The sequence below is a fragment of the Tenacibaculum salmonis genome (genome assembly GCF_041053065.1).
Classification (GTDB): Bacteria; Bacteroidota; Bacteroidia; order Flavobacteriales; family Flavobacteriaceae; genus Polaribacter; species Polaribacter pacificus_A.
This window is the reverse complement of the sequence record NZ_JBFCVV010000001.1, coordinates 825,687-883,357: the sequence shown is the minus strand read 5'-3', so window position 1 is coordinate 883,357 and position 57,671 is coordinate 825,687. Positions and strand designations below refer to the sequence as shown.

At 27.9% G+C, this 57,671-nt stretch carries 56 protein-coding genes (2 of these 56 cut by a window edge); 26 read left to right on the top strand and 30 right to left on the bottom strand.

What is annotated here, in order from left to right:
* From uvrB to AB0T67_RS03595, 12 genes are all read right to left on the bottom strand, one after another.
* A protein-coding gene (uvrB, locus tag AB0T67_RS03650) for an excinuclease ABC subunit UvrB (protein WP_369219200.1) crosses the window boundary here: on the bottom strand, positions 1-626 show its 5' end (the start). The gene continues 1,369 nt to the left of window position 1, outside the view; 626 of the gene's 1,995 nt are visible here — the first part of the coding sequence; its start codon is at positions 624-626; the stop codon falls past the left edge of the window.
* Positions 627-689: 63 nt separating this feature from the next.
* A complete protein-coding gene (locus AB0T67_RS03645) occupies positions 690-4,772 on the bottom strand; it encodes a choice-of-anchor L domain-containing protein (protein WP_369219199.1) in 4,083 nt (1,360 codons plus the stop codon).
* A 226-nt stretch (positions 4,773-4,998) separates the two neighbouring features.
* The gene (locus tag AB0T67_RS03640; protein ID WP_369219198.1) at positions 4,999-5,847 is read right to left on the bottom strand and encodes an ABC transporter permease; all 849 of its coding nucleotides are present in this window, start codon (positions 5,845-5,847) and stop codon (positions 4,999-5,001) included.
* A gap of 10 nt (positions 5,848-5,857) precedes the next feature.
* Complete coding sequence (locus AB0T67_RS03635) at positions 5,858-6,754, bottom strand: ABC transporter ATP-binding protein (RefSeq protein ID WP_369219197.1); 897 nt, start codon at positions 6,752-6,754, stop codon at positions 5,858-5,860.
* A 128-nt stretch (positions 6,755-6,882) separates the two neighbouring features.
* Positions 6,883-7,581 carry a response regulator transcription factor gene (locus AB0T67_RS03630; protein WP_271231754.1) on the bottom strand — a complete coding sequence of 233 codons (699 nt, stop codon included), beginning with the start codon at positions 7,579-7,581 and terminating at the stop codon, positions 6,883-6,885.
* 10 nt (positions 7,582-7,591) lie between these two features.
* Positions 7,592-9,157 (bottom strand): sensor histidine kinase, encoded by a 1,566-nt coding sequence (locus AB0T67_RS03625; protein ID WP_369219196.1) that lies wholly within the window; start codon positions 9,155-9,157, stop codon positions 7,592-7,594.
* Between the two features lie 81 nt (positions 9,158-9,238).
* Positions 9,239-9,856 carry a dephospho-CoA kinase gene (gene coaE, locus AB0T67_RS03620; protein WP_369219195.1) on the bottom strand — a complete coding sequence of 206 codons (618 nt, stop codon included), beginning with the start codon at positions 9,854-9,856 and terminating at the stop codon, positions 9,239-9,241.
* Positions 9,856-10,671: a CdaR family protein gene (locus AB0T67_RS03615; protein WP_369219194.1), complete on the bottom strand. Its 816-nt coding sequence runs from the start codon at positions 10,669-10,671 to the stop codon at positions 9,856-9,858. The genes coaE and AB0T67_RS03615 overlap by 1 nt, the downstream gene beginning before the upstream one ends.
* A gap of 189 nt (positions 10,672-10,860) precedes the next feature.
* The gene (gene yajC, locus AB0T67_RS03610; RefSeq protein WP_369219193.1) at positions 10,861-11,178 is read right to left on the bottom strand and encodes a preprotein translocase subunit YajC; all 318 of its coding nucleotides are present in this window, start codon (positions 11,176-11,178) and stop codon (positions 10,861-10,863) included.
* Positions 11,178-11,645 (bottom strand): DUF1573 domain-containing protein, encoded by a 468-nt coding sequence (locus AB0T67_RS03605; RefSeq protein ID WP_369219192.1) that lies wholly within the window; start codon positions 11,643-11,645, stop codon positions 11,178-11,180. The genes yajC and AB0T67_RS03605 overlap by 1 nt, the downstream gene beginning before the upstream one ends.
* A gap of 41 nt (positions 11,646-11,686) precedes the next feature.
* Positions 11,687-12,625 carry a transcription antitermination factor NusB gene (nusB, locus tag AB0T67_RS03600; RefSeq protein ID WP_369219191.1) on the bottom strand — a complete coding sequence of 313 codons (939 nt, stop codon included), beginning with the start codon at positions 12,623-12,625 and terminating at the stop codon, positions 11,687-11,689.
* A gap of 78 nt (positions 12,626-12,703) precedes the next feature.
* Positions 12,704-13,804, bottom strand: coding sequence for a Glu/Leu/Phe/Val family dehydrogenase (locus AB0T67_RS03595; protein ID WP_369219190.1), 1,101 nt, complete (start codon positions 13,802-13,804; stop codon positions 12,704-12,706).
* 163 nt (positions 13,805-13,967) lie between these two features.
* On the opposite strand from AB0T67_RS03595, the gene AB0T67_RS03590 reads away from it, so the two are divergent.
* Together AB0T67_RS03590 and AB0T67_RS03585 are read left to right on the top strand one after the other, a co-directional pair.
* Complete coding sequence (locus tag AB0T67_RS03590; RefSeq protein WP_369219189.1) at positions 13,968-15,722, top strand: ABC transporter ATP-binding protein; 1,755 nt, start codon at positions 13,968-13,970, stop codon at positions 15,720-15,722.
* A gap of 82 nt (positions 15,723-15,804) precedes the next feature.
* A complete protein-coding gene (locus tag AB0T67_RS03585) occupies positions 15,805-16,179 on the top strand; it encodes a PUR family DNA/RNA-binding protein (RefSeq protein WP_369219188.1) in 375 nt (124 codons plus the stop codon).
* Positions 16,180-16,317: 138 nt separating this feature from the next.
* Here the strand turns inward: AB0T67_RS03585 and AB0T67_RS03580 are convergent, their stop codons facing one another.
* Both AB0T67_RS03580 and AB0T67_RS03575 read right to left on the bottom strand, forming a co-directional pair.
* Positions 16,318-17,367 carry an isochorismate synthase gene (locus AB0T67_RS03580; RefSeq protein ID WP_369219187.1) on the bottom strand — a complete coding sequence of 350 codons (1,050 nt, stop codon included), beginning with the start codon at positions 17,365-17,367 and terminating at the stop codon, positions 16,318-16,320.
* A gap of 33 nt (positions 17,368-17,400) precedes the next feature.
* Positions 17,401-17,817, bottom strand: a complete 417-nt coding sequence (locus AB0T67_RS03575; protein WP_369219186.1) for a PaaI family thioesterase — start codon at positions 17,815-17,817, stop codon at positions 17,401-17,403.
* 56 nt (positions 17,818-17,873) lie between these two features.
* On the opposite strand from AB0T67_RS03575, the gene AB0T67_RS03570 reads away from it, so the two are divergent.
* The 3 genes from AB0T67_RS03570 to AB0T67_RS03560 all read left to right on the top strand — a co-directional run bounded on the left by AB0T67_RS03570 (position 17,874) and on the right by AB0T67_RS03560 (position 19,639).
* Entirely contained in the window at positions 17,874-18,386 is a 513-nt protein-coding gene (locus AB0T67_RS03570) for an IS1096 element passenger TnpR family protein (protein WP_369219185.1), read from the top strand.
* Positions 18,387-18,542: 156 nt separating this feature from the next.
* Entirely contained in the window at positions 18,543-19,163 is a 621-nt protein-coding gene (locus AB0T67_RS03565; RefSeq protein ID WP_369219184.1) for an L-threonylcarbamoyladenylate synthase, read from the top strand.
* Positions 19,163-19,639: an SRPBCC family protein gene (locus AB0T67_RS03560; protein ID WP_369219183.1), complete on the top strand. Its 477-nt coding sequence runs from the start codon at positions 19,163-19,165 to the stop codon at positions 19,637-19,639. The genes AB0T67_RS03565 and AB0T67_RS03560 overlap by 1 nt, the downstream gene beginning before the upstream one ends.
* On the opposite strand, the gene AB0T67_RS03555 is transcribed toward AB0T67_RS03560, so the two are convergent.
* Positions 19,640-20,638: a glycosyltransferase family 2 protein gene (locus tag AB0T67_RS03555; RefSeq protein WP_369219182.1), complete on the bottom strand. Its 999-nt coding sequence runs from the start codon at positions 20,636-20,638 to the stop codon at positions 19,640-19,642.
* 24 nt (positions 20,639-20,662) lie between these two features.
* On the bottom strand, positions 20,663-21,106 hold the full coding sequence (locus tag AB0T67_RS03550) for a type I restriction enzyme HsdR N-terminal domain-containing protein (protein WP_369219181.1): 444 nt from the start codon (positions 21,104-21,106) through the stop codon (positions 20,663-20,665).
* Positions 21,107-21,123: 17 nt separating this feature from the next.
* Here AB0T67_RS03550 and holA point away from each other — a divergent pair, with 17 nt between their 5' ends.
* Both holA and AB0T67_RS03540 read left to right on the top strand, forming a co-directional pair.
* A complete protein-coding gene (gene holA / locus AB0T67_RS03545) occupies positions 21,124-22,125 on the top strand; it encodes a DNA polymerase III subunit delta (RefSeq protein ID WP_369219180.1) in 1,002 nt (333 codons plus the stop codon).
* An 80-nt stretch (positions 22,126-22,205) separates the two neighbouring features.
* Positions 22,206-23,837: an ABC-F family ATP-binding cassette domain-containing protein gene (locus AB0T67_RS03540; protein WP_369219179.1), complete on the top strand. Its 1,632-nt coding sequence runs from the start codon at positions 22,206-22,208 to the stop codon at positions 23,835-23,837.
* 203 nt (positions 23,838-24,040) lie between these two features.
* On the opposite strand, the gene tsaD is transcribed toward AB0T67_RS03540, so the two are convergent.
* On the bottom strand, positions 24,041-25,069 hold the full coding sequence (tsaD, locus tag AB0T67_RS03535; RefSeq protein ID WP_369219178.1) for a tRNA (adenosine(37)-N6)-threonylcarbamoyltransferase complex transferase subunit TsaD: 1,029 nt from the start codon (positions 25,067-25,069) through the stop codon (positions 24,041-24,043).
* 125 nt (positions 25,070-25,194) lie between these two features.
* Between tsaD and AB0T67_RS03530 the strand changes: the two genes are divergently transcribed.
* The 5 genes from AB0T67_RS03530 to AB0T67_RS03510 all read left to right on the top strand — a co-directional run bounded on the left by AB0T67_RS03530 (position 25,195) and on the right by AB0T67_RS03510 (position 34,314).
* Positions 25,195-29,685: a translocation/assembly module TamB domain-containing protein gene (locus tag AB0T67_RS03530; RefSeq protein ID WP_369219177.1), complete on the top strand. Its 4,491-nt coding sequence runs from the start codon at positions 25,195-25,197 to the stop codon at positions 29,683-29,685.
* The gene (locus AB0T67_RS03525; protein ID WP_271231772.1) at positions 29,669-30,589 is read left to right on the top strand and encodes a DUF368 domain-containing protein; all 921 of its coding nucleotides are present in this window, start codon (positions 29,669-29,671) and stop codon (positions 30,587-30,589) included. Before AB0T67_RS03530 ends, AB0T67_RS03525 begins: the two co-directional genes overlap by 17 nt.
* Positions 30,590-30,624: 35 nt before the next feature.
* Positions 30,625-31,638: a DUF368 domain-containing protein gene (locus tag AB0T67_RS03520; RefSeq protein WP_369219176.1), complete on the top strand. Its 1,014-nt coding sequence runs from the start codon at positions 30,625-30,627 to the stop codon at positions 31,636-31,638.
* Positions 31,619-32,380 (top strand): shikimate dehydrogenase family protein, encoded by a 762-nt coding sequence (locus AB0T67_RS03515; RefSeq protein ID WP_369219175.1) that lies wholly within the window; start codon positions 31,619-31,621, stop codon positions 32,378-32,380. The genes AB0T67_RS03520 and AB0T67_RS03515 overlap by 20 nt, the downstream gene beginning before the upstream one ends.
* An 89-nt stretch (positions 32,381-32,469) precedes the next feature.
* Positions 32,470-34,314: a DUF349 domain-containing protein gene (locus AB0T67_RS03510; protein ID WP_369219174.1), complete on the top strand. Its 1,845-nt coding sequence runs from the start codon at positions 32,470-32,472 to the stop codon at positions 34,312-34,314.
* A gap of 100 nt (positions 34,315-34,414) precedes the next feature.
* Here AB0T67_RS03510 and AB0T67_RS03505 read toward each other — a convergent pair whose 3' ends face one another.
* From AB0T67_RS03505 to AB0T67_RS03485, 5 genes are all read right to left on the bottom strand, one after another.
* On the bottom strand, positions 34,415-35,521 hold the full coding sequence (locus AB0T67_RS03505) for an energy transducer TonB (RefSeq protein WP_271231776.1): 1,107 nt from the start codon (positions 35,519-35,521) through the stop codon (positions 34,415-34,417).
* A 209-nt stretch (positions 35,522-35,730) separates the two neighbouring features.
* A complete protein-coding gene (locus AB0T67_RS03500) occupies positions 35,731-36,354 on the bottom strand; it encodes an energy transducer TonB (protein WP_369219173.1) in 624 nt (207 codons plus the stop codon).
* Positions 36,355-36,546: 192 nt separating this feature from the next.
* On the bottom strand, positions 36,547-37,476 hold the full coding sequence (locus AB0T67_RS03495; protein ID WP_369219172.1) for a peptidylprolyl isomerase: 930 nt from the start codon (positions 37,474-37,476) through the stop codon (positions 36,547-36,549).
* 58 nt (positions 37,477-37,534) lie between these two features.
* Positions 37,535-39,100 carry a hypothetical protein gene (locus AB0T67_RS03490; RefSeq protein ID WP_369219171.1) on the bottom strand — a complete coding sequence of 522 codons (1,566 nt, stop codon included), beginning with the start codon at positions 39,098-39,100 and terminating at the stop codon, positions 37,535-37,537.
* On the bottom strand, positions 39,087-40,676 hold the full coding sequence (locus AB0T67_RS03485; protein ID WP_369219170.1) for a peptide chain release factor 3: 1,590 nt from the start codon (positions 40,674-40,676) through the stop codon (positions 39,087-39,089). The genes AB0T67_RS03490 and AB0T67_RS03485 overlap by 14 nt, the downstream gene beginning before the upstream one ends.
* 131 nt (positions 40,677-40,807) lie before the next feature.
* On the opposite strand from AB0T67_RS03485, the gene idi reads away from it, so the two are divergent.
* Genes idi through AB0T67_RS03470 form a run of 3 tightly spaced genes read left to right on the top strand, consistent with a single transcriptional unit; the run spans position 40,808 to position 42,706 of the window.
* Complete coding sequence (gene idi, locus AB0T67_RS03480) at positions 40,808-41,326, top strand: isopentenyl-diphosphate Delta-isomerase (RefSeq protein ID WP_369219169.1); 519 nt, start codon at positions 40,808-40,810, stop codon at positions 41,324-41,326.
* On the top strand, positions 41,319-41,732 hold the full coding sequence (locus AB0T67_RS03475; protein ID WP_369219168.1) for a 6-pyruvoyl trahydropterin synthase family protein: 414 nt from the start codon (positions 41,319-41,321) through the stop codon (positions 41,730-41,732). The genes idi and AB0T67_RS03475 overlap by 8 nt, the downstream gene beginning before the upstream one ends.
* A 2-nt stretch (positions 41,733-41,734) precedes the next feature.
* Positions 41,735-42,706 (top strand): type I phosphomannose isomerase catalytic subunit, encoded by a 972-nt coding sequence (locus AB0T67_RS03470; RefSeq protein ID WP_369219167.1) that lies wholly within the window; start codon positions 41,735-41,737, stop codon positions 42,704-42,706.
* 58 nt (positions 42,707-42,764) lie between these two features.
* Here the strand turns inward: AB0T67_RS03470 and AB0T67_RS03465 are convergent, their stop codons facing one another.
* Positions 42,765-43,112, bottom strand: a complete 348-nt coding sequence (locus tag AB0T67_RS03465; RefSeq protein ID WP_369219166.1) for a hypothetical protein — start codon at positions 43,110-43,112, stop codon at positions 42,765-42,767.
* 478 nt (positions 43,113-43,590) lie between these two features.
* On the opposite strand from AB0T67_RS03465, the gene kdsB reads away from it, so the two are divergent.
* The 7 genes from kdsB to AB0T67_RS03430 all read left to right on the top strand — a co-directional run bounded on the left by kdsB (position 43,591) and on the right by AB0T67_RS03430 (position 47,778).
* The gene (kdsB, locus tag AB0T67_RS03460; protein WP_369219165.1) at positions 43,591-44,325 is read left to right on the top strand and encodes a 3-deoxy-manno-octulosonate cytidylyltransferase; all 735 of its coding nucleotides are present in this window, start codon (positions 43,591-43,593) and stop codon (positions 44,323-44,325) included.
* On the top strand, positions 44,318-45,004 hold the full coding sequence (locus tag AB0T67_RS03455) for an HAD family hydrolase (RefSeq protein ID WP_369219164.1): 687 nt from the start codon (positions 44,318-44,320) through the stop codon (positions 45,002-45,004). The genes kdsB and AB0T67_RS03455 overlap by 8 nt, the downstream gene beginning before the upstream one ends.
* Positions 45,005-45,094: 90 nt before the next feature.
* Positions 45,095-45,505 carry a MerC domain-containing protein gene (locus AB0T67_RS03450; RefSeq protein ID WP_369219163.1) on the top strand — a complete coding sequence of 137 codons (411 nt, stop codon included), beginning with the start codon at positions 45,095-45,097 and terminating at the stop codon, positions 45,503-45,505.
* Positions 45,495-46,157, top strand: coding sequence for a GTP cyclohydrolase I FolE (gene folE, locus AB0T67_RS03445; protein ID WP_369219162.1), 663 nt, complete (start codon positions 45,495-45,497; stop codon positions 46,155-46,157). Before AB0T67_RS03450 ends, folE begins: the two co-directional genes overlap by 11 nt.
* 28 nt (positions 46,158-46,185) lie before the next feature.
* On the top strand, positions 46,186-47,085 hold the full coding sequence (locus AB0T67_RS03440) for a GTP-binding protein (protein WP_369219161.1): 900 nt from the start codon (positions 46,186-46,188) through the stop codon (positions 47,083-47,085).
* Between the two features lie 92 nt (positions 47,086-47,177).
* A complete protein-coding gene (locus AB0T67_RS03435; RefSeq protein ID WP_271231788.1) occupies positions 47,178-47,444 on the top strand; it encodes a hypothetical protein in 267 nt (88 codons plus the stop codon).
* 139 nt (positions 47,445-47,583) lie between these two features.
* The gene (locus AB0T67_RS03430) at positions 47,584-47,778 is read left to right on the top strand and encodes a hypothetical protein (protein WP_271231789.1); all 195 of its coding nucleotides are present in this window, start codon (positions 47,584-47,586) and stop codon (positions 47,776-47,778) included.
* A 25-nt stretch (positions 47,779-47,803) separates the two neighbouring features.
* Here the strand turns inward: AB0T67_RS03430 and AB0T67_RS03425 are convergent, their stop codons facing one another.
* From AB0T67_RS03425 to AB0T67_RS03410, 4 genes are all read right to left on the bottom strand, one after another.
* Positions 47,804-48,262: a sensor of ECF-type sigma factor gene (locus tag AB0T67_RS03425; RefSeq protein ID WP_369219160.1), complete on the bottom strand. Its 459-nt coding sequence runs from the start codon at positions 48,260-48,262 to the stop codon at positions 47,804-47,806.
* Positions 48,263-48,264: 2 nt separating this feature from the next.
* Complete coding sequence (locus AB0T67_RS03420) at positions 48,265-48,813, bottom strand: hypothetical protein (RefSeq protein ID WP_369219159.1); 549 nt, start codon at positions 48,811-48,813, stop codon at positions 48,265-48,267.
* Between the two features lie 33 nt (positions 48,814-48,846).
* Entirely contained in the window at positions 48,847-49,395 is a 549-nt protein-coding gene (locus AB0T67_RS03415; RefSeq protein ID WP_455432238.1) for an RNA polymerase sigma factor, read from the bottom strand.
* Between the two features lie 61 nt (positions 49,396-49,456).
* Positions 49,457-50,899, bottom strand: coding sequence for a TonB-dependent receptor (locus AB0T67_RS03410; protein WP_369219158.1), 1,443 nt, complete (start codon positions 50,897-50,899; stop codon positions 49,457-49,459).
* A gap of 80 nt (positions 50,900-50,979) precedes the next feature.
* Here AB0T67_RS03410 and AB0T67_RS03405 point away from each other — a divergent pair, with 80 nt between their 5' ends.
* The 3 genes from AB0T67_RS03405 (at position 50,980) to AB0T67_RS03395 (ending at position 53,255) form a co-directional block, all read left to right on the top strand.
* Positions 50,980-51,756, top strand: a complete 777-nt coding sequence (locus AB0T67_RS03405; RefSeq protein ID WP_369219157.1) for an MBL fold metallo-hydrolase — start codon at positions 50,980-50,982, stop codon at positions 51,754-51,756.
* A 104-nt stretch (positions 51,757-51,860) separates the two neighbouring features.
* Positions 51,861-52,619, top strand: a complete 759-nt coding sequence (gene yaaA, locus AB0T67_RS03400) for a peroxide stress protein YaaA (protein WP_369219156.1) — start codon at positions 51,861-51,863, stop codon at positions 52,617-52,619.
* On the top strand, positions 52,620-53,255 hold the full coding sequence (locus tag AB0T67_RS03395) for a SanA/YdcF family protein (protein ID WP_369219155.1): 636 nt from the start codon (positions 52,620-52,622) through the stop codon (positions 53,253-53,255).
* Positions 53,256-53,275: 20 nt separating this feature from the next.
* Here AB0T67_RS03395 and AB0T67_RS03390 read toward each other — a convergent pair whose 3' ends face one another.
* From AB0T67_RS03390 to AB0T67_RS03380, 3 genes are all read right to left on the bottom strand, one after another.
* Entirely contained in the window at positions 53,276-54,205 is a 930-nt protein-coding gene (locus tag AB0T67_RS03390) for a hypothetical protein (protein ID WP_369219154.1), read from the bottom strand.
* Between the two features lie 153 nt (positions 54,206-54,358).
* Positions 54,359-55,783, bottom strand: coding sequence for an L-serine ammonia-lyase (locus AB0T67_RS03385; protein WP_369219153.1), 1,425 nt, complete (start codon positions 55,781-55,783; stop codon positions 54,359-54,361).
* Between the two features lie 88 nt (positions 55,784-55,871).
* The gene (locus AB0T67_RS03380) at positions 55,872-56,213 is read right to left on the bottom strand and encodes a DUF2853 family protein (protein ID WP_271231798.1); all 342 of its coding nucleotides are present in this window, start codon (positions 56,211-56,213) and stop codon (positions 55,872-55,874) included.
* 306 nt (positions 56,214-56,519) lie between these two features.
* On the opposite strand from AB0T67_RS03380, the gene AB0T67_RS03375 reads away from it, so the two are divergent.
* On the top strand, positions 56,520-57,671 hold the 5' portion of the coding sequence (locus AB0T67_RS03375) for a tetratricopeptide repeat protein (protein ID WP_369219152.1). It continues 219 nt past the right edge of the window; the window shows 1,152 of its 1,371 coding nt (coding positions 1-1,152); its start codon is at positions 56,520-56,522; its stop codon lies beyond the right edge, outside the window.

The window sequence follows — 57,671 nt, the reverse complement described above, 5'->3', positions numbered from 1 at the left end:
CCGCTATCGCCATACGATGGATAAATAGTTACAACATCTCCTTTTACTTTAAAAGTTCCACTTTTTATTTCTGTTTCTGTTCGAGAATATAAACTTGTAACTAATAGATGTAAAAATTTGGTACGTGAAATTTGTTGATCGACTTTTATCGGAATAACATTTTTTTTGAATTCATTCGGATTCCCAATACCATATAAACAAGAAACAGAAGCAATAACGATAATATCTCTACGACCAGAAAGTAAGGAAGAAGATGTGCTAATTCGTAGACGTTCTATTTCATCATTGATTGATAAATCTTTTTCGATAAAAGTACCCGTAACAGGAATATATGCTTCCGGTTGATAATAATCATAATAAGAAACAAAATATTCGACAGCATTGTTAGGGAAAAATTGCTTGAATTCTGAATATAATTGTGCTGCTAAAGTTTTATTATGAGCTAGTACTAATGTAGGTCGATTAACTTCGGCAACTACATTTGCTACTGTAAAGGTTTTACCAGAACCTGTAACACCTAATAATGTTTGATATTTTTCATCGGTATTTAATCCGTTTACTAATTGTTTTATAGCTGTTGGTTGATCGCCAGTTGGTTTAAAATCGGAGTGTAATTCAAAATTCATAAAACAAAAATACGGATAGTTTGTCTTAAAAACTATCCGTATTAAATAAGTATAAAAAGTGTTTTATCTTCTTAGTAAAGAAAAATGACCTTGATGTTGATGAGCTTTTCCTTTTCTGTCTATAAGTTCAATTTTAAACCAGTAATCACTTGATGGAAGTATTTTTCCATTATAGTAACCGTTCCAACCTTGGTCATCAATAGCAATTATGGCTACAATTTTTCCATATCTATTAACGATAGTTATATTACTTGAAGGATAAAAACTAGAATTTGCTCCTTTTACTCTCCATGTATCATTATGTCCATCACCGTTAGGAGTAAAAAATTTAGGGTACTGAATAACAGAAACATCTAACATAGCATTAGGTGAACAACCATTTTTATCGTTTACTACGATGGTATATATACCTCCTGTAATGTTTTCAAATACAGGCTCATCTTGAAAAATAGTTTGATTACCATCTTCATCTATAAGAGAAAATTGATAATCACCAATACCTAAGTTTTGATTTTCTGTAATTATTTTTATAGCATAAGCATCTAATCCGCTATTATTTGTATCATCTACAATAACAATATCATCTTCATTTAAAGTAGCTATTTCAGATTCATTTACTACTATTTCGTAGCTTCTTTTACAAGTTGTAGTATCAAGCATTGTTGCTGTAACAATATAAGTACCTCCTTTTTGTACATCATAAAAAGTATCTGTACTAAGAATATCCGAAGGGTTTCCTTTTAAAGTCCATTGATAACCATAAGTTGCATTTGGATTTATTGCTTCTAATTTTGTTTGAGGATTATTTAGGCAAACAATAACAGTAGTATCTACCATAAAAGAAGGTAATGGATTTATACGAATATTGAATGTTAAATTGGTATTTACACAAGATGTTTTAGTATTCAGAACTCTAACAAAAATTGTTTGATTATTGATTGTGTTTTCATAATTATTTTCATTTATAGGAGCAGTTCCTGATTTAGCATCGGCTAAACTTTCGTGAAAACTAACAATATAATTACTCTGTTGATTTTTAGGATATTCATCTAAAATTTCAAGTGTTTTATTTTTAAGAGTAATGTCTCCATTAATACCATTTGCATCATCGGAATTATTATCTGTTTGGTTATCACAATCAGTATAATCAGTAATATTTAAAGGGATTAAAGGTTCAGGATGAATAATTAATTGAAATTTACTAATACCATATCTACAACCAGTTGTTTTATCTAATAAGCTAATATGAATATTTTCAATAGCAGGATTATCATTTAAAGGAATAGCAGGAGGAACTATGGTTGTTGCTAGTTTATTTGAATAATTATTTTTAGGAAGAGGATTGTTTCCTGTTGTAGCATCTTGTAAAGTGTTATGATAGCTAACTTCAAAAAGCGTAGCGTCTCTACCGTTTAATATATCAATATCTCTTTCTGATAAATTAATATTTTGAGCAAATCCATTTCTTGAATTTCCATCAGCAATAGTTGGAATATCACATATTTCTAAATCAGGAATTTTATTTGATATAATAGGTAATCTATTAATGATAATATCAAAAGTTAAATGATTATTAAAACAACCAGTATTATTATTTACAACACGTACGTAAATGGTTTCTTTATCTTTAGTTTGATTTGTGTAATTGGTGTCATTTATTATTGGTGAATTTCCTGAATTAGCATCTACAGCTGTAGTATGAAAAGTAACAGTATAATCAGAGATAGCTTGTGTTGTTCCTAAAATATCAGAAACACGATCTCTTAAATTAATGTTACTACTTTTTCCATCGATAAAAGAACCGCTATTAAAATCATCACAAAGCTCAAAATTAGCAACACCTTTAGCAATAGGAGGCTGTTGTGCCCAAATAGTAAAACTACCAAGACCTGTACAATTATTGTTTGTTTTATCAATAATTTTAATATAAAGTGATTGTGGTGTTTTAGCAGGGAGATTTTTATTACGATAATTAGATAGGTTAGTTATTTCATTTTGAACAGCATTTCTATCGATAATACTTTCAAATATTAAAACCTTTAAATTAGGTCTATTAGCTATTGGGAATAATGCTTTTACATCTGTTGAAACACTACTTAAATCAAAAACAGAAATACCATCGGTATCGTTATTATTAAGATTGTCATTTCCGTCAATATCTAAAAAATCATCACAACTTTTAAATCCTCCATTTGCATTATAAGCTACATCAGTAGCATATCCAACAATAATATCAATCTTAGCTATACGAGAACACTTTTTATCAGAAAAAACTTTTACCCAAACAGAAGAGCCATTTGTTACAGGGTGTGTTGTTTTGTTGATAATTTCAGCAGTATCATTTATGGCATTATTTTCAGTAGGATAATATTTAAAGGTTTCGTTGAGGTGATTTACTGAAATATTTTTTTGAGCTAATGTTAAATTAATTGTAGTATTTAAATCAGCATCTGTATCACATTGTTCTAATGTTACCGTATTTGTAGTTACAGGTAATGAGTTTACAACTAAATTAAATGATTTAGATGTATCATTACAATTAGCATTACTTTTATTTTGGACTCTAACATAAACTTTTTGAGTGTTAGTTACTGTATTTTTATACGCAGTATTTTTATCAATAACAGCAGTATTTTTATCTGTTTGAGCACCAATTAAAGTTGTGTGATAAGAAACTTCATAAATAACAGGATCTAAAGCTCCTAAAATTTCAGAATCTTTTGTGTTTAGTAAGAAATTATTAAAATAACCATCAGTATCTGTTCCATTAAAAGTATCGTCACATTCTTCATAGTTTACAGGAGTTTGAATTATTGGGTTTCCTGTAATAATAGAATTAAAAGAGTTATCAACAAAACAATTTGTAGCTATTATATTCCTTATTCTTGTATAAATAATATCATTATTAGTAAGGTTTGTATAATTAATAGGTGTTGTTATTTGAGTTGTATATAGTGCATCACTATAAAATAATACTTCAAATTTTGTGTCATCTTGTCCTGCTAATATTTCGTTTGTTTTAGATGTTAAATCTAGTTGAATATTTAAATTATTATTACAAGTTAAAAGCGGAGAAATACTTATGTTATTTATTGGACTTTCTGAGAATTCTAATAAAATATCATCTTCATCACTACACGATCCATCAATAATTTTACAGGTGTATTTTCCGTTACCTAAATTAGCTAAATAATCTTTTTTTGTAGCTAGTGGAATAATTACATCATCTTTATACCATTGATAATTGTTTGCTGTAATATTAGAAGTTAATAATTTCTCTGTACCACAAACGCTACTTTGTGTAGTAGATGATAAATCAGTACCTAAATCTAAGCCTAAATTAAAACTTCCTTTTTCTAAAAACACAGCAGTATCATATTGATTATCTGAATTATCAGCAATCACTAATTTTATATGATATGTTACATTAGGAGTTACAGTAGCTTTAGCTGTAAGAACTTTTGTTCGACCATCAAAATTTGTATCCCCAAGGTTATTACCAGCAAAATACGTTTCATTCTTAGCAGGACAGCCACCAATAATAGCTGCATGAACATTTTTAACACTTACTGGAGTAGTAGAATTTGGTATAACTGCAAGATTTTTATAAGTTGTTGTTCCTGATTTTCTTAATAAGAAAGCAAAACCATCTGCAAAAGTACAAGGAAAAGTACCTTGGTATTCTTCAGAAGCCATTAAATATCGAAAACTTATTTCATCTGATGTTGGAATAAAGTCAAATTCAATAACACTTGCATCATTTAGACTAGGTTCGTTTAAAGATGTACTTAAATCAGTATCGCCTTTTCCTGTTGTTGGTGAATTTAAATTACCTAAAGAGGTACCGCTAATAGGAAAAGCTTTTCCTGTTGAAAGAACAATACCTTCTTTAAAAGGGAAAGTACTTCCTACTTTACTTTTAAAGTAACCATAACTTTTATTTTGTCTATCAGAAGGAGACCCTGAAACAGAAGAATTTATGTTTGTTATTGATGTACAGTTATTATCAATAAGAACTTTTTCAATAAGGTCTTTAGGATTATATAAAGCTTCTACATCATTAACATTATTAACCTGTATGGTTGTTTGTGCTTTTAATGGTAAAAAAATAATAAAGAATACAAATGTGCTTAGTAATATTTTCATATATAGATAATAATAAATAAAACAGTTAAATAATAAATATCCCTACTTTTAATAGGGATATTTTAGTTCAAATTATTTTTTAATAAGTGTCTATAAAGGTATATAACTTTTATAAAAATAGTGATTTTATATATAACTATTTTTAAGTTAATAATTAATTTTATTATCTGATAGTTAGTAAAGGAATTATTCGTTGTAAATCTTAAATAAAGACAGGTAATTATATTTATAAATCTCTTCTTTTTAATAAAATATATGAAGCATAGATGAAAATAAAAGTCCAAGCTAATACAATAATAATATTTAAAAAACTTACCTCATAATTTTTTGTAAAATTAGCACCTATTTGATTCGCTACAGATTTAACAGCTCCTAGTCTAGAAAAAGGTTCTTTAATTAAATTAGCCATTGCTTCTAGTGGAAAAAATTGCATAATAGAATTAACAGCTTCATCGGTACTTGTTTTTAAATCTTTAAATACCCAGTATAAATAACCTTTTACCATACTTTCTATAATAAACCAAACAATCATTGTTGCTACTGCAAATGCGGATCGTTTAATTAATATTCCTAAAAATAATCCAAAAGAAAAGAAACCTAAAAGTTTAGTGAAAAAAGCAAGTAGATAACTTAAATCGGTTAAAATGATAGAAATTTCATTAAAATCTGAATAAATAGTTCCCAGTATTAATGATACAATAAAAACAAAAATAGTTGATATTAAAGAAAAAACAATTACTGTGTAAAATTTAGAAAGTATAAATTCTTTTTTACTTAAGCCATCAATTAGGTTTTGTTTTAATGTTTGATAACTGTATTCATTAGTCATCATAGAAACAATTACAAGTAGTAAAAAGAATTTAAAAATAGCAGCAATGTAAGTGTTAAAATGCCATATATAAGGGAAATTAAAAATACCTTGATCGGCTAAATGAAATTTAATAGGACCAAGATCAAACTTAACAGCAGCTATTAAGGCTACAGATGTTAACAATGCAAAATAGATAATTGAAAGTGCTTTACTAGCTTTGTTATATTTTAATTTATGAAACTCTATACTTAAAAGTCGAAACATAATGAAGGTGTTAGTTGTTGTTGGTTAAATCTAAAAATTGTTGTTCTAAACTAGGCTTACGTTTTACTAAATGTGAAAGTATTACGTTATTTTTAAAAAGAAATTGATTTATTTCTGATGATGATAAATCAGATGTTAATTGTGCAATTAAAATGTCATTTTCTTTTTTAATATTTCCGATAGAAGGATGATTGTCTAACAACTTTATTAACTCTTCATTGTTTTGGCTACTTAGTTCAAAAAATCCAGTAGTTGTTGTTAATTCATCAACTTTACCACTATATAGTTTTATACCATTTCTTATAATAAGAACATGAGTACAAACTTTTTCAACTTCATCAAGTAGGTGAGAGGCTAGTAAAATAGTAGTTCCGTTTTTGGCGATATCTTTAATTATTTGACGAATTTCATGAATTCCTTGCGGATCTAAACCATTTGTAGGTTCATCTAAAATTAATATTTCAGGATCATTTAATAAAGCAGAAGCAATAGCCAAACGCTGTTTCATACCTAAAGAATAAGTATTGAAATTACTTTTTCTTCTGTCGAAAAGGTTTACAATTTTTAGTTTTTCTTCAATTTTATTAAATGAAACTCCTTTTATTTTACAAATCAACTGTAAATTTTGAACAGCTGTCATATATGGATAAAAGTTAGGACGCTCTATAATAGCACCTACTTTTTTTAAAGCTTCATGAGTAGATAATTTACCATTAAACCAACTAAAGTTACCCGAAGTTTTGTTAACAACATTTAATACAATACCTAAAGTTGTCGATTTTCCGCTTCCGTTAGGTCCAAGAATTCCATAAACATTTCCTTTTTGAATATCAAAAGATAAGTTATTTACGGCATGAACTTTACCATATTTCTTATCGAGATTTTTTATTGATAAAATTGTTTCCAAGTTTTTATATTTTGTTGATTATAAGTGTTTGACGACTAAATATAATTATTGTTACATTTATTGAAAATAAAAAAGACTCCCTGGGAAAAGGAAGTCTTTATTAAATAATTTATTTATTAGAAAACTGTTTATACTTTTTCTAATAATCTGAATCCTTCACCATGAATATTGATGATTTCAACATTTTCATCTTCTTTTAAGTATTTTCTAAGTTTAGCAATATACACATCCATACTTCTAGATGTAAAGTAGTTGTCATCTCTCCAAATTTTTGTTAAGGCTAGCTCACGAGGCATTAAATCATTTTTATGCATTGCTAACATTCTTAATAATTTACTTTCTTTTGGAGAAAGTTTTTGAGCTTCAGCACCGTTAAGTGAAAGGTGACGTAATTTAGAGTTAAATTCGAATCCACCAATTTTAAATTCAAACTCATCAGATTCACTAGAACTTTCGCTTTCTTTACGTTGTAAAATAGCTTTTATTTTATGTAATAAAACTTCTGAATCAAAAGGTTTATTTAAATAATCGTCTGCTCCAACTTGGTAACCTCTTAAAACATCTTCTTTTAATGTCTTAGCAGTTAAAAATATAATAGGCACTTCTTTATTGGTTGCACGTATATCTAATGCTAATGAAAACCCATCTTTACGAGGCATCATTACGTCTAAAATACATAAATCGTATTCGCCATTTTTAAACATAATTAAACCATCAATACCATCTTTTGCAAGTGTAACATTGTAGTCATTTAATGCTAAATAATCTTTAAGAACTGTTCCAAAATTTGGATCATCTTCTACTAATAATATTTTTTTGCTTCCCATTTTTTTATTTTTATATTAATGGTAATTTCACTGTAAATAAGCTTCCTTTACCTTTTTCACTCTCAACATAAATTAAGCCATGATGGCTATCTATTATTTCTTTAACATAAGCCAATCCTAAACCATGCCCTTTTACGTTGTGTATGTTTCCGTTATGTTCTCTATAAAACTTATCAAAAATATATTTCTGAGCATTTCTACTCATTCCAATACCTTCGTCTTTTACTTTGAAAATAAAGTATTTATTGGTGCTTTCGGTGTAAATATCAATTTTAGGTGTATCCTCTGAATATTTTAAAGCATTCTCTAATATATTGACAATAATATTAGTTAAATGAAATTGATTTCCAAGAACCTCTGTTGATATTGCTTCGTAATGTGCGTTTACAGTTCCTTTTTTATCATCTACTAATAATTGAATGTGTTCAATAGCTTCCTCAATAGTATCGTGCATATCAGTAGCATCTTTACTAATTTCAATCTGATTTTTTTCTAATCTCGAAATTCTTAAAACATTTTCTACCTGTCCGTGCATTCGTTTATTTTCTTCACGAATCATTTTTACATAGCGTTTTACTTTTTCTTGATCTGATATTATTTGTGGGTTTTTAATAGCATCTAAAGCTAAATTTATTGTTGCAATAGGTGTTTTAAACTCGTGCGTCATATTATTAATAAAGTCTGTTTTTATTTCAGATATTTTTTTCTGACGAATTAACTGATATAATGATGTTGCAAAAGCAGCAATAATAATAACTATAAATAATAATGAAAGCCCTAAAACTTTAAATATTTCTGATAATATTTTTTTTTGTTCATTAGGAAATTTGATATATAGTTTATACTTACTAATACCATTATCATCTGCTAATAATGGATAGTTTGCATCGTTTGGCTGTATGTTGAAATAACCAGATTTTAATTGAGTAGCTAATCCATCTTCATACACACCATATTTAAAATTTTGTGTAATATTCATTTTGGCTAACTCTTCTTTTATTGTGAAATTTAGCTCTTTGTTACTAATTCTTTCATTAATAGGATAGCGTATTTTTCTTTCACGAAGTACATTTTCAATTAGTTGCTTATTAAATTTTGGATATGTTTTAAATCGTGAAACACTACTTTCTTTAGTAAAAGGAGTAAAATCTTTATTAGATGATTTCATTATTTGGGAAAAATAAAAATCTTGTTTTCCTGAATAGCGTTTAATAATAATAGAATCATTGTTAATAAAATCACCAGGCATTTTTATGCTTTCTCCTAAAATAGTTGTTCCAAATGTGAATTTTCTTTTATTGGTAGTATCTATTTGTTGAAATAAATAGGTAGTTATTTCTGCATCAGAAACAAATTTTTTATCTTTAAGAAATTCTTGGTTATTTTGAAAAAAATCAGCGTACTCTCTATCCTTAATCCTTTCAGAGGTTCTTGCTAATGCAATTTTAATATTGTTGTCAAATTGTTGTTGTTTATTTCTTACTGCATCTTTTATCCAATAAACTTGAACAGATATAATTCCTATTAAAGAAATACTCATTAAAACAACAATAAGAATAAAGATTTTCTTACTCATTATTCAAAAATAAATTAATAAAATGAAGGTGAGGTTGCTTTTAACTTATATTAACTAAGTTTCTGTGAAATTAAGATAAATTTAACAAAGATTATTTATAAAAGAGGAATTATTCTTTTTTTTTGTTAAAATAGTATGAATATCAGCAATTTTTTTTTCTGTTTTGGAAAGAGTTGTATTTTCAATAATATAATTAGATTGTATTGCTTTTTTATTTTGATTCCATTGATTTTGAATACGACTTTTAACAGCATCAATTGTTGAAGCATCTCTTTTTAAAACACGTTCAATTCTAATTTTTTCAGGAGCTGTTACTGTTATTATTTTATCACAAAAAGAATTACTTCCGTTTTCAAAAAGTATTGCATTTTCGTATAAAACATAAGCTTTGTCTTTGTTTTTAAGTATGAATTTTTGCAAATGGTCGTTTACTACAGGATGAACAATAGTATTTAAAATTGCTAATTTTTCTTTATCATTAAAAACAATATTTGCTAAATATGGTTTATTAAGTACATCGTTAATATATACTTCCTTTCCAAATTCTGAAATTAATTTAGTCTTAATTTCATCTGAAGAATTCATTAGTTTTTTAGCTTCATCATCAGCAATATAAATAGCGTTATTTTTAAATTTAGAAAACATTCTTATAACAGTAGATTTTCCACTACCAATACCACCTGTTAAACCTATAACCATTATTTATGTATTAAAAAATCTATTTTTTTGGGAACAATTCTTATAAGAGTAATTGAATCTGGAAACTTCATTAACTTAGGCGTTAAATAGGTTGTTCCATTCATTATTACTTGTTTATAATCACATTCTATCTTAAATAAATTTGCGTTAATTTTATTGAAATTTTTTAAACCTACTTTATAAATTATTTTCACTTTTTTAGGAAATATATTTATATTTTTTGGTGCATTTTTTATTGATATCGGTATTTCTATTTCTCCTTCTGTAAATTTATCGACAATGATATTTATTTTAGCAGAAGAAGTTTCTATCCTTAGTTTTTTAGGTATTTCAATAGTTGCTTTAAGCGTAGTACTTTCAGAGATGTTTTCTAGTTTTATTTTTTTTAAATTTAAACTAGTAATTTTATCGATTAAAGAAGCTTCTCCTGAAATTAAAACATGACTAGGTGTTATTTTTATTGGCGTAGCTAAATCATGACCGAGTTGAAAGGTGAGTTCTAAATTTGTTTTTAAAGGAATTTTTTTTGATTGTAATGTTCCCATTTTTAATGGAATAGTATCTCTTTGAATTTTGATTAATTCAATACCTGAATTTAATTTTAATTGTACTGTTTTATGCAGTTTTTTAGTTGTAAAAAAATAGTTGTTAGCTTTCTTTTTAGTAGCTTTTTTTAAGTTTAATGTCAGTTTTGGTATTGTAAAACTACTAGCAATTAATTTAAAACCACTTCCTTTTACAAGTAATGTAATATTTTTAACAGGTGTATCAATAACTGTTTTTTGGATAGCAACATTTGTGTATATCGTTTCCATTTTTATTTCAGTAGTATATTCTTTGGATAGATTTATTAGTAGCCAAAAAAGTATAGATGCTGATAAAAAACTAAAAAATGTTTTAGGTATGTTAATTTTTTTTTTCAAATTATTTAATATGATGCAATCTACATAAAAAACAAAAAAAGAGCGCTAATTAGCGCTCTTTTTTATATCATACTGATGTTATTATTTAACCTCTGTATTATATTTTTTACTTAATTCCATTGAAATGGCAGAGCGTTCAAACTTAATTTTACCTGCACCAGTTTCAATAGTAATTGTATTATCAGTATCGTTTATTTCAACAATTTTACCATGAATACCACTACTTGTAACTACTTTGATTCCTTTTTGAACAGTAGTTTGAAATTTCTTTTCATTTTTCTGACGCTTCATTTGCGGACGAATAATCAAGAAATAAAAAACAGCTATCATTGCTATAAAAGGAAGCATATTCATAATACTTTCTTGAGTACTTCCTTGTAAAAATATTGTTGTAAACATTATACTGCTTTCTTTTTAGGAGTTACCATACCAGTAATTTTAACAACTTCTCTACCTTTTTCAGTATTTGTAGTTAAAGTTATTGATTTAGATTGTTTATTTGGTTTTCCGTTAGTGTTAAAGCTGACTTGTATTTCTCCAGTTTTTCCAGGAGCAATTGCTTCTTTCGGCCATGATGGCACTGTACAACCACAACTAGCTTTAGCATTTGTAATTACTAAATCAGTTTTACCCGTGTTTGTTACAACAAAAGTAGTTTTTACAACATCACCTTCGTTAACAGTTCCGAAATTATGCTCTTCTTTATCAAAAGAAATAGAAGCTGTTCCTTTGCTAATAGAGACATCTCTTTTTTCAGCACTTTCTACATTTTCTTTCTTTACTTTAGATGCTGCATTGTTTTGACCACAAGAAACTAACATTCCTGTTGAAAGAACAAATGCAATTGCTATTGCTATTTTCTTCATGTTAAAATATTTTAAATTGTTTTGGTAAAAATAATAATTTTTTATAATAAACCTCTACCAATTTTAACCATCTTCTCTGATGCCAAATAATCTTTTGATAATTTATCTAAAACACCATTGATAAAATAGCCACTTTTATTGGTCGAGTAGTCCTTCGCTACTTCGATATATTCATTAATACTTACTCTACTAGGTATTGACGGAAAATGTAAGAATTCAGTAATAGACATTTTAATAATAATCATGTCAATATCTGCAATTCTATCTGCCTCCCAGTTAGGTGTTTTTTCAATGATATCTTCTTCGTAGGTATGTTGATGTAAAACAGTTTTTGTAAATAATTTAGATACAAATTGTTTATCTTCACTATCTTTATATAAGCTTCCTAATATAAACGGATTTTGTTCTTTTTGTTTATTTAATGATTTAACAATCCAAGTATTTACAAAAGGAATATCATCAATCCAAGAAATCATTTTATCTTCAAAATAATCTGCTAATTTTTCGTTAGGTGCTATAATTTCTTTGAAAAAAGCAATAACAAAAGCGTTATCTACATGATATGAATCTTTTGGGTTATTCATATATTCTTTATACAAATCACTATTTAGTAATTCGTCTAAGATAATACGAACATATTCATTGTCAAGTTCCCAGTAATTAAGTTCATGAAGCTCAACATATGCATTTAAACTACTACTTTCACTTAATTTATCGATAACTTTATTATCAGCAAATTTAGTGTTAGGATTTAAATCTTCTTTAGTAGCAAGTATTTTCTTTTTAGAAAGTACTATTCGCTTGTTAGCTAATTTTTGAACTTGAATCAATAGCTGAAGGTTAAGAACATATAAGTCATACATTTTATCAATGCTGTCTTTTAAGAACTTTTCTTCTTTTACAATATTATCACTGTGCGATTGTTGCATTGCATAAACCGACTGCATTACTTTAACTCGAATATGTCTTCTGTTAATCATTTTAAAGAACTTTTAAAAAAAAGAGCGATAGAAAGTATTTCTATCGCTCTGCAAAAATAAAACTTTTTTGTTTTTTAACTAGTTATTTTGTTCTTTTTTACGAGCATCGATTCTAGCTTGTGCAATATTAAAAGCAGCTTGATGTGTTGTAATACTTTCTTTGTCTGCTAAGTTGAAAATATCTAGGGTAGTATTATAGATGTTTTCGGTTCTTTTTAGGCTTTCAGCCTTGTCGTAACCAGCAACTTCGGCGTAAACATTAATTATTCCACCAGCATTAATTAAGAAGTCAGGAGCGTAAGCAATTCCTTTTTCTCTTAATAATTTACCATGTTTTAACTCATCAGCTAATTGATTGTTAGCTGCACCAGCAACAACTTTGGCTTTTAACTGCACAATACTTTGGTCATTTAATGTAGCACCTAAGGCACATGGAGCATAAATATCAACATCTAAACCGTAAATATCATTTCCTAAAATAACATTAGCACCGTATTTTTTACTTAATTCTTCTAAACGAACTTCGTTAATATCATTTAAAATTACTTGTGCACCTTCATCAGTAATATGTTTTACTAAAGTTTCACCAACGTGTCCAACACCTTGAACTAACACTTTTTTACCAGCTAAATTATCTGATCCAAAACGATATTTAGCTGCAGCTTTCATTCCCATATAAACTCCGTAAGCAGTTACAGGAGATGGATTTCCTGAACCACCAATAGCTTCAGAAACACCTGTTACGTGTGGCGTTACTTCACGAATAATATCCATGTCACGAGTTTCCATACCAATATCTTCTGCGGTAAGGTATTTTCCTCCTAAAGAATTTACATATTCTCCAAACTTACGCATTAAAGCATCGTTTTTTTGAGTTTTTGCATCTCCTATAATTACTGCTTTACCACCACCAAGGTTTAATCCTGTAATAGCTGATTTATAGGTCATACCACGAGATAAACGTAATACGTCGTTAAGAGCTTCCCATTCACTTTTATATTGCCACATTCTAGTACCTCCTAAAGCAGGTCCTAATGTTGTATTATGAATACCAATTATTGCTTTTAAACCTGTATCTTCGTCATTACAAAAAACGATTTGTTCGTGATTGTCAAAAGATAATTGACCAAATACTGGGTCATTTTTAAGGTCTTTAATATCAATGATTTCTGATGTCATTTGTTTTGCTTTTAATTTTAAGGATGTTTTAAAAACCTCAAAAAGTTGAATACAAAAATAGGGAATCATTAAAAGGTAGGCAAAAATAGATGTGTAAATTACATTATCTATAATAAAAACGTTTGTTAGATTAAAACTGTTAACCCCAAAATACTTTTTCACTTTGAAATCATTAAAATATCTTAATAAATACTTTATAAAATATAAATGGAGATTATTTTTAGGAATCGTAATTACGATATTGGCAAAAATTTTGACACTTAAAATCCCTGATTTTGTAGGGAATTCATTAAATGTTGTAGAGGATTATCAACTAGGGAAAATAACAGATTTATCCGAAGTAAAAACTGTTTTATTTAAAAATATAATGCTCATTATTGGAGTTACTTTATTGGGTGGATTTTTCACTTTTTTTATGCGACAAACCATTATTGTAATGTCGCGAATGATTGAATTTGATTTAAAAAATGAAATTTATCAGCAATATCAACGATTATCTACTAATTTTTACAAAAAAAATAGAACAGGTGATTTAATGAACCGTATAAGTGAGGATGTTTCTAAGGTGCGTATGTATTTTGGTCCTGCAATTATGTACACTTTAAATATGATAATTTCGTTAATTATCGGGTTTAGCCAAATGTACGCTATTTCTCCAAAGTTGACTTTATATACTATGATACCGTTTCCAATCTTATCGATATCTATTTTTGTACTAAGCAAGCAAATAAATAAACGAAGTACCGTTGTTCAACAATATTTATCAAAATTAACAACCTTTAATCAAGAGTTTTTTTCAGGGATTAATGTTGTTAAATCTTACGCCATAGAATCAGAAGTAATAGCTTCTTTTGATGAAATAGCAGATAAAAGCAAAGAGAAAAATATTGAATTACATAAAGTTCAAGCATTATTTTTTCCGTTAATGATTTTATTAATAGGAATTAGCAATATTATTGTATTATACATTGGAGGGCAACAATATATTGCTGGCGAAATCCAATTAGGGGCAATCGGAGCGTTTGTAATGTATGTAAATATTCTTACTTGGCCAGTAGCTGTAGTTGGTTGGGTAACTTCGACAGTGCAACAAGCCGAAGCTTCGCAAAAACGAATTAATGAATTTTTAGAGCAAGTTCCTGAAGTTCAAAATAACACCAATACAGCTACAGAAATAATAGGTAAAATTGAATTTAAAGATGTTTCATTAACTTATGATGATACTAATATTACAGCATTAAAAAAAGTGAATTTAGTCATCGAAAAAGGAGAAACTTTGGCTATTTTAGGAACAACAGGAAGCGGGAAATCGACAATTATAAATTTAATTTCTCGATTATATGATGCTACCGAAGGTGAAATTTTAATAGATGGTAAAAATATTAAAGAATGTAATTTATATGATGTAAGAAATCAAATTGGTTTTGTTCCTCAAGATCCTTTTTTGTTTTCTGATACGATTCAGAATAATATTAAATTTGGAAAAGAAAATGCCACTGAACAAGAAATTATTGAAGCATCAAAAAATGCGGTAATTCATGATAATATTATAAACTTTAAAAATGGTTATCAAACTATTTTAGGTGAAAGAGGTGTAACTTTATCTGGAGGACAAAAGCAAAGAACTGCCATTGCCAGAGCAATTATAAAGAATCCTAAAATATTAATTTTTGATGATTGTTTATCGGCTGTTGATACAGAAACAGAGCAAAAAATACTGTTAAATTTAGAGCGTGTGTCTAATAATAAAACAACAATCATAATTAGCCATAGAGTTTCATCAGTTAAGAATGCTGATAAAATAATTGTATTAGATGCTGGTAAAGTTATTCAGCAAGGGTCTCATAATCAGTTAATAAAAATAAATGGATATTATAAAGAGCTTTATAAACAACAAATTTTAGAAAAAGAAATTTAACGATTTGTATTGCCAAGTCAATTATTTTATTAGATTTGTTGAGCAATTTTAGGTAAAAAATTATTATTTAAAGAAACGAACTATGAGTGAGAGAGAGAGAGTAGAACAAGAAGAAATTTTTTCACAAGTTTTAAGAGCAGGAAGAAGAACCTACTTTTTTGATGTAAGATCTACAAAAGCAGATGACTATTATTTAACAGTAACTGAAAGTAAAAAATTTACACATGATGATGGTTCTTTTCATTATCAAAAACATAAAATTTACTTATACAAAGAAGATTTTTCTGACTTTAAAGAAATGCTAAATAAAGCAACAGATTTTATTGTAAACGAAAAAGGTTCAGAAGTAATTAGTGAACGTCACCAAAAAGATTATAAAAAAGAAGAAGGTGAAGAAATAGTAGAGGAGTTAATTTCTACAGAAAACTTCACAAACGTTTCTTTTGAAGATATTTAAGCAGATGATAAACTGTTAAGAATAATTAAAACTACTAGTTTAGTTTAAGTTATTGCAAAAAAATCAATTCAAATTCAATTTACACATAAAAGCATTAACTATTTAAGAGTTAATGCTTTTTACTTTTTATTAAATTTTTTAGGATAAAACATTTTTCATAGTTGATGTTTTGGCAACTGTTTCTTGCCATTCGCTTTTCGGATTACTTTCTTTGGTAATTCCACCACCAATAAAAAGTATAGCTGAATTATTTTTAATTTCCATACATCGTAAGTTTACAAAAAGTTCTGATGTATTTTTATTTTCAACTTTTAAATTTAGTTCTCCTAAAAAACCAGTGTAATATCCTCTGTCATAATCTTCATTTTTCAAAATAAATTCTTTTGAAGCTTCTAAAGGTAGACCACATACAGCAGGAGTAGGGTGTAATTTTTTTATTAAAGTCGCATTTTTAGTTGTTATTTTTCCTGAAATTAACGTTTTTAAGTGTAATAAATTCCCTGCTTTACTGGTTTGTACAGTTCCTTTTTCAAGGTGATTGCATATTTTTGAAAGTTTATCAGTTATATAATCGGTAACAAATTGTTGTTCTTCAATTTCTTTAGGTTGCCAAGTTACGTTTGTTGTTCCGTTAAAAACTTGTGTACCTGCTAAAGACATTGTTTTAAAGTTATCATCTTTAATTTTCACTAAAGTTTCAGGTGTTGCGCCTAGCCACATTCCAACTTTTGGATGAAACCATATATAAGTAAAAGCAGTATGATAATTTGCAAGCAAATTTTTAAAAACTGCTATTGCATTAAAATTCGATAAAGAAACTTTTTCTTTTCTTGATAAAATAACTTTTTTGAATAAACCTGATTCAATAGCTTTAATTCCTTTTTTAACTAATTCTACATGTTTTTTTTCTGATGAGTAATCAATAGATATAGCATTTTTTTTGATAAAGTTAGTTACTATATTAATTTCTTCTTGCTCGAAAATAACATCTTCTTCAGGAAGTAAAACCGCAATATTTTTATCATCAAAAGGTGCAAAAATAAAACCGCTTTCTGTATAATTAGTAGAAATATGTAGTTTGTCGTTCTTTTGAAACCATCCGTTTAATGTTATCGAATTAGGTTTTCGATATACTACAAAAGGAAGTTTATTTTCTAGTGATTTTTCTATTTTTGAAAATATATTCAATCTAAATTTATTTTATAATTGCTGTTAAAAAACTTATTTTTTATCTAAAACAATATTTGTTATTTTACATAGAGAAATTAAATTATCTTTTTCATCAATAATTTTAACTTCCCATAAATGCGTAGTTCTTCCTTGATGAATCGCTTTGGCTGTAGCAAAAATAGTTCCATTTTTTTTGCTTTTTATATGATTAATACTTAGCTCAATTCCTTTGACAATTTTAGAGTTATCCTTTAAAAAAAAAGCAGAAGCACAACTACCAACAGTTTCGGCTAGAGCAGCAGTAGCACCACCATGTAAAATACCATGAGGTTGATGTACTCTTGAATTTACAGGCATTTTAGCCGTTATAAAATCAGTACCTACGTCAATGAACTCAATTTTAAGAGTTTCCATTAATGTATCTTTATTGTAACTATTAAGTATTGTTAAAGATTGTTGTATATCCATTTTATTTAAATTATAATTCAAAAATACGTATTTTTGTAGCGACAAAAAATGATAGAATGTATAAAGTACGTGTAATATTAGATACTAAAAAAGATGTAATTAGAACCCTTGTGGTTAATGAAGCAAAAAACTTAGAAGATTTGCATTCAGATATCGCAAAATCATTTGGTTTTAATGGGCAAGAAATGGCTTCTTTTTACCGAACAGATGAAGATTGGAATCAGGGAGAGGAAATTCCTTTATTTGATATGTCTGAAGATGGAAGTGAACCGTCAATGAGTACTTGTGTTATAAAAGAAACCTTACCAAGTATAAATGATAAATTGATTTATGTATATGATTTTTTACAAATGTGGACATTCTATGTAGAAGTTGTAGAACAATCGGATGAAGTTGTTACAGATACCAAAATAATTTTAACTGTTGGTGAAATCCCTGATGAAGCACCTCAAAAAGAATTTATAGCTACCGAAGAAGAAGGAGATTTAGATGATGAATTTGATGCTGAATTTAATGATCAGTTTACAAGTTTCGAAAATATTGATGATTTCGATTTTGATAATTTTTAATATCAAAAAAAGGTAATTTATTTTTAAATAAATTGCCTTTTTTATTTCATCTATATTAAATTTTAATAATAATATTTCTTTTTATTGATGATAATCAATAACGTATTATTTAAAAGAAAATAGTTAATTTTGAAGATAAAATACTATCTTTAAGATATGGCACAATTTATAAAACTATATAACGACAATCCGAATCCCAAAGAAATTGCTAAAATTGTAAAAGTTTTACAAAATGGCGGATTAATAATTTATCCAACAGATACTGTTTACGGATTAGGTTGTGATATTACCAATACAAAAGCATTAGAAAAAATTGCTAAAATAAAAGGAGTAAAGCTAGAAAAATCTAATTTTTCATTTATTTGTAATAACTTAAGTCATTTATCTGATTATGTAAAACAAATAGATTCTTCAATATTTAAAATATTAAAAAGAGCTTTACCAGGTCCTTATACTTTTATTTTACCAGGAAGTAATTCATTACCAAAAGTATTTAAAAAGCGTAAAACAATAGGTATTCGTATTCCTGATAATATAATAGCACAAACTATTGTAGAGGCTTTAGGAAATCCAATAGTTTCTACTTCTATTCATGATGAAGATGAGGTAATAGAATACACCACAGACCCTGAATTAATTTTTGAAAAATGGCAAAATATTGTTGATGTTGTTATTGATGGTGGTTATGGTGATAACTATGCATCAACAGTAATAGATTTAACTACTGATTCTCCTGAAGTAATAAGAGAAGGTAAAGGAAGTTTAGATATTTTGTAATGCCTGTAATTAAAATTGAAACAATAATTAATGCACCTTTAGAAATAGTTTTTGATTTATCAAGAAGCATCGATTTGCATAAGATTTCAGCAGAAAAAACAAAAGAAGAAGCCATTTCAGGAAAAACTTCTGGATTAATTAATATAGGAGAAACGGTTACTTGGAAAGCAAAACATTTTGGCGTTTATCAAAAGTTGACAGTTAAAATTACTGAATTTGATTTTCCAAATTATTTTTCTGATGAAATGGTTGAAGGGATTTTTAGTTCTTTTACTCATAAACATGAATTTAAGAATATTAATGGAAATACATTAATGACTGATTATTTTAATTATAAATCACCTTTTGGATTTTTAGGGCGAATTATTGATGAAATATTTCTTAAAAAATATATGGAGAACTTTCTATTAGATAGAAACCAAGTAATTAAAGAATTTTCAGAAACAAATAAATGGAAATTAGTTTTAAAAAATTAATTATTTCAATTCGCTAAATTTCTTTCTGCCTAAAGCATAATATTGCCAAACGATAGAAGTGTGTTTATTGTAATTATCTTTTTTATTAAGTTTATTTCTTTTTCCTAAAAACTTAATAAAGTTTGCATAAAAACTAAAATGAGCTTTTAAAATAGCAATAGTATGTTTGGGTTTAAGTTCAAGTAAGAATTTAAGTCCTGCAATTCCATCTAAGACTAAGCGAGAAAAAATCACAAAGAAGACCAATTTGGTAGGTACATTTTTAACGATATTTAATAAGCTATTTCTGAAGTTTAAAAAGGTTTTCTGCGGATTTATTGCCTGTAAAGTTGCACCGCCAACATGATAAACAGTTGAATTTCCTACATATTTAATTGTGAAATTTTCGTTTTTTGCTCGCCAACATAAATCTATTTCTTCTTGATGTGCAAAATAATCTTCATCAAAACCATTTAGCTTATGATACACTTTTGAGCGAATAAAAAAACAAGCTCCAGAAGCCCAAAAAATTTCGGTAGTATCGTTAAATTGTCCGTTATCGGTTTCTAGGTTATTAAAAATACGTCCACGACAATATGGATACGCATATAAATCGATAAATCCACCACCAGCACCTGCATATTCAAATTTTGTTTTATCTTTAAAAGATAAAATTTTTGGCTGAATAATAGCTGTGTTTTCTTCTTTTTTAAAGGTGTCTAAAATAGGAGTAATCCAGTTTTTAGTAACCTCAATATCAGAATTTACTAAACAATAAACATCTGCATTAATATGTTGTAAAGCATCATTATATCCTTTCGCATATCCACCATTAGTACTATTTTTAACTATTTTAACGGTCGGGAAATTTTGTTTGATAAAAGATATAGAATCATCGGAAGAAGCATTATCAGCAACATAAATTTCAGCTTGATTTACACTGAAATTTACGATACTTGGTAAAAACTGTTCTAATAATTTTTTACCATTCCAATTTAATATAACGATTGCTGTTTTCATAATTGCGAATTTATCAATTATTTATTATTTATAATCAGGAATATCTTTTAAAAAAACATAGGTTTCATTTTCTTTATCGAGTTGACAAAAATAATGTTCTAATCCGTTGGTAACAATTAGATAATTGGCATTTAGTTTTAAATTATAACGTGCAATCTGGTCAAAAGTATCTTGTGCAATTTTAATTTTTGGAGCTTTACATTCTACTATAATATTCGGTGTTCCATCCGAAGAAAAAATAACAATATCTGTTCGTTTTTTTAGGTTGTTTATAGTCAATTGTTTTTCAAGAGCAATTAAAGTAACAGGATATTTTTTTTCTTCAATTAAAAACTGCACAAAATGTTGACGAACCCATTCTTCAGGAGTTAATACTAAGTATTTTTTTCTTAAATTATCAAAAATAAGCATCTTATTTTCGTTACTTTTGAGCCTGAATTTGTAGGTAGGAAGATTCAATTTTTGCATGCTTCAAAAATAAGAAAATGAACGAAATTAAAACTATCGTATCCGATATAAAAAAGGGTAATATAAAACCTATATATTTTTTAATGGGTGATGAACCTTATTATATTGATAAAATCTCTGAATATATCGAAAAAAACGTACTTGACGAATCTGAAAAAGGCTTTAATCAAGTGGTAATGTATGGAAGAGATGTTACTATTGATGAAATTATAGCATCAGCAAAACGCTATCCGATGATGGCAGAAAAGCAGGTGATTATTGTAAAAGAAGCACAAGATTTAGTTCGTACAATAGATAGAATTGAAGCTTATGCCGAAAATCCGCAATTAAGTACCGTATTAGTTTTTAATTATAAATATAAGAAGTTAGATAAGCGTAAAAAAACGTATAAAGCGATTGCTAAAAATGGGTTAATTTACGATAGTAAAAAATTATACGACAATCAAGTTGCCGATTGGATTCGTAAAGTTTTAGGCGGAAGAAAATATAATATTGAGCCAAAAGCATCTCAAATGCTAGTAGAGTTTTTAGGAACAGATTTGAGTAAAATATCGAATGAGTTAGATAAATTGACATCTGTTTTACCTAAAAATATCATTATTACAGATAAACATATTGAAGAAAATATTGGTATTTCAAAAGATTTTAACAATTTTGAATTGCGAAAAGCAATCGGTCAAAAAGACGTTGTAAAAGCTAATCGAATTATCAATTATTTTACTCAAAACCCTAAAAATAATCCGTTAGTAATGACTATTTCATTATTGAATAGTTTTTTTACACAATTATTAATGTATCATGGTTTAAAAGATAAATCAAAAGGTAATGTGGCTAAAGTTTTGGGTGTAAATCCTTATTTTGTTGATGATTATAGCTCATCAGCAAAAAAATATCCGATGCGAAAAGTATCGCAAGTAATCGGTTTTTTACGAGAAGCAGACATCAAAAGTAAAGGAGTAGGAGCAAATCAATCATCTTCAGATATTTTAAAAGAATTATTGTTTAAAATTTTGCATTAATTAAATTGATTTTGATTTGTATCAAAAAGAAAATCTGTAATTAACAAAATTAGTATTTTCGCAATTCAAAATATATATACATGATTACTGTAGATCAATTAGCGGTTGAGTTTAGTGGAAAAACGTTGTTTAAAGACGTATCGTTTGTAATAAATGAAAACGATAAAATAGCCTTAATGGGTAAAAATGGCGCAGGAAAATCGACCATGATGAAAATTATGGCAGGAGTTTCAAAAGCTACTAAAGGAGGTGTTAGAAGTCCGAAAGATACTGTAATTGCTTATTTACCACAGCATTTATTAATGGAGGATAATTGTACGGTAAGAGAAGAAGCATCCAAAGCATTCGACGCTGTTTTTAAGATGAAATCCGAAATGGAACACTTAAATAAAGAGTTAGAAACTCGTACAGATTATGAGTCGGAAGCGTACATGAAAATTATTGAACGTGTCACCGATTTAGGAGAAATTTTTTATGCTTTAGAAGATATAAATTACGAAGCAGAAGTAGAAAAAGCCTTAAAAGGATTAGGTTTTAAACAAGAAGATTTTGATAGATTGACATCAGAATTTAGTGGAGGTTGGCGTATGCGTATCGAATTGGCTAAAATTTTATTACAAAAACCCGATTTAATTTTATTAGATGAGCCAACAAATCACGTAGATATAGAATCGGTAATTTGGTTAGAAAATTTCTTGCTAAACAAAGCCAAGGCGGTAGTGGTAATATCGCATGATAAAGCTTTTATCGATAACATAACCAATAGAACCATTGAGGTTACTATGGGAACAATTCACGATTATAAAGCGAAGTATTCTCATTATTTAGAATTACGAAAAGAGCGTCGTTCGCATCAAATAAAAGCCTATCAAGAACAACAAAAAACGATTGATGATATTAAAGGGTTTATCGAACGTTTCAAAGGAACATATTCGAAAACAAATCAAGTAGCATCACGTGTTCGAATGTTAGAAAAAATTGTGCCTATTGAAATTGATGAAGTTGATACAACATCATTAAAATTACGTTTTCCACCATCGCCACGTTCTGGAGATTATCCTGTAAAAGTAGAAAATTTAACCAAAAAATATGGCGATTTAACCGTATTTAAAGACGCAAGTTTTTCAATAGCTCGTGGAGAAAAAGTATCGTTTGTAGGGCGTAATGGAGAAGGAAAATCAACCATGATAAAAGCTATTATGGGCGAAATCGATTTTGAAGGCGAATGCGGTTTAGGTCACAATGCTAAAGTTGGATATTTTGCTCAAAATCAGGCTTCATTATTAGATCCAGGATTAACCGTTTTTCAAACAGTAGATGAGGTTGCAGAAGGAGATGTGCGAACGCAAATAAAAAATATTTTAGGGCGTTTTATGTTTGCTGGTGATGATATCGAAAAGAAAGTAAAAGTGCTTTCAGGAGGAGAAAAAACACGTTTGGCAATGGTTAAATTATTATTAGAACCTGTAAATGTGTTAATTTTAGATGAACCAACAAATCATTTAGATTTACGCTCGAAAGATGTTATTAAAGAAGCATTATTGCATTTCGATGGAACGTTAATTTTGGTATCTCACGACCGTGATTTCTTACAAGGATTATCAGAAAAAGTATTTGAATTTAAAGAACAACGCGTTATTGAACATTTCGAAACTATTGATGTTTTCTTAGAGCGAAATAATATAAAAGCATTAAAAGAAATTGATTTATAAAATTATTTTTAGAAGCAATTTCCCGCTTTTCGCACTCGCTTTTTTTGTTTGAAAAAAACAAAAAAGAGCTCAAACAAATGCTTCAATCGGGGCTAGAAATTTGTACTAATTTTTATAATTTTATTTATTAGAAAAAAATAAACAAAAAATACCGTTAAATAATTTTAACGGTATTTTTTGTAAATAAATATGATTTAAAATAGTTATTCGGTAACTTTTAAACGAGCTTTTGATGTAATTGAAATATCAGAAAAATCGTTATTTTTATATTTTAAATATCCAGCAATTGCAATCATTGCAGCATTATCGGTTGTGTATTCAAACTTTGGAATATAGGTAGTCCATCCCCAATGTTTTTCGGCTAGGGCTAAACGTTTTCTAATTTCAGAATTTGCAGAAACTCCACCAGCAATAGCAATGTGTTTTATATCGGTTTGTTTAACGGTGTTTTTTAATTTATCCATCAATATTTCAATAATAGTATATTGAATTGAAGCACAAATATCATGTAAATTTTCTTTGATAAAATCAGGATTTTCTTTTACATTTTTCTGAATAAAACGTAAGATTCCAGTTTTTAATCCGCTAAAACTAAATTGTAAATCTCCAACTTTCGGTTTGGTAAACTGAAAAGCTTTCGGATTTCCTAATTGAGCATATTTATCAACTAAAGGACCTCCAGGATAAGGTAATCCTAATATTTTTGCTGATTTATCAAAAGCTTCTCCAACGGCATCATCAATAGTTTCGCCTAAAATTTCCATCTCAAAATGATTGGTAATTTTAACAATTTGTGTATGTCCGCCACTAATGGTTAAACAAACAAACGGAAACGGCGGAATTTTAGCATTTTCTTCTTCAATAAAATGAGCTAAAATATGTCCTTGCATATGGTTTACGGCTATCAATGGAATATTTAAACCTAAAGCAAAAGATTTTGCAAAGGATGTTCCTACCAATAAAGAACCCATTAATCCAGGACCACGTGTAAAAGCGATAGCACTTAAATCATTTTTTGTAATATTAGCTTGTTCAATAGCTTGCTGTACAACAGGAACTATATTTTGTTGATGTGCTCTTGAAGCTAGTTCAGGAACAACCCCACCATATTTAGCGTGTATTTCTTGATTTGCAACCACGTTGCTAATTACTTTTCCGTTGTAAATTACGGAAGCACTTGTGTCATCACAAGAGCTTTCAATACCTAAAATGTAGTTGTTTTCTGTACTCAATGTATCATGTATTAAAATGCAAAAATATTGATATTGTGTTACATTTTCGTTAAAATTGATATTTCTTTAAAATAAGGCGATATTTTTGCAGTTAGCTGATTACATTTGTTTGTGATTTTATAAAAATGTTGGTTATTAAAAAAATAGGAAATATACTATATAGGTTATCAAAGTACGTGTTACTTGGAATAATCTTGCTTATTATTTTACTATCATTACCTGTTGTACAAAGTAAAATTGCAGGACACGCAACAAGTTGGTTAAATACAAAATACAACACAAATATTGTTGTAAAAAAAATTGATTTATCTTGGTTAGGAAGCGTTCAGTTAAAAGAAATTGAAATTAGAGATCATCATAAAGACACGCTTATTTTTGTTCAAAATTTAAGCACTTCATTATTAAATGCTAAACGAATTATAGATAATAATGTTAATTTAGGCGAAGCTTCTTTAAGTGGTGCTTATTTTAATATGAAAAAATATAAAGGAGAAGAAGATGATAATATGTCTATTTTTATCAAGAGTTTTGATAGCGGTACTCCAAAAGATAGTTTAGCAAATATTTTTGTTTTAAAAAGTGATAAAATTGCTATCGAAAATTTAACTTTTAAGCTTTTTGATGATAATAAAAAAGAATCGCTTCAATTTGGGGCGTATAAAGCAAGTGGTAATTTATTAGATTTTTCAATTACAGGTCCTGATGTTTCTCTAAAGATGAGAGAAATGAGTTTTACTGAAAATAGAGGAATCAATATAACAAATATGTCTACTGATTTTGTGTACACAAAGACATATATGAATTTTGATTGCACTGTTTTAGAAACAGATAATAAATCTAAAATAAAAGGAGATATTAAATTAAGATATAACCGAGAAGATTTTGTCAACTTTAATGATAAGGTAAAATTCAAAGCAAAATTATTAAAAAGCACTATATCAATTAAAGACATCAGTAAATTATACCAAGAATTAAGTGGTAATGATATGCTTTATTTTAAAGCAGACATGAATGGTGTGTTAAATAATTTTAGCGTAAATAATGTTCGGCTGTATTCTAGAAAAGGAATGAAACTTATTGGTGATATGGGTTTTGTGAATGCCATTAAAAAAGAAAGAGGTTTTATTTTTGATGCCGATTTTAAAAATGTTACCGCAAATTATTTTCAATTAAAAAGTGTGTTGCCTAATTTATTAGGAAAGACCTTGCCATCAGAATTTCAAAGACTTGGTGATTTTACTCTTAAAGGAATTGTAAGAGTTACTCCCGATCAAATGGATGCAACTATTTCGGTGAAATCAGCTATTGGAACAACTATTTCTGATTTGCAATTAACAAATATTGATAATATTGATAAAGCAAATTATGTTGGTGAATTAGAGCTTATTGATTTTGATTTAGGTGTGTTTTCAAATAACCCGATACTCGGTAAAATATCATTAAAAGCCGATGTAGATGGTACTGGTTTTAATCTTGAGAATATAAATACAATTGTTATTGGAAAGGTTACTGACTTAGAATTTAACACCTATAATTACAAGAATTTATATATTAATGGTCAGTTTCAAAATAAAAAATTTGACGGAGTCTTAAATGCAAAAGACCCTAATTTTAAACTTAATTTTGAAGGTTTAGCCGATTTTTCATCAGCAATAAATAAATTTGATTTTATTGCTAATATTGATGCAATCGATTTGAAAAAAACGAATCTTTTTACGCGTGATAGTATTGCAGAGTTAAAAGGAAATATTAATTTAAATATATCAGGAAATACATTTAATGATATTGTAGGTACAGCAGCCTTTAAAAACTTGGAATATAAAAATCAAAATAAAGCATATTTATTTAAACATTTTGAAATAAAATCATCAGTAAAAGAGGAGATTAAAACGATAGAAGTTGATTCTGATGATATTGTTAAAGGAACTTTAAAAGGTAAATTTTCTTTTGAAGAACTAATTCTAATAACTCAAAATGCTTTGGGAGGTCAGTATGAAAATTACTTGCCAAATAAAGTTGCTCCAAATCAGTTTTTAGATTTTGACTTTACTATTTATAATAAAATTATTGATGTTTTTTTACCAGATATAGCTATCGGAAAAAATACCATATTAAAAGGAAGAATTAATTCTGATAAAAATGTCTTAAAATTGAAGTTTTCGGCACCAGAAGTTGATATTTATAAAAGTGTTATAGAAAACATTGTATTCAGAATGGATACTAAAAATTCGTTATATAACACACATTTAACAGCAAGTAAAGTTAATACACCGTATTATAATATTGAAAAATTAAATTTATTAAACAGAATAAAAAATGATACGTTGTATTTTAAATCGATATTTAAAGGAGGTAAAAACTATTCTGAAAGTTTCAACTTAGATTTTTATTATACAATTAACGAATTACAAAAATCAGTAATAGGTATTCAAAAATCAACTTTTAATTATAAAGGATTTGATTGGGTGATAAATAAAAAATCTGACAAAAAACACAAAGTAGCATTCAATTTAAAAAAGAATAATTATAAAATAAGTCCTTTTGTATTTGAATCAGGCGAACAAAAAATTGAATTTAAAGGGATTGTTAGAGATAGTACTTATAAAGATTTACAAGCTAATTTTAATAAAGTAAAATTAGGTAGCTTTTTACCACTGATAGATAATTTAAGTTTAGACGGAAGTTTAAACGGCGTAGTTGATGTTGAGCAGCAGGGAAAAAAAATAGTACCGAAAGGAAACTTATTAATAAATAATTTTCATATTAATGAACTTCCTCAAGGAGATTTAACAATAAATATTACAGGTGATAATTCATATGAAAAATACAAAGTAAATCTTTCATTAATTAATGAAAGAGCTAAAAGTATTTCAGCTGTTGGTGGTTTAGATTTCTCAAAAGTAAGACCTATTGTCGATTTAAAAGTGTCTTTAAAAGAATACGAGCTAGCTGCTTTTAGTCCTTTAGGAAAAGAAGTTTTAAATAAACTTAGAGGGAAAGTTACTGGTGATTTTAATGCAACAGGTTTTTTAAGTAACCCTGATTTTAAAGGAGTGTTAAGTTTGAAAGAAGCCGGCTTAACTTTTCCGTATTTAAATGTTGATTTTGATTTAAAAGGAGATGCAAATATCATTTTAGATAAACAACAATTTAAGCTTGATAATTTTTTATTAGAAGATACAAAACATAAAACACAAGGTGTTTTATCAGGGTATGTTGCGCATCAAAATTTTAAAGATTGGTATTTGAAATTAGATATTGATACCGAAAATTTATTAATATTAGATACTCAAGAAACAGTAGAATCTTCTTATTACGGAACTGGTTTTTTAGATGGAAATGCTGAAATTAGAGGGCTTACCAATAATTTAGATATTGTTATTGAAGGTAAAACAAATAAAGGTACTTTATTTGTAATTCCTTTAAGCGATGTAAAAACAATAGATAATTATAAGTTAATTCGTTTTAAAACAGGAAAATCAACAATTGAAAATAATCAAAAAACGATTAAAGATATAAAAGGGCTCGATTTAAAAATAAATTTAGAAGTAACAAAAGATGCAGTTGCTCAAGTAGTAATTGATAAAATTTCAGGAAGTGAGTTAAAAGGAAGTGGTAAAGGAAATTTAAGAATAGATATTAATACATTGGGCAAATTTAAAATGTATGGTGATTTTGAAATTGATAAAGGTTTATATAATTTTAAGTATGCTGGAATATCAAAGCCATTTATTGTTCAAAAAGGAGGAAGAATAGCTTGGAATGGGAATCCATATGATGCTGAATTAGATTTAATTGCAGTCTATAAAACAAAAGCAAATCCTGCACAATTATTAGATAACATTAATTCGAATCGTAAAATTCCGATTGATTTATATACCAAAATTACAGGGGGTTTATTTAGCTCAAAACAAGAATTTGATATTAAAATTCCAACAGCAAATTCAACAGTTGCTTCTGAGTTAGAATTTATTTTAAATGGAAATGATTTAAATACAAAAATGCAGCATTTTTCATTTTTACTAGCTTTTGGTACTTTTTATAATGAAGAAACTATTGGTAGTAGTGCCGCAAATGGTTTAAGAGGAACAGCTTCTGAAATAGCATCTAGTATTTTAACAGATGTACTGAATAGTGAGGATAGTAAGTTTAAACTAGGGTTAGGTTATGTACAAGGTGATAGAGGTAATATTGATGATGTTAATAGTTTAAAGTCTGATGACCAGGTAGATGTGTCTGTTTCTACACAATTAAGTGATCGTATTCTTGTAAATGGAAAAGTAGGTGTTCCTGTAGGAGCAAATACACAAACAAGTATTGTTGGTGAGGTAAAAGTAGAGGTGTTGTTAAATGAGAAAGGTAGCTTAAGAGGAACTGTTTTTAATAGACAAAATGAAGTGCAATATTCAACTGAAGAAGAAGGATATACACAAGGAGTTGGTCTTTCGTATCAAGTTAATTTTAATAATTTATCAGAACTTGGTGAAAAAATAGGACTTCATAAAAAAAAGAAAGCAGTAAAAACAATCCCTGTAAAGCTTATAAAGAATAAATTTATCAAGTTTAAATCAAAAGACAAAAAAGAAGAATTAAAATTATATGAACAGAACAAATAAAGATTATTTAGTAATCATGTTAAAAGGAATTGCTATGGGAGCTGCAGATGTTGTTCCAGGAGTTTCAGGAGGAACAATCGCTTTTATTTCAGGAATTTATGAGGAGTTATTAAACTCGATTAGTGCGATTAATTTAAGTTTATTCAAAACGTTAAAAAGCGATGGGATAAAAGCTGCTTGGAAACAATTAAACGGTAATTTTTTAGCATCCCTTTTTATTGGGATTTTTATAAGTATTATTTCCTTAGCAAAAGCAATTAAATGGTTGTTAGAATATAAACCAATTTTATTGTGGGCTTTTTTCTTCGGATTAGTATTAGCAAGTATTCTTTATGTTGGAAAACAAATAAAAAAATGGAATTTTATCAGTATATCCATAGGAGTTTTAGCGGTGTTTTTTGGGTATTTAATTACAGTTTTACCCGCAGTTAATGGTCAGGATGTTAGTTATTTGTTTTTAGTTTTTTCAGGAGCAATAGCATCTTGTGCGATGATATTACCAGGAATTTCAGGTTCTTATATTTTATTATTGATTGGTGTTTATCCATTAGTTATGAGTGCTTTAACAAATGTAGAGCTAAGAACAATTTCTGCAATTATGATAGGTGTTATTGTTGGTTTAACGACTTTTTCAAAATTATTGAAATGGTTGTTTCATCATTATAAAAATGAAATGTTAATTGCTTTAACAGGTTTAATGTTAGGTTCTTTAAATAAGGTATGGCCTTGGAAAAGTGTAATTACAACTTATACCGACAGGCATGGAGCGATAAAACCTCTTTTAGAAAAAAGTATTTCACCATTTTCATACGATGGAAACCCTCAATTAATGTACGCCGCTATATTAATTGTTATCGGATTTTCATTAATTTTATTATTGGAAAAATTAGCTGTAAAAAAGTAATAAAAAACAAGTACTTTAGTCCTCTAATTTAAAAAATGTACAAACAAGAACAACGCACACTATTACAAAAAACACTTCTTTTTTTTAAAGGGGTAACTATGGGCGGCGCTAATAAAGTACCTGGTGTTTCGGGGGGTATGGTGGCTTTTGTAATGGGTTTTTATGAAGAGCTTATTTTTTCTTTTCAACGGATAAATGGCAAAGCTTTTAAATTACTTTTCAACGGACGATTTAAAAGTTTTGTAGCATACACAAATTTGCAATTTTTAGGATTGGTAATGTTAGGTAGTATGTGCAGTTACTTTAGTGTTTCGTTGCTTTTAGATTATTTTCTAAAAAATTATGAACTGTATGTTTGGTCATGGTTTTTTGGAATGATTATCGGTTCTATTTATTATATTTCAAAAGATTTTAATGATTGGAGATTTAAAAATATAGTCGCTTTAATTGTGGGTTCGCTTATGGGAATCTGTATCAGTTTTATGACTCCTGCTACAGAAAATGACAATCTGTGGTTTGTTTTTATTTGCGGAATTATAGGTGTTTCAGGAATGACACTTCCTGGGTTTTCAGGGTCGTTTATTTTAATATTATTAGGAAACTATGTATTGTTATTAGTAGATAGTGTCAATGTTTTTGCAAGTGTTGTTACAAGTCTTTTTTCTGGTGATTTTGAAGTTTTAAAAGACCCTATCAAAATAAGGTATTTAAAAATTTTAACCATCTTTACATTAGGTTCTGCTTTCGGGTTAGTATCAATGTCACATATATTAGGATATGTATTAAAAAGATGGTATCAAATAGTAACCGCTAGTATTATCGGTTTTATAACAGGCTCGTTAGGTATTGTTTGGCCTTGGAAAAAAACAATATATAAAGTAAATAAAGAAGTTTTTTTATTAGATAAAAAAGGTCATAAAATTGTTGAAAATTACGAACGATTTATACCTGATTTATCAACACAAGAAACTTGGATTTCAATAGGTTTTATACTTTTTGGTATTGCCTTAATTTTAATTATAGATTTTTATGGAAGAAAAAGAGATTAGAAATATGTACGCCTTAGTAGGAAAAAATATTTCATATTCATTTTCAAAAGGATATTTTACAGATAAGTTTAAAGAATTAGCACTTGAAAATACAGCATATGTTAATTTTGACATACAATCAATAAAAGAACTTTCTCAAAAAGTTAAAGACAATGAAACGATTTTAAAAGGAATGAATGTAACGATTCCTTATAAATTAGAAGTTTTTAATTATTTAGATAAAATAGATAAAAAAGCACGAAAAATAGGAGCAGTAAATACTATCAAAATTTCTAAAAAAGGGAAATTAACAGGTTTTAATACCGATGTTTATGGATTTAAAAAATCATTAAAACCATTATTGAAAGAACATCATAAAAAAGCTTTAATATTAGGAACAGGTGGCGCTTCTAAAGCTGTAGCTTATGTTTTAAAGAAATTAGATGTCAAATATAAATTTGTGTCAAGAAATCCCGAAGGAAAAAAACAAATTTCATACAAAGACTTAACAAAAGAATTTATAGAATCTCATCATTTAATTATTAATTGTACTCCTTTAGGAACGCATCCTAATATTGATGACTGTCCTGATATTCCATATGAGTTTATATCAAAAGAACATTTATTATTCGATTTAATTTATAACCCAGCTGTGACTACTTTTTTAAGAAAAGGACAAGAAAATAATGCTGTAATAAAAAATGGATTAGAAATGTTAGAACAACAAGCCGAAAAAGCTTGGAGAATATGGAATGATAGTTAACAATAAGTTATTCAAAATAAAATTTGGTATTCTATAAGAATCCGTATATTTATAAAATTAATAATTTAAGGAACTTAAACATTGTAGATATGTTAGAAAATAACGAAAAAGAATTACAACAGCCAATTACTGAAGAAATTATTGCAGTAAAAGTAGAAACAGAAAATGCAGTAAATGCAGTAGAGATTGAAGTAGCTAATGAAGCTGAAAAAGTGGATGAAAAGCACGAAATACCAATGTTAGATTACGCTACTATGGAGTTAAGTACTTTGGTAGATGAATTAAATAAGTTATTGAGTAGCTATCAAATACAGCAACTAAAATCAAATATTGATGCTCTTAAAAATGCATTTAATACTAAGTTTGGTGATTTAGTAGCAGAAAAAAAAGCAGCATTTTTAGCAGAAGGAGGAAATTCAATTGATTTCCAATTTTCAAGTCCTATTAAATCAGAGTATAATAAGCTATTAGGCGACTATAAAATAAAGCGTGATGCTCATTATTCTAAGTTAGAAAATCAATTAAAAGAAAACTTAGAGAAAAGAAATGGTTTAATTGATGAATTGAAAACATTGATTGAAAAAGCAGATGCTAAAACAATGTACAATGATTTCCAAGAAATTCAAAAAAAATGGAGAACTATTGGACCTGTACCAAAAACAAAATATAATGATACTTGGAAAATTTACCATCATCATGTAGAGCGTTTTTATGATTTATTAGACTTAAATAAAGATTTTAGAGAGCTAGATTTTAAACATAATTTAGAAGAAAAATTAAAAATTATTACACGTGCAAAAGCTTTAAATGAAGTTGTAGATGTAAATGTAGCTTTTAAAGACTTACAAGATTTACATCGTATTTGGAAAGAAGAAATAGGTCCTGTAGGAAAAGAACATAGAGAAGATGTATGGGGTAAATTTAGTGAAGCTACCAAGAAAATACATGATAAGCGTCATCAATATTTTAGAGAATTAAAATCTAAATATCAAGAAATGATTGATGCTAAGTTACAAGTTGTAGCAGAGATTAATGCATTTGATACTTCAAATAATAATTCACATAACGATTGGCAAAAAAGTATTGTAGAACTTGAAAAGTTACGTAAAAAATATTTTGATATAGGAAAGTTACCTTATAATAAAAGTGAGGCAGTTTGGCAAGAATTTAAGACTGCAACAAAAAAGTTTAACAGTTCAAAAAATGTTTTTTATAAAGCTGAAAAAAGCACTCAAAACGATAATTTAAAAAGTAAAATAGCTTTAATTGAACTTGCTGAGAGTGTAAAAGATAGCGATGAATGGGAGGATACAACCAATACTATGAAACGTATTCAATCTGATTGGAAAAAAATTGGACATGTGCCAAGAAAGTTTTCTGATGATATATGGAAACGCTTTAAAGATGCTTGTAATTTCTATTTTGATAGATTAAATGCTCAAAAGAACGAACAAAATAAAGAACAATTAGAACTTGTTGTAGCTAAAAAAGAGTTTATAGAGCAATTAAAAGCTTCTGAAAACTTAACCTTAGAGAATATTCAAGATAGTATTACAAAATGGAGAGCATTAGGTTTCTTACCAAGAAATGCACGTCATTTAGATGAAAAATTTAATAAAGCAATTGATGCTCATTTAGGAAACCTAAATATGAGTAAAAGTGATATTGAGTTAATGAAGTTTAAAAACAGTATTGATACTTATTTATTACAAAAAGATTTTAAGAAATTAGATAACGAGCAATATTTTATTCGTAAAAAGATAGATGAGTCAGTTAAAGATATGCAACAATTAGAAAATAATTTAGGTTTCTTTTCTAATGCAAAAGATGATAATCCATTAGTATTGAATGTTCGTAAAGGAATTCAAGAATTTAAAGATCAATTAGATGTTTGGAAATCTAAATTAAATTATATTAAAAAGTTAGATTACTAATCTTAACTTTCTAAATATAAAAAACTCGAATCATATGATTCGAGTTTTTTTGTTCCAATTTATTTATTTAAACTCTGTTTTGATTCTATATTTTTTAATCTTAGTGTAATGTGAAGTTAATAGGGATGTAATACTCAACATTAGCTGGTAAACCAGCTTGTGTACCAGGAACAAAAGTAGAAAGGTTTAAAACCATTCTTTTAGCTTCTTGCTCTAGTAATTGTCCATTTTTAGGACCTCTCATTTTAATGTTACTTACCTCTCCTTTTTTTCCAATAATAAAACGAACCCAAACTTTACCTTCAATATTTTGAGCTGCTGCTTCAGCAGGGTAATTAAAATTTCTTTGAATATGGCTTATCATTCTTTCATTAAAACAAGTGTTTTTTTCTGTATCAGTTACTTTTAAACAAGTTTTAAATAATGGGATATTTTCAACATCATTAAACTTAACAAAATCAGTAATTAATTTTTCTTCTTTTGTTGTTTTTGTAATTTGTTTTTTTCTGATTTTAGCTTTTTCTTCAACAAAATTTGCATCAGGATGTCTAAAGGTAATTGGAATTCCATATTTAACTTTTACAGCTTTTCCATTATGCTTCCCAGGAATAAACTTAGGTAGTTTCTTTACAATTCTACTAGCTTCTTTTTTTAAAGAAGTACTGTTTTTTGGTCCTCTAATTTGAAGAGAATTTACATTACCTTGTTCATCTATTGTAAATTGTACAGATATTCTACCTTGAATACCTGCTTCAATTGCATCTTGTGGATATACAAAGTTTCTTGTAATATGTTTAGACATTTGTGTCTCAAAACATTTTGCTTGTTTTACTAAAGGTACATTATTACATTTTGAAAATAAAGGGATTTCTTCGACGATATTAAAAGGGATTCTTTCAATAGTACTAGAGTTATCTTCTAACTCAAGTTTACCAACTAATAAAGTATTTCTTTTTATGTTTGTAACTTTTTGAGAAGTTCCTCCAATAGCAGAAACAGTTTTATTTTTTTTACGAATTATACGTCTTCTTGTAGATACTTGAATAGATAATTGTTTTTTTGTTCCATCTTCTGATTTTTCAATAGCACATTTTGTAATACTGTTAGGATCAGCAATAGATTCATCAGAAGTAGTACATTTTTCTTGTTGTGAAAAAGCTATAAAAGATGTAAGCATAGCTGCTATTAATAGGGTGAATTTCATCATATTCGCTTTCTTTTTAGACGGTTAACAATTTGTTAACATTGTAAACATAAGAAATAAAAAAGAGAAATACAACTTTTCTGAGCTTAAAATTATACCTGCTAATGTTTTTATAGCGAAAAAAAAAGATCAAAATAAAATAAAATAATTTTATTTTGATCTTTTTTTTGAAGATATAGGGCTTTTTTTATAGTTAAAAAAGTAGTTTGTAGTTAATTAGATGTTAGGTTTAAGGGGAAAGCATAGGTAACAATAACAGGTAAACCCTTTTGTTTTCCAGGGTTAAATCGTGGTAATTTTTTTATAATTCTATCTAACTCCTTGTGCAGTCGTTCGTCTTTTTTACTACTTCTTATTTTTGAATTAATAACTTTACCGTAAACATCTATACTAAATTGAATATATACTTTAACCTTACTATTTTCAGGGATATAATCTTCAACATATAAGTTTTTTGTAATATGTTTATTTATCTTTTCTTTAAAACATTTAATATTGTTTTTTTTATGAGAACTGATACATTTATCAAACATCGGTATTTCTTCAACTAATGTAAATAAAACTTCTTTTGAAAGATTTGGAGCTTTTAAAGATTTCTTCCCATTTATATGGTCAGTTTTTTTTCTACCTCTATTATTAACTCTTTTTCTAGCAATATTTGTTTTGGATATTTTTCTAACACTATTTTTGTTTTCAGATATATCACATTTTTTAATAGAAATTTCATTTAAATCAATTTCATCCTCTTCTTTAGGAGTTTCACATACTTTCGCTTGACTATATAGATTAAAAAAAGTTAAACTAAATAATAAAAGGAGTAGGGGGACATTTTTCATTTTGTACAGTGGTTTTGGACACTGTAAAGATGACAAAGTAAATTTATTTAAAGCTTAACTTAGTGTAGTTTTTATCTTAATTAATTGTTAATTTAATGTTACTTGAGATGATTATTTGTTAATAAAAAAGCTCTCTATTTTTTAAATAGAGAGCTTTTTTTAACTTTAACTTATTGTTTAATAGTTATAAAATTACTTTATAGCCATTAATTCAACATCAAAAATTAAAGTTGCATTTGCTGGAATAACTCCTCCTGCACCTGCTTTTCCGTATGCTAAGTTTGATGGAATTACAAATCTAGCTTTGTCTCCAACTTTTAATAATAAAATTCCTTCATCCCAACCTGCAATTACTTGTCCAACACCAACAGCAAAATCAATTGGTTGCTTACGTTTATAAGATGAATCAAATACAGTTCCGTCTAATAATTGACCTTTATAATGTACAGAAACATTAGCTCCTTTTGTAGCTTGTTTACCATCTCCATTTTGTAAAATTTTATAACGTAATCCTGATGGAGTTTCGTCATAACCTTTAGCTACAGAATCTAATAACTCTTTTTGTTTTGCAATTGCATCAGCTTCACGCTTTTCACGAGCTCCTTCAAAAGTTCTAAAAGCTTCAACTGCATTAAATTTTTCAGCAGTTTCACCTACACGAATAATTTCAATATCCATTGTATCATTTTGAGCGATAGCATCTACTACATCTTGTCCTTCAACAACATTTCCAAAAACAGTATGATTACCATCTAAATGAGGAGTAGGAGTGTGTGTAATAAAAAATTGAGAACCATTAGTTCCAGGTCCTGCATTTGCCATAGATAATTTTCCAGGAGCATCATGTTTTAAATCTGGGTGAAATTCATCTTCAAATTTATAACCAGGGTTTCCTGTTCCTGTTCCTTGAGGACATCCTCCTTGAATCATGAAATCAGAAATAACACGGTGAAACTTTAATCCATTATAATATGGAGTTCCTTGTGGTTTTGCGTTGTTATCTAAATTTCCTTCTGCTAAAGCAACAAAGTTACCTACAGTTCCAGGAGTTTTTTCGTATTCTAAATTCACTAAAATAGCACCTTTTGGTGTTGTGAACTTTGCGTAAATTCCGTTATTCATTTTTGTTAGATTATCTTGTTAATATATTAAAAACACTTTTTCCGAAGAAAAAGCAAAATTAGTTCTTTACTGATAAAGTTGAAAGGTTTAAGCTTAAACCTATGTTAATATTTGTTGAATTTACATTTCCGAAAGGCGAATAATATTTTCCACCTGATGCAAGAATTGAAATACTTTCATGAATATCATAACTAAAACCAAGTGTTGGGCGCACAATAATACCTTCATCGGTATCTACGCCAGCACCACCACCAGCACCAGCCATTAATTCAGCAAAACCACGAACTTTATTATTTAAAAATTGAGGAGTATAAATTCCTCCACCAACTAATCCATGTGCATAACCGCCTGAGCGACCATCGTAAGCAAAACTAGCTTCTCCAGCAATGTATAGCCATTTATTAATATCGTAATTTACTTTTAATCCGATAAGTTGTAAACCTATTTCTTTGGCATCAAATTTATCATCAGTTTTAGCAACATCAAAATATGTTTGATTTTGAATTTCAATACGTAAACCTTGTGTATAAAAGTTGGTGTATTTTTTTTCTTCGGATGTTGTTCCTCCGTTTAATCCATAATATTTCAATCCGAAACCAAAAGTATATGCTTCTAAATCGCCAGCAATTGCACGATAATATCCTCCATGACCACTTAAAGCTACTTTGTCAGTTACTTTTAAATCGATTCCTGCGGATGGATATATCATTAAACCACCTTCAGGAGCAACACGACCACCAGAAGCACCAACGCCTAATTTTGTAAAAAAATTGATGTATTTTGATTGATAAGGATGATACCCTACACCAAAAAATAAATCCATAAAACCTGCACGTAGTCCTTTATATATGGCATCAGTATGAGCGAATAAAAAAGTAGTTTCGCTTACATATTTTTGATATTCAAAACCTAATACATATAATGTTTCTTTTAAAGGTTCTAAGTTATTGGCTTTATCTTTTCTTGAATTTCCAATTGGTTTAAAAAAGTCAAAACGAATTTGCTGTGCATTTTTCACAATAGATTTATGCCAAAAATCATCCGAAGAAATATTTTTTGCTATAAAATTTTTATGTGCTTTATTATAATCAGTAAAACGTAAAATACTTGGTATTTCAACAAATAAAGAAACCGAATTACTTTTTATTTCTCCTGATAAAAAATTTAAATGACTGTATTGCACTCCAAAAGAGTAATCATTTTTTTTATATTGTAAACCAACATTCGGATTTATAAATCCACCATCATTAACCAAATTTCTGTAACCACCACCGCCACCAAAATGAAGGTTTGCATCTACATATAAATTTTTATAAAGTTGTTTATTTATACCTAATTCTGCACCTAAAGTAAATAATCCACCTTGGTCGCCAGTAACGGCAAAATGAAATCCTGCACCACCATATAACCAATTATTAATTGGAATTTGATAATGTAGTCCAGCTAAACCCATTGTTGGTTTTAAATCTGGAAATTTATCCGTAGGCATTTTTACAGGAATAAAATTTAAACGGACTTTATTCTGTAATAAATTTCCTTTTAAGGTTTTTAAATCTTGCCCAAACGAAAAAGAATAAGCAAGAATTAAAAACCAAAATAGGATGTTTTTTTTATTCAAATTCACTTGTGAAATGTAGTTTTACAGTAGGATATTTACTCTGTGTCATTTGCATAGTAAAAGATGAATCGGCTAAAAACACTAATTTTCCTTGTTTATCTTTAGCTAAATAACGTTGTTTAACACGTTTAAATTCTTTGAATTCTTCATTTTTTTCATCTTCAGGTTGTACCCAACAAGCTTTATGTACAGATATGTTTTCATAAGTACATTTTGCACCATATTCATGCTCTAATCTGTATTGAATAACTTCGTATTGTAACGCACCAACAGTACCTACAATTTTACGCCCATTCATATCCATGGTAAATAATTGCGCTACACCTTCATCCATTAATTGGTCTAAACCTTTGTATAATTGTTTAGATTTCATTGGGTCGGCGTTGTTTACATAACGGAAATGCTCTGGAGAAAAACTTGGAATTCCTTTGAAATTTAATTTTTCACCTTCGGTTAAAGTATCACCAATTTTGAAATTTCCAGTATCATGAACACCAACAATATCACCAGGAAAAGATTCATCAACAATTTGTTTCTTTTCAGCGAAAAAGGCATTCGGACTCGAAAATTTCATCTTTTTACCATTACGAACATGTAAATAAGGAGAATTTCTTTTGAAAGTTCCAGATACAATTTTGATAAAAGCAAGTCTATCTCTGTGTTTAGGATCCATATTTGCATGAATCTTAAATACAAAACCTGTTAATTTTTCTTCTTTAGAATCGACTAAACGTTCTTCTGATTTTTTAGGTTGTGGTTCAGGCGCAATTTCAATAAAAGCATCTAATAATTCTTTTACACCAAAATTATTTAAAGCCGAACCAAAGAAAACAGGTTGTAAATCACCCGCTAAATATTCTTCCTGATTAAATTCAGGATATACTTCGGCAACTAATTCTGCTTCTTCTCTTAAAGTTTCGGCAGCAGTTTCTCCAATAATTTCATCTAGTTTAGGGTTTGATAAATCATCAAACTGAACACCTTCAGAAATTTTTGTTTTATTATCCGCAGAAAAAAGATTTAATTTCTTTTCCCAAATATTATAAATTCCTTTAAAATCGTAACCCATTCCAATAGGGAAACTCATCGGAGTAACACGTAAGCCTAATTTTTGCTCAACTTCATCTAATAAATCGAAAGCATCTTTACCTTCTCTATCCAATTTATTGATAAAAACCAGCATCGGAATTTTACGCATTCTACAAACTTCTACTAATTTTTCAGTTTGAGGTTCTACACCTTTTGCAACATCAATTACAACGATAACACTATCAACAGCGGTTAAGGTTCTAAAAGTATCTTCAGCAAAATCTTTATGCCCAGGTGTATCTAATATGTTTATTTTTTTATCTTTATAGATAAAAGCTAATACAGAAGTAGCTACCGAAATACCTCTTTGACGCTCAATTTCCATAAAATCGGAAGTAGCTCCCTTTTTTATTTTATTGTTTTTTACAGCACCAGCTTCCTGAATTGCTCCACCAAATAATAATAACTTTTCAGTTAAAGTAGTTTTACCTGCATCGGGGTGTGATATAATTCCGAATGTACGTCGTTTTTGTATTTCTTCTAAAAAGCCCATCTATCAAATTTTAAGGATGCAAAGATACGGTTTAATGCTTAATTTTTCAAGGGTTTGATGCTTAAGTGTACAAAGGATTTATTGTTGAATTGATAGCAATTTTGTATGTTTGCTTTTAGCAAAAATTACACATGAAAGAACAGGTTATATTAGTAGATGTTAAAGATAATCCTATCGGATTAATGGAGAAAATTGAAGCTCATGAAAAAGCTTTATTACATAGAGCATTTTCTGTTTTTATTTTTAATGATAAAAAAGAATTAATGCTACAACAAAGAGCTGCTGATAAATATCATTCTCCTTTATTATGGACAAATACTTGTTGTTCACATCAAAGAGATGGAGAAACTAATTTAGGCGCAGGAAAACGCAGGCTTCAAGAAGAAATGGGTTTTGTTTGTGAATTAAAAGAGGTGTTTTCTTTTATTTATAAAGCGCCTTTTGATAACGGATTAACCGAACATGAATTAGACCATGTAATGATTGGAACTTTTAACGACCAACCTCTTATTAATAAAGAAGAAGTTGAAAGTTATAAATGGATGCCATTAGAAGCTGTAAAAAAAGATATTGAAGAAAAACCTGAAATATACACAGCTTGGTTTAAAATCATATTTAAAGAATCTTACGATACCTTAAAAAATGCCTAAAGTAACTGTACATAGAAAAGCACATTTTAATGCTGCTCACAGGTTGTTTAATCCTGATTGGTCTGATGAAAAAAATCAGCAAATTTTTGGAAAGTGTAATAACCCGAATTATCATGGGCATAATTACGATTTAATAGTTTCTTTAACTGGTGAAATAGACAAAGAAACAGGTTATGTTTATGATTTAGGAATCTTAAAAGGATTGATTAAAACAGAAGTAGAAGATGCTTTTGATCATAAAAATTTAAATGTTGATGTTGCTGAATTTAAAAATTTGAATCCAACAGCAGAAAATATATCAGTAGTAATATTTAACAAATTACGTGTTCATATTCCTGAAAATTTAGCGCTAGAAATTACGCTTTATGAAACCAGAAGAAACTACGTAACCTATAAAGGAACTTAATTATGATACACCAATTATTACGATTCGAACCAATTTTAAAATCTAAAATATGGGGAGGAGAAAAACTGAAAACGTTACTTAACAAAAAATCAGAAGGAAATAATATTGGTGAAAGTTGGGAAATTTCAGATGTTAAAAATGATGTTTCTATTGTTAGTAACGGAGCTTTAAAAGGAAGATGTTTAAATGATTTGATAAAAGAATTTAAACATCATATTTTAGGTGAAAAAGTTTATGAAGTATTTCAAGATAAGTTTCCGTTATTAATTAAATTTATCGATGCTAAAAGAAAATTAAGTTTACAAGTGCATCCGAACGATGTTTTAGCTCAAAAAAGACATAATTCGTTAGGTAAAACAGAAATGTGGTATATTGTTAATGCCGATAAAAAAGCTAAAATAATTATTGGTTTTTCTGAAGAAACTAACAAAAAATCTTTTTTAGAAACAATAAAATCAAGTAACGAGCTTGAGCTTTTAAATGTAGATTATGTTAAAAAAGGAGACACTTTTTTAGTACCAGCAGGCAGAATACATGCCATTGGTAAAGGTGTTTTATTAGCAGAAATTCAAGAAACTTCAGATGTTACGTATCGTATATCTGACTGGAATAGAATTGATGTTACTGGTAATAAAAGAGATTTACATGTCGATTTAGCATTAGATGCTATTGATTATTCAGCAAAATCTAATTATAAAGCTGAATATCTTAAGAAAAAAAATAATCCATCAAATATTATAGATTGTAAGTATTTTACTACTAATTATTTACATTTAACAGCTAATTATAAAGCTAATCATCAAGATAAAGATAGTTTTGTCATTTATATGTGTGTAGAAGGATCTGTTGTTTTTGAATATGAAAATCAACAAGAAAAAATAGCATTAGGAGAAACTATTTTAATACCTGCTTGTATTAAAAATATAACTATTTTAACTAATAAAGCTAAAGTTTTAGAGGTTTATATAAAATAGTAACAGGCTTGAATATTTTATTCAAACCTGTTATTAAACCAATCAATTAATCAAATTATTAAGAGGCTTTTTGTAAACTGTAACCAAATACAGCTTTACATATAATGTCTTGTTTTTTTTCTTTTTTTGATACTGTTATGTTTAAAACAACTTCAGTATCACTCAATTTTTTTATCTTATTACTGATAATAAGATTATCATTTAAATAAGCCTTTTTAATGATATCAAATTCAATACTTTTAAAGCTTAAATTGGCAGATTCTTTGTGGAAAATTAGAGAGGAGTTTACGGTAGCTTCAATTTTGTCATATAAAATTGAAGTCTTTAATACTTTACTTTTGCTAACTTGTTTTTTGTTAACAGTAAATTGTAGTGAATTATTTTTAGAAGCGATGTAAGTGTTCATAAGTTAGGGATTTATTGGTGGAAATTTAGATGTTTCAAAAAATTGCTTTTGGACTAAGCACATAATTGTAGTTAACTGCATGTTAATTCGTTTGATGTTTTTTAATTTAATCATAAGTAATAAAGTTTAAAATATTAGTAAATAAAAAAAGGTGCTTTTTATAAAAAAAGCACCTTTTGTAGTTTGTATTAAATATAGGTTTTAAAACCGTTGTTTAAAGCTATTTCGAGAGGTACTTTTTATATAGGCATATTTTTTATGCATGCGTGTATTGCACTTAATCATTTCGACTGTGTTTAAAATAATGCTATATGTATATAAAAGTACTTTCATAAGTATGGTCAAATTTAATAAAAAAAATCAGAAAACAGCTAAAAGTCTAAAAACATTAATGTTAAAGTTTTATTAAGTAGGGTTTTGCCAATGTTAACACCTTGTTTAAATATGTATCTTTGAAAGGTATAAATAACTATATTTTATGAAAATAATTGCAATGATTCCTGCACGTTATAGTGCATCTCGTTTTCCTGGAAAATTAATGAAAAATTTAGGAGGTAAACCAGTAATTGTAAGAACTTACGAAGCTGCTGTTAAAGCAAATTTGTTTAATGAAGTGTATGTGGTAACCGATTCTGAGATTATCTTTAAAACAATAACAGAAGCAGGAGGTAAGGCTTTAATGAGTTTAAAAGAACATGAATGTGGTTCGGACAGAATTGCAGAAGCTGTTGAAAATTTAGATGTTGATATTGTTGTAAATGTTCAAGGTGATGAACCTTTTATAGATACTGTTTCTTTATCAAAATTAATTCAAGCTTTTAAAGATGATAAAAATAATGAAATAGATTTAGCATCCTTAAAAGTACCGATGACAAATTTAGAGGATATCGAAAATCCGAATAATGTAAAAGTAATTACTGATGTAAATAATTTTGCAATCTATTTTTCAAGAAGTGTAATTCCTTATCATAGAGATAAAGATGTAAACGTAACTTATTACAAACATAAAGGTATATACGCTTTTAGAAAAAAAGCATTGATAGATTTTTATCACACACCAATGACTCCTTTAGAAGCTGCAGAAAAAATTGAATGTATTCGATATTTAGAAGTTGGTAAAAAACTAAAAATGATTGAAACATCCGTAGAAAGTATTGGTATTGATACACCTGAAGATTTAGAAAAAGCGATAACATATTTAGAAAATGAATAAAATTAAAGTCATTGCTTTTGATGCAGACGATACTCTTTGGATAAATGAAACTTTTTTTAGAGATGCCGAAAATGAGTTTGCAAAATTGCTTTCAGGATATGAAACCGAAAATAAAATTCATCAAGAATTATATAAAAAAGAAATCGAAAATCTTAAAATTTACGGATACGGTGTAAAAGGTTTTGTATTATCGATGATAGAATGTGCCTTGGAATTATCTAATTATAAAATAAATCAAAAGATAATTGATAGAATTTTACAAATTGGTAAAGAAATGCTAGAACAACCCATCGATTTATTAGATGGAGTAGAAGAAGTACTTCAAAAATTACAAGGGAAATATAAAATAATTGTAGCCACAAAAGGCGATTTATTAGATCAGGAACGAAAATTAGAAAAATCAGGAATCTTAAAATATTTTCATCATACAGAAGTTATGAGTGATAAAAAAGAAGCCGATTATTTAAAATTGATAAAACATTTAGATATTAATCCATCAGAATTATTAATGATTGGTAATTCTTTAAAATCTGATGTTTTACCCTTGATTGAAATAGGTGCGACTGCAATTCATGTTCCTTTTCATACAACTTGGGCTCATGAACAGGTTACTGATAATCAAAAATCAGATAGTTATAAAACAGTTGCTAATATTACCGAAGTATTAAATTTTCTATAAGTAAACTTTAATTTATAAAATAAAGCAACAGAGTTGCGTTAGTTAATGTTTTTATCTATTATTGCACCTTGGTTGTAATAGTAGGTGGTAATGTTGGTTATAAAAAGTAAATCAGATTTTTTTGGAGCGTTAGCTAGCACATTGTGTCTTATTCATTGTGTAGCTACTCCATTTTTTTTTATGTTTAAATCCTGTGCAAAAACTTGTTGTGCAGCAGCTCCTTTTTGGTGGCAATTAATTGATTATTTCTTTTTAATAATATCACTTTTAGCAATTAGTCAAGTGTTAAAGAAAACTCAAAATAATTGGGTTAAACTACTATTTTTATTAAGTTGGTTTACATTATTTTTTGTTATAATAAATCAAAAAACAGGTTGGTTTACTATAGATCATACGATTATATATTATCCAACATTATCGTTAATAATTCTGCATATATATAATAGTAAATATTGTCAATACAATAAAAATAAATGTTGTACTTATACTTATGAAAAATAAAAAAGAAATTGAGGTCATTGGAGATAATCATTTTTCATCAAACATAAAAACCCCTTTAAGAGCTGATGCTTTTGATAAAACTGATGAAGAAAAAATAGAAAAAATAAAACATCATTTTAAAATGATAATGGAAGAAATGGGACTAGATTTAAACGATGATAGCTTGTCAGGTACTCCATATCGTGTTGCCAAAATGTATGTTAAAGAGCTTTTTTATGGTTTAAATCCAGTTAATAAGCCAAAATTATCAACATTTGAAAATAAGTATGGTTATAAAAAAATGCTTATTGAGCAAAATATAAATATAGATTCATCATGTGAACATCATTTTTTACCTATAATTGGACATGCACATATAGGTTATTATCCGACTAAAAAAGTAATAGGTTTGTCTAAAATTAATAGATTAGTTGACTATTATTCTCATAGACCTCAGGTACAAGAAAGATTAGCGATTCAAATTTTAAACGATTTACAGAATATTTTAGATACAAAAGATGTTATTGTTGTAATAAATGCAAAACATCTTTGTGTTTCTTCAAGAGGTATAAAAGATAAAAATAGTTTTACAACAACTATAGAATATGGAGGTTGTTTTGAGAAAAAAGTAAACAGAAATGAGTTTTTAAACTTAATAACAAAAGAAATTTGATAAATAAAGTTAATATTTTTTAAAATATATGGAAGCTATTATTACAATAGTAGGTTTTTTAGGAGCTGGTAAAACAACTTTATTAAAGCATTTAGTTTTAAGTTATTTAGAAAAAAATTTCAATCCTTTTGTAATTTTAAATGATTATGAAAATGCAAATCTTGATGCATCTCAATTAGCAGGTAATATAGAGCAACTTAACATAAAAGCACTTACAGGTAGTTGTATTTGTTGTAGCGGTATAGATGAATTAAGAAATTATGTTAATAATACGCCTGAAAGAGTTAATGGTGTTACTTTAATTGAGGCCAACGGTACATCAGATGCTTGTACTTTGATGGAGTTTTTAGGTGTCGGATTAAATAAAAGGTTTTTACCACCTATTCAAATATCAGTTGTTGACGTTAAAAATTGGCAAAATAGAGGTGTTTATAATGATTTGGAGTTAAATCAAATTCAAGTTTCGTCATTAATTGTTTTAACTCATCTTGAAAAAACAACAAAAAAGCGACAAGAATTAGTAGTTAAAGAATTAAAAAAGAATAATCCATATGCTACAATTTTAACTATAAATGAAATAGATATTTCTCTTTTTAATGAAAGTATATCATCAAAAAAAGACTACAAAAAATTAGCGCATAAAAAAGCACATTGGTCTTCTTGTTCTATTGATTTATTAAAAGTTCCTAGTTTAAAAAACATCTATTACATCTGTGAAAATTTGCCATCAACTATACAAAGAGTAAAAGGATGTGTTGAGGTAGAAAATGAAAAAGGATATACTTATTTTGAGAGAACTCCCAATGGAGAAGTATTTGTAAGACCTTTTAGAGGTATTCCAATAACAGGACCCAAGCTTTTAACAATTGGACCTGGTAGTGATATATCATTATTAAAAAAGGTTGTAAAAGAAAGTTTTTTTATATAATATTTTTCTTTAAAAATTATTATATAAAACAAAAACAATAAAATCAATCTGAATTAGATAAAATCAATTAATTTTGCAAAAAAATAATAATTATGGCAAGTATTAAAAATTTAAAAAAAGATATCGACTATACTTTAGGAGATATTATTGATATCTGTAGATTATCTGCTCAATTAAATCCTGGTGTAGATGCAGAGAAATCAGAAGCTATTGTTGACGAAGTTTTTGAAACTTTTGATACTTTAATCGAAAAAATTAATGCTAAAAATGTTGAGAATAAAAAAGCACATTTTAAAGCAATTAGTACTGAGTTAGAAGACAAGGCAAATGCTTTAATAGAAAAAGTAAATAACCTATAGTTAACTGTAAGTTAAATAATTAAAACCGGTACTTTAACAAGTATCGGTTTTTTTTTGCTAAATTTTAACATACAATAAGGAATAAATTGTTGTAAATTACGTTCGAAATATAGAACAATTAAACCCCCGTAATATAGTCATGGCAAGAGCAATGTACGAGTACACTAAAATAGTATTGGAAAAAGTAAGCTTCAATACTGATTTATTTTGTAGAGAATTAGAAAAAGCATTAAACAGATTATTACCTTACGAAATAAATGAATTAACTATTTGGTTAAAACAATATACAGCAAACAAACCTAAACTATATGTTAGTTTAGCTTTAGTTAAATAATAAGCATAAAAAAAAGAAGCTTTTTTTAGCTTCTTTTCTTGTGTTTGCCTCTAAGTTTTTTCATAAGTTTTCGATTAAAATTATGTTCGGAAATTTGTAAAGACAAGACCTTTTTAAAAGATAAAATTTTAGAAATTTTCTCATGAAATATTGTTTTTATTTCATGTTGCTCTTTTTTAATAGCTTGAATTCTTTCTAAAACTTCTTTGGCTTCTTTTTCTGATAACTCATCAACACCACCATTATGATGTATCTTTTTTTTGAAAATAAGATGTTTTTCTCTATGAAGTGATTTTATTTTTTTGTCATATTTATTATAAATAGGCCAAAATTTTTGAGCTTCATCTTCTGTTAAATTTAATTTTTCGGTTAAGTAGGCAATTTTGTAAGTCTGAATTTTTTCAGAGCCTTCTTTTTTAAACTGTGCTTTACTAGAGAAGCTAGTTAATAAAGCGATACAGCATAGTAGTATATTTTTTTTCATTTTTATTCAATTTCATTTAAGAGTGTTGTATTATCAATAGTATTTAAATAATCTTCTAAATTTTGGTTGTTTATAGATTGTAAAATATCAGTATCATCAAAAACTGAAGCATCTAAAACGAATCCCAATTCTTCATTATTACTAATACCATATCCATTTTCATACCATAAACTAATTTCTGTAGCAGTTATATCATCAAAAGTATACGTTTTTGTAGTATTTAAATAATGTAAACTAACAAATAATAATACAGAGGCAGCGGCAGTAAGTGGAATAAATTGCAACATTTTTTGATATAAAGAAATTACTTTTACTTTTTTAATCTCTTTAGGTGTTTTTATAGTGATTTGTTTTAAGATAGCATCTTCAACAGTATCAAAATAATTAGATGGTGTTTTAAAGTGTTCTTGTTTATCTAATTTATCTGTAATTATTGAAGATAGAATAGTGTCATCTATTTCTTCAAAGTAATTTTTAGGAATAGAAAACCCTGTTTTCTTGCCTATTTTTCGATTTATAAAATCTGTTGTATGTTTTAATTCTTTGTCCATCTCTATTCTAAGACTTTAATACAAGTAAAAGGTTTAATGGTAGTTTTTGATAAATTGTTCAATTTTTTTAGCCGCAATATGATGTGATGCTTTTAAAGCGCCTATTGAAGTGCCTAGAATTTCTGAAATCTGACTGTATTTCATTTCTTCAAAATACTTCATATTGAAGACTAACTGTTGTTTTTGAGGGAGTGTTGCAATTGCTTTTTGTAAGATAAGGGCAATTTCATCTCCAGAAAACCAATGATCGCTATCTAAAGATGAAACTAATTTTTGTTGATATTCAGTTATATCAACATTTCTTTCTTTTGCCCTTTTGTTAATGAATGTAATCGCTTCATTTGTCGCAATTCTATACATCCATGAATATAATTTACTTTCTTTTTTAAAAGTATCAATATTTTTAAACACTTTTATAAACGTGTTTTGTAAAACGTCATCCGCATCATCATGAGAAATAACAATTTTTCGTATATGCCAATACAATCGCTCTTTATAGAGCGATAATAGTTTTTTAAAAGCTATTTCTTTTGTTTTATTGTTTTTTAGCTCTGTTATAAATGTCAGTTCGTCAGTCGTCACCTAAAGATATTTAGATTTAGACTTTAAAAATAATAAAAGGTTTAAAATAAAACTAAATTATTTAAAGTCGCTTTCTTGAACAACCAAATAAACGTTTATCTTTTATAGTTTGAGAAACACCTTTAGGAAGCATCTCTTCCCAACCTTCTTCATTATCTCTAATCATTTTCAATACTTTTCTAGAGAAAATATGTAAACTTTCGTTATCAAAAGCTTTAATATCAATTAGTCTACCATTGTTTTTAAAGAATTTATAAAGCTCTTTCATTCGAGGATGTACTTTTAAGTTTTCACTAGTAGTAAATTCTCCTGTTTCCGTATTTTTATAAGGATACATATATACTTTTAAATCTCTGTAAAAAAGTTTACCAAAAGCTTCTAAAATACCACCGCTTAAATCACGATAATATTTTTCATCAAAAATTTGAACTAAATTATTAACACCCATAGCTAGTCCCATTCTTTCTTTGGTAAACTCACTAAAGTAATCAACTAAACGGAAGTATTCTTGGTAATTAGTAATCATTACATTTTGTCCAAGTGCACAAAGTAATTCTGCTCTATCTAAGAAATCACGTTCATTAATCTGACCTTCAACACGAAGGTTACTCAAGGTGATTTCAAAAATAACTTGTGTGTTTTCTGCCTTCACTTTTTTCTCGGCTAAAAACATTGCTTTAGATCTTTCGAAGATATCCATATTTACTTTCGTAACAGGGCGATAACTTCCTCGAAGTGTTAAAATATTCTTTTTATAAAGTACCTGAGCAGGTAATAAGTTGTTTCCATCAGGGCCAAACATTACGGCATTTGTCATTCCGTTTTTAACTAATTGTAAGCTCATTAAACGGTTATCAACATACATAAATCGTGGTCCAGAGAAATTAATCATATCAATTTCTAAACGGTCACTATCAATATTATCGTAAAAAGATTTTAATAAATCCTTTGGATTATCATTTAAATAATAAGCTCCATGAATTAAATTAACTCCTAAAACACCTAACGTTTCTTGTTGTTGACGAGCATCAGTTTCTTTAAAACGAAGGTGTAAAATAATTTCGTTGTAATCTTCTAGCGGATCTAATTGAAAACGAACACCAATCCAACCATGACCCTTAAATTTTTTTGAAAAATTGATGGTTGCTACTGTGTTAGCGTAACTAAAAAATAATTTATCAGGATGTTTTTTACGATCAAGACGTTCTTCAATTAAGTCCATCTCATGTTTTAACATCTTTTTTAAACGTTTTTCTGTAACGTAGCGATTATCACTTTCAACACCATAAATAGCATCTGAAAAATCTTTATCATAAGCACTCATTGCCTTAGCTATAGTACCAGAAGCTCCACCAGCTCTAAAAAAATTACGAACCGTTTCTTGCCCTGCACCAATTTCAGCAAACGTTCCATAAATATGAGGGTTTAAATTAATTTTTAAAGCCTTACTAGTAGTAGTAGGTACTGTACTTATTTTCTGATCACCTTTCAGTGTAATTGCCATGTTCTTCTTTTTTACTTGCAACAAATGTACTGAAAATTGCAACTATCAGATAACTTTTTTATTGTATTTTTGTGTTAACAATGAATAAGAAAATGCAATTGAAAGTTACTTTTTTGGGTACAGGAACTTCTACGGGAGTTCCAATGATTAATAGCACGCATCCTGTGGCGCTATCTAAAGATAAAAAAGACAGGCGATTACGTTCGTCGATTGTTGTGTCTTGGGATGATATTAATTACGTTATTGATTGCGGACCTGATTTTCGGCAACAAATGATTCGTGAAAAAGTAGCATCAATAAACGGAATTCTATTTACTCATGAACATGCCGATCATATTGCTGGTTTAGATGAAATTCGTCCGTATTGTTTTCAAATGGGCGCAGTCCCTATTTATACAACTGAAAGAGTTTTGGGAATTTTAAAGAAAAGATACGATTATATTTTTAAAACAGAAAACAGATATCCAAGTGCACCAGCGGTAGCTACCAATATTATTTCTCATCAAAATAGTTTTATTCTTGATGGCGTTAAAGTGACTCCGATAGAAGTAATGCATGGTTGGTTACCTATTTTAGGTTATCGATTTGATAACATTGCATATCTTACTGATATTAAGACAATTTCATCCGAAGAAAAAAAGAAATTAACTAATTTAGATGTGTTAATTGTTACAGGATTAAGAAAAGAACCGCACACAACACATTTTAATTTAGAAGAATCATTGGCGTTTATTGCTGAAATTAAACCTAAAAAAGCATATTTGACACATATAAGTGAATTATTAGGTTTACATGAAGAGGTTGAAAAAGAATTACCCGAAAATGTTTTTTTAGCGTACGATGGATTAAAAATTTAAAAACGATACTATTATTTTTATTGATGATACAATTAATTTAAATGACAATAATTAGTTTTATCTTTTAAAATAGCTTTCTATTTTTACATTAAATATTTAAGTAAATGAAAATAATTATATCACCAGCAAAATCGTTAGATTTTGAAACAAAAGCAACAACAAATACATATACACAACCACGATTTTTAGATAAATCTATAAAATTAAATCAGAAATTAAAAACTCTTTCTAAACAAGAATTAAGTGATTTAATGAAAATTTCTGATGATTTAGCAAGTTTAAATTATCAAAGAAATAAAGATTGGCAAATACCTTTTGATTTAGATAATGCTAAACAAGCTATTTTTTCTTTTACAGGAGTAGTTTTTAAAGGAATTGATGTAAATTCTTTATCCGAAGAAAAAATACCAATTTTACAAAGTAATCTTAGAATTTTATCAGGATTATACGGTTTATTGAAACCTTTAGATTTAATTCAGCCGTATCGTTTAGAAATGGGAACACGTTTGAAGGTAGGAAGTACCGAAAATTTGTATAAATTTTGGAATGATGAATTGGTGAATTCTTTAAATGATGAATTAGAAGATGAAGAATTACTAGTGAATTTAGCAAGTTTAGAATATTTCAAAGCCTTGCCAAAAAAGCTTTTAAAAGTACCAATGATAACTCCTGTTTTTAAAGATTTTAAAAATGGAGAATATAAAACGATAATGACTTTTGCTAAAAAAGCACGTGGTTTAATGGTGCGTTATATTATTGAAAATGATGTGAAAACAATTGACGAATTAAAAGGATTCAATATTGATAATTATGCTTTTTCTGAAGAAATGTCTACCGAAACAGAATTATATTTCACAAGATAAATGATTAAAAAAATCCTGAAATTAGCCGTTTTATCAACAATATTTGTGTTGATTACCATTTATTTGTGTAACTTTTTAATAGAAAAACAAACAAAAGATAAACTGTATTCTAGCGTAACTGAAATTCCGAAACATAAAGTCGGGCTTGTTTTGGGTACGTCAAAATATTTATCAAATGGACGCATAAATTTATATTATACTTTTAGAATTAGAGCGACAGTATCATTATATAAATCAGGGAAAATTACTTTTATTATTGTGAGTGGTGATAACAGTACCGAAAAATATGATGAACCAACTACTTTTAAAAGTGATTTGATAAAAGCGGGTATTCCTGCGGATAAAATATTTTTAGATTATGCAGGTTTCCGAACATTAGATTCTGTTGTAAGAGTTAAAGAAATATTCGGGCAAACAGATGTTACTATTATTTCTCAAAAATTTCATAATGAAAGAGCCATTTATTTAGCGAATCATTTTGGTGTGAAAGCTATTGGTTTTAATGCTAAAGATGTTTCTGGTAGATATGGGTTAAAAGTTCAATTAAGAGAATATTTAGCCCGAGTAAAAGTATTTGTTGATATTTTATTTAATATTCAACCGAAGTTTTTAGGAAAATCAATAGAAGTGAAATAGGTTATTTTTTAGAACAAAGATTAATTTCTTTTTAGATAGCTAATATCTAACCTGTTTTTACCTTTCTTATTCTTTGTGAATTTAGTAGATACACATTCGTTACAAGTAACTTTTTTTTCATTATTGAAATAATCAGTAGCTGTTATCTTATTGTTTTTGATTTGTTTAGAAATGGTTTTGAATCTTGTTTTATGAATTGCAGTATTTAAAAGTTTTTCTTTTAAAATAGATTCGTTCTCATTCCCTAAAACATACATTTTTAATAAAAAATCATTACAACCATTAATACTAAAGGCATATTCAAAATCTTCTTCTTTGTAAAACTCTAATTTTAGTTGATTAAAAGCAGGGTCTATATCATAATTGGTTTTATACTCTTCTTTGAAGATGCGTTTATTTTTCATTGCTGACATAGCACAATCAATATAGTTTAGCGATATTATTTTACCATTTTTAAATCCAAGATGCGTATTTATATGATAAATAGGGAATTTATTCATGTTACTTTGATGGCTTGTGCTTATTTTAATAATAGGTGTTTTGTTTTTAAATCCTTCAATGTTATAGATGTAATTAGAGAAATCGCCAAAGCCAAAATACCCGATATAATCTATATTTGTTGGCGATTTTATTTGAACAATACCATAAGAAACCATAAATTCATTTCCACCGTCACTAGTATCCGTTATTTTTGCCCACATATCTTGTGTACCATCTTTATTAAAATCATTTAAACTTTCGTCATAGAGTTCTATATCTACAGTACCTAATGTGAAATTATGGTCTAAATTATAAATAATATAATGTTTTCCAATAGAATAGCCCTTATATATAGAGAAAAGCTCTGTTAGATATTTTTCACGAAAACTATCTTTTATTTTTTCATTATCAGTTTTACAAGATTGAAATAAAAAGAAACTAAGGATTATAATGGTTATTTTTTCTTTCATGTTTTTTGCATAAACATTTATTATGTTCTTTAGATGAATAAATTTAATAAATAAAATTTTTAAGTTCTGCTATAAGAAGGTAAATTACTTTATAAAAAAACAAAAACCCTCTTAAAAAGAGAGTTTTTATAGTTTTTTATAATGATGATTTTTTTAACAAGCTGCTAAACCAACAGTAATTGCTAAACCACCTTCTGAGGTTTCTTTATATTTTCTGTTCATATCTTTAGCGGTTTCCCACATAGTATCGATAACTTTATCTAAAGGAACTAACGATTCTTTAGGGTTGGTTTCTAAGGCTAATTCGGCAGCGTTAATTGCTTTAATTGCGCCCATAGCATTACGTTCAATACAGGGTATTTGAACTAAACCTCCAATAGGGTCACAGGTTAATCCCAAATGATGTTCCATTGCTATTTCTGCTGCAACTAAACATTGCCCAGGAGTTCCTCCTAAAAGCTCTGTAAGTGCCGCTGCTGCCATTGCTGATGAAACGCCAATTTCTGCCTGACATCCACCCATTGCTGCTGATATGGTCGCATTCTTTTTAAAGATACTTCCAATTTCACCAGCAACTAATAAGAATTTTTTGATGTGTTCAAAATCAGCGTCATGGTTTTCTATCACTAAATAATACATTAAAACGGCAGGGATTACACCTGCACTTCCGTTGGTAGGAGCTGTTACAACTCTACCTAAAGCCGCATTTACTTCATTTACAGATAAAGCAAAACAACTAACCCATTTTAATATTTCACGAAATTTTACTTCAGTACTTCTTATAGCAGTAATCCATTCTTGTTCGTTGGTGTATGTTGTATCTTTAATTAGTTTTTCGTGTGTACCAAAAGCTCTACGTTTTACGTTTAATCCACCAGGTAAAATTCCACCTGTATGACAACCGATATACATACATTCTAGCATGGTATCCCAAACACGTTTTAGTTCTGCATCAATTTCAGAAGGAGATTTTAAAACTAATTCATTCTGATAAACAATTTCAGAAATCTTTTTGTTTTCTTTCTCGCAATAAGCTTCTAATTCTGTAGCTCTATTTACAGGATAAGGAAAGTTCTTTTTATTGATTTCTGTTTCTGATTCTACTTTTACTTCTTCTTGAATAACAAAACCACCACCTATAGAATAATAAGTTTCCGTAGAAACTTCTTTTCCTTTAGAAAAACCTCTAAAAGTTAATGCATTAGAGTGAAAAGGCAAGAAGTTTTGATTAAAAACAACATTTTCAATAGAAAACACGATTTGTTTTTCTGCATTGAAATGTAATTCTTTTGTTTCTTTTATTCTATTGATGATACCATCGATGTCATCAACAGGAATATATTCAGGATCGGTACCGCTTAAGCCTAGTAAAACAGCTAAATCTGTTGCATGACCTGTTCCTGTTAACGATAAAGAACCGTATAAATCTATTTTAATACCATCAATGATATTAAAAATATCAGTTTCTTTTAATTTTTCAATCCATTGTTGTCCTGCTCTCCAAGGACCTAAGGTGTGTGAGCTAGAAGGACCAACGCCAATCTTAAGCATATCAAAAACACTAATAAACTGAGACATATATATTATTTGTTTGTTGAGCGCTAAAATAGAAAAAGTCCTGTATTTAAATCAATACAAGACTTTTTTTTATAAAAAAATGTGAATATTACATTCCGTACACTGATTCTTTGCTAAATTTCTTAGCTAATAGGTAATATACAACAGCACGATATTTGCTTCTTTCTGATCTTCCAATTTCTTCCATAACTTCATCAATAGCCTTATCTAATTCAGGACCATCTGTTAAGCTTAATTTTTTTATTAAAAAGTTATTCTTAACCGTTAATAATTCTTTAGGATCGCTACCTGATACCGTTTCTGCATCTCTTTTATAAATAGAAGGACCTAACCCTTTAGTAACTGCTGTTAATAACTCAAGGTTTACAGAAAGTTTTCTGTCATCCATAAATTTTTTATACAATACTACTTTTTCGTCGAATTTACTCATAATTTTTTCTTTTAATTAATTTTTAATGTTCTTGTTCCAAATATAGAAAAATAATCTGTTCTTTCATATAGGAAAAATAAAATAACTACATCTACTCAGTTTGTTATGGTTTTTATAACACTGTCAGTTATAATTAATTTTAGATAGTCTGACATTTTAGCATTTTTTATCAAAAAAAATAATATAGAACTATTATAATACTTGTTTTAAGCGATAGTGGAAGGTAAATTGTTAAAAACAAAAACAATTAATATTGCTTAGGCATTATTATTGTAGTATATTTAGCTACAATCAAATAAGTAGCTTATGTCGATATTAAAATTTGAATCTATGTTGAAAACCAACGATGTCTATTTTTTTGATGCTGTTGAGTTTGAAACAATTATTGAACATTATTTAAATATAGCTAAAAATTCTTTAGCTAAAAAAGCAGTAGAATTAGGTTTAGAGCAACATCCTTCTTCAATTCAATTAAAACTAATGAAGGTCGAAATTTTAGTTTTTGAAAATAAATTGATAGAAGCAGTTCAGATGTTGAAACAAATTGAAGCTATTGAACCTTACAATGATGAGGTTTTTATTCAGAAAGCACTGATTTTATCTAAAAAGAAACAACATATTGAAGCAATAGCTGTATTAAAAGAATCTTTAAGTTTTATTGAAGATCCTGCAGATATTTGGTCAATGCTAGGTATGGAGTACTTATATTTAGATGATTACGAAAATGCACGTTTAAGTTTTGAAAAATGTGTAGAAGTTGATGCTGAAGATTTTTCATCTTTATATAATATTGTATACTGTTTTGATATGCAAGAAAGCCATATAGAAGCAATACAGTTCTTGAATGCATATATAGATAAAAATCCATATTGTGAAGTAGCTTGGCATCAATTAGGAAGACAATATTCTGAAATAGGTATGTATAGAGAAGCACTTACTTCTTTTGAATACTCGGTATTAATAGATGAAACTTTTATTGGTGGATATTTAGAAATAGCAAAAACCTTAGAAGATTTGAATCGTTATGAAGAAGCGATTAAAAACTATATGATTACTATCGAAGTAGACGATCCGACGGCTTTTGTATATATAAGAATAGGTGAATGTTACCAGAAATTAGAAAATGTTAATTTAGCATGTCATTTTTATAAAAAAGCAGTTAAAGAAGACCCTTTGTTAGATAAAGCATGGATGTTATTAACAAATGCTTGTTTTGATAATGAAGATTATCAAAGAGCTTTATATTACGTAAAAAAGGCTATTCATATTGATGAAGGAAACGCTTTTTATTGGAGAAGATACGGAGATATAAATTTGAAGTTGAATTTTTATGAAGAAGTAGTAAAAGCATTTTCTACCTGTATTAATTTAGGTGATGATGAAATAGAAATCTATATTGAATTAGCAGATATATTGTTGTTTTTAGGTGAATTTGATGATGCTTTAAAAATATTAATC

What these genes read in the sequence shown, in the direction of transcription:
- AB0T67_RS03645 (WP_369219199.1), bottom strand. Translation starts at nt 4,772, where the DNA reads ATGAAAATATTACTAAGCACATTTGTATTCTTTATTATTTTTTTACCA.
- AB0T67_RS03640 (WP_369219198.1), bottom strand. Translation starts at nt 5,847, where the DNA reads ATGTTTCGACTTTTAAGTATAGAGTTTCATAAATTAAAATATAACAAA.
- AB0T67_RS03630 (WP_271231754.1), bottom strand. Translation starts at nt 7,581, where the DNA reads ATGGGAAGCAAAAAAATATTATTAGTAGAAGATGATCCAAATTTTGGA.
- AB0T67_RS03625 (WP_369219196.1), bottom strand. Translation starts at nt 9,157, where the DNA reads ATGAGTAAGAAAATCTTTATTCTTATTGTTGTTTTAATGAGTATTTCT.
- coaE (WP_369219195.1), bottom strand. Translation starts at nt 9,856, where the DNA reads ATGGTTATAGGTTTAACAGGTGGTATTGGTAGTGGAAAATCTACTGTT.
- AB0T67_RS03615 (WP_369219194.1), bottom strand. Translation starts at nt 10,671, where the DNA reads ATGGAAACGATATACACAAATGTTGCTATCCAAAAAACAGTTATTGAT.
- yajC (WP_369219193.1), bottom strand. Translation starts at nt 11,178, where the DNA reads ATGTTTACAACAATATTTTTACAAGGAAGTACTCAAGAAAGTATTATG.
- AB0T67_RS03605 (WP_369219192.1), bottom strand. Translation starts at nt 11,645, where the DNA reads ATGAAGAAAATAGCAATAGCAATTGCATTTGTTCTTTCAACAGGAATG.
- nusB (WP_369219191.1), bottom strand. Translation starts at nt 12,625, where the DNA reads ATGATTAACAGAAGACATATTCGAGTTAAAGTAATGCAGTCGGTTTAT.
- AB0T67_RS03595 (WP_369219190.1), bottom strand. Translation starts at nt 13,804, where the DNA reads ATGACATCAGAAATCATTGATATTAAAGACCTTAAAAATGACCCAGTA.
- AB0T67_RS03585 (WP_369219188.1), top strand. Translation starts at nt 15,805, where the DNA reads ATGAGTGAGAGAGAGAGAGTAGAACAAGAAGAAATTTTTTCACAAGTT.
- AB0T67_RS03575 (WP_369219186.1), bottom strand. Translation starts at nt 17,817, where the DNA reads ATGGATATACAACAATCTTTAACAATACTTAATAGTTACAATAAAGAT.
- AB0T67_RS03570 (WP_369219185.1), top strand. Translation starts at nt 17,874, where the DNA reads ATGTATAAAGTACGTGTAATATTAGATACTAAAAAAGATGTAATTAGA.
- AB0T67_RS03565 (WP_369219184.1), top strand. Translation starts at nt 18,543, where the DNA reads ATGGCACAATTTATAAAACTATATAACGACAATCCGAATCCCAAAGAA.
- AB0T67_RS03560 (WP_369219183.1), top strand. Translation starts at nt 19,163, where the DNA reads ATGCCTGTAATTAAAATTGAAACAATAATTAATGCACCTTTAGAAATA.
- AB0T67_RS03555 (WP_369219182.1), bottom strand. Translation starts at nt 20,638, where the DNA reads ATGAAAACAGCAATCGTTATATTAAATTGGAATGGTAAAAAATTATTA.
- AB0T67_RS03550 (WP_369219181.1), bottom strand. Translation starts at nt 21,106, where the DNA reads ATGCAAAAATTGAATCTTCCTACCTACAAATTCAGGCTCAAAAGTAAC.
- holA (WP_369219180.1), top strand. Translation starts at nt 21,124, where the DNA reads ATGAACGAAATTAAAACTATCGTATCCGATATAAAAAAGGGTAATATA.
- AB0T67_RS03540 (WP_369219179.1), top strand. Translation starts at nt 22,206, where the DNA reads ATGATTACTGTAGATCAATTAGCGGTTGAGTTTAGTGGAAAAACGTTG.
- AB0T67_RS03530 (WP_369219177.1), top strand. Translation starts at nt 25,195, where the DNA reads ATGTTGGTTATTAAAAAAATAGGAAATATACTATATAGGTTATCAAAG.
- AB0T67_RS03525 (WP_271231772.1), top strand. Translation starts at nt 29,669, where the DNA reads ATGAACAGAACAAATAAAGATTATTTAGTAATCATGTTAAAAGGAATT.
- AB0T67_RS03520 (WP_369219176.1), top strand. Translation starts at nt 30,625, where the DNA reads ATGTACAAACAAGAACAACGCACACTATTACAAAAAACACTTCTTTTT.
- AB0T67_RS03515 (WP_369219175.1), top strand. Translation starts at nt 31,619, where the DNA reads ATGGAAGAAAAAGAGATTAGAAATATGTACGCCTTAGTAGGAAAAAAT.
- AB0T67_RS03510 (WP_369219174.1), top strand. Translation starts at nt 32,470, where the DNA reads ATGTTAGAAAATAACGAAAAAGAATTACAACAGCCAATTACTGAAGAA.
- AB0T67_RS03505 (WP_271231776.1), bottom strand. Translation starts at nt 35,521, where the DNA reads ATGATGAAATTCACCCTATTAATAGCAGCTATGCTTACATCTTTTATA.
- AB0T67_RS03500 (WP_369219173.1), bottom strand. Translation starts at nt 36,354, where the DNA reads ATGAAAAATGTCCCCCTACTCCTTTTATTATTTAGTTTAACTTTTTTT.
- AB0T67_RS03495 (WP_369219172.1), bottom strand. Translation starts at nt 37,476, where the DNA reads ATGAATAACGGAATTTACGCAAAGTTCACAACACCAAAAGGTGCTATT.
- AB0T67_RS03485 (WP_369219170.1), bottom strand. Translation starts at nt 40,676, where the DNA reads ATGGGCTTTTTAGAAGAAATACAAAAACGACGTACATTCGGAATTATA.
- idi (WP_369219169.1), top strand. Translation starts at nt 40,808, where the DNA reads ATGAAAGAACAGGTTATATTAGTAGATGTTAAAGATAATCCTATCGGA.
- AB0T67_RS03475 (WP_369219168.1), top strand. Translation starts at nt 41,319, where the DNA reads ATGCCTAAAGTAACTGTACATAGAAAAGCACATTTTAATGCTGCTCAC.
- AB0T67_RS03470 (WP_369219167.1), top strand. Translation starts at nt 41,735, where the DNA reads ATGATACACCAATTATTACGATTCGAACCAATTTTAAAATCTAAAATA.
- AB0T67_RS03465 (WP_369219166.1), bottom strand. Translation starts at nt 43,112, where the DNA reads ATGAACACTTACATCGCTTCTAAAAATAATTCACTACAATTTACTGTT.
- kdsB (WP_369219165.1), top strand. Translation starts at nt 43,591, where the DNA reads ATGAAAATAATTGCAATGATTCCTGCACGTTATAGTGCATCTCGTTTT.
- AB0T67_RS03455 (WP_369219164.1), top strand. Translation starts at nt 44,318, where the DNA reads ATGAATAAAATTAAAGTCATTGCTTTTGATGCAGACGATACTCTTTGG.
- AB0T67_RS03450 (WP_369219163.1), top strand. Translation starts at nt 45,095, where the DNA reads ATGTTGGTTATAAAAAGTAAATCAGATTTTTTTGGAGCGTTAGCTAGC.
- folE (WP_369219162.1), top strand. Translation starts at nt 45,495, where the DNA reads ATGAAAAATAAAAAAGAAATTGAGGTCATTGGAGATAATCATTTTTCA.
- AB0T67_RS03440 (WP_369219161.1), top strand. Translation starts at nt 46,186, where the DNA reads ATGGAAGCTATTATTACAATAGTAGGTTTTTTAGGAGCTGGTAAAACA.
- AB0T67_RS03435 (WP_271231788.1), top strand. Translation starts at nt 47,178, where the DNA reads ATGGCAAGTATTAAAAATTTAAAAAAAGATATCGACTATACTTTAGGA.
- AB0T67_RS03430 (WP_271231789.1), top strand. Translation starts at nt 47,584, where the DNA reads ATGGCAAGAGCAATGTACGAGTACACTAAAATAGTATTGGAAAAAGTA.
- AB0T67_RS03425 (WP_369219160.1), bottom strand. Translation starts at nt 48,262, where the DNA reads ATGAAAAAAAATATACTACTATGCTGTATCGCTTTATTAACTAGCTTC.
- AB0T67_RS03420 (WP_369219159.1), bottom strand. Translation starts at nt 48,813, where the DNA reads ATGGACAAAGAATTAAAACATACAACAGATTTTATAAATCGAAAAATA.
- AB0T67_RS03410 (WP_369219158.1), bottom strand. Translation starts at nt 50,899, where the DNA reads ATGGCAATTACACTGAAAGGTGATCAGAAAATAAGTACAGTACCTACT.
- AB0T67_RS03405 (WP_369219157.1), top strand. Translation starts at nt 50,980, where the DNA reads ATGAATAAGAAAATGCAATTGAAAGTTACTTTTTTGGGTACAGGAACT.
- yaaA (WP_369219156.1), top strand. Translation starts at nt 51,861, where the DNA reads ATGAAAATAATTATATCACCAGCAAAATCGTTAGATTTTGAAACAAAA.
- AB0T67_RS03395 (WP_369219155.1), top strand. Translation starts at nt 52,620, where the DNA reads ATGATTAAAAAAATCCTGAAATTAGCCGTTTTATCAACAATATTTGTG.
- AB0T67_RS03390 (WP_369219154.1), bottom strand. Translation starts at nt 54,205, where the DNA reads ATGAAAGAAAAAATAACCATTATAATCCTTAGTTTCTTTTTATTTCAA.
- AB0T67_RS03385 (WP_369219153.1), bottom strand. Translation starts at nt 55,783, where the DNA reads ATGTCTCAGTTTATTAGTGTTTTTGATATGCTTAAGATTGGCGTTGGT.
- AB0T67_RS03380 (WP_271231798.1), bottom strand. Translation starts at nt 56,213, where the DNA reads ATGAGTAAATTCGACGAAAAAGTAGTATTGTATAAAAAATTTATGGAT.